Source organism: Pseudomonas sp. S31 (assembly GCF_016648105.1).
GTDB lineage: Bacteria > Pseudomonadota > Gammaproteobacteria > Pseudomonadales > Pseudomonadaceae > Aquipseudomonas.
The window spans coordinates 1-47,942 of the sequence record NZ_JACVVE010000043.1 but is presented as its reverse complement, the minus strand read 5'-3'; the positions used below and the strand labels follow the sequence as shown (position 1 = coordinate 47,942).

The 47,942-nt window shown below is 62.6% G+C and carries 40 protein-coding genes, 2 tRNA genes and 1 other RNA gene; 27 read left to right on the top strand and 16 right to left on the bottom strand.

The window, feature by feature from the left end:
• Positions 1-134: 134 nt before the first annotated feature.
• From IAE37_RS24095 to IAE37_RS24055, 9 genes are all read right to left on the bottom strand, one after another.
• A complete protein-coding gene (locus IAE37_RS24095) occupies positions 135-1,391 on the bottom strand; it encodes an integrase domain-containing protein (protein ID WP_201177656.1) in 1,257 nt (418 codons plus the stop codon).
• A 186-nt stretch (positions 1,392-1,577) separates the two neighbouring features.
• Positions 1,578-1,969, bottom strand: a transfer-messenger RNA (tmRNA) gene (ssrA, locus tag IAE37_RS24090).
• Between the two features lie 103 nt (positions 1,970-2,072).
• The gene (locus IAE37_RS24085) at positions 2,073-2,366 is read right to left on the bottom strand and encodes a hypothetical protein (RefSeq protein ID WP_201177654.1); all 294 of its coding nucleotides are present in this window, start codon (positions 2,364-2,366) and stop codon (positions 2,073-2,075) included.
• A 93-nt stretch (positions 2,367-2,459) separates the two neighbouring features.
• The gene (locus IAE37_RS24080; protein WP_201177652.1) at positions 2,460-2,729 is read right to left on the bottom strand and encodes a DUF3077 domain-containing protein; all 270 of its coding nucleotides are present in this window, start codon (positions 2,727-2,729) and stop codon (positions 2,460-2,462) included.
• Positions 2,719-2,997, bottom strand: coding sequence for a hypothetical protein (locus IAE37_RS24075; RefSeq protein WP_201177650.1), 279 nt, complete (start codon positions 2,995-2,997; stop codon positions 2,719-2,721). Before IAE37_RS24075 ends, IAE37_RS24080 begins: the two co-directional genes overlap by 11 nt.
• 144 nt (positions 2,998-3,141) lie before the next feature.
• Entirely contained in the window at positions 3,142-3,423 is a 282-nt protein-coding gene (locus tag IAE37_RS24070) for a hypothetical protein (protein ID WP_201177648.1), read from the bottom strand.
• Between the two features lie 317 nt (positions 3,424-3,740).
• Complete coding sequence (locus tag IAE37_RS24065) at positions 3,741-6,551, bottom strand: FAD-binding and (Fe-S)-binding domain-containing protein (protein WP_201177646.1); 2,811 nt, start codon at positions 6,549-6,551, stop codon at positions 3,741-3,743.
• 78 nt (positions 6,552-6,629) lie between these two features.
• On the bottom strand, positions 6,630-7,775 hold the full coding sequence (gene lldD / locus IAE37_RS24060; protein WP_201177644.1) for an FMN-dependent L-lactate dehydrogenase LldD: 1,146 nt from the start codon (positions 7,773-7,775) through the stop codon (positions 6,630-6,632).
• Positions 7,776-7,836: 61 nt separating this feature from the next.
• Positions 7,837-9,507, bottom strand: a complete 1,671-nt coding sequence (locus IAE37_RS24055; protein ID WP_201177636.1) for a lactate permease LctP family transporter — start codon at positions 9,505-9,507, stop codon at positions 7,837-7,839.
• A gap of 256 nt (positions 9,508-9,763) precedes the next feature.
• On the opposite strand from IAE37_RS24055, the gene IAE37_RS24050 reads away from it, so the two are divergent.
• The gene (locus IAE37_RS24050) at positions 9,764-10,531 is read left to right on the top strand and encodes an FCD domain-containing protein (protein WP_201177633.1); all 768 of its coding nucleotides are present in this window, start codon (positions 9,764-9,766) and stop codon (positions 10,529-10,531) included.
• A 123-nt stretch (positions 10,532-10,654) separates the two neighbouring features.
• Here IAE37_RS24050 and smpB read toward each other — a convergent pair whose 3' ends face one another.
• Positions 10,655-11,137, bottom strand: a complete 483-nt coding sequence (gene smpB / locus IAE37_RS24045; RefSeq protein ID WP_201177630.1) for an SsrA-binding protein SmpB — start codon at positions 11,135-11,137, stop codon at positions 10,655-10,657.
• Positions 11,138-11,299: 162 nt separating this feature from the next.
• Here smpB and IAE37_RS24040 point away from each other — a divergent pair, with 162 nt between their 5' ends.
• A complete protein-coding gene (locus tag IAE37_RS24040; RefSeq protein WP_201177619.1) occupies positions 11,300-11,734 on the top strand; it encodes a type II toxin-antitoxin system RatA family toxin in 435 nt (144 codons plus the stop codon).
• A gap of 78 nt (positions 11,735-11,812) precedes the next feature.
• Here IAE37_RS24040 and IAE37_RS24035 read toward each other — a convergent pair whose 3' ends face one another.
• Positions 11,813-12,352 (bottom strand): outer membrane protein assembly factor BamE, encoded by a 540-nt coding sequence (locus IAE37_RS24035; RefSeq protein WP_201177615.1) that lies wholly within the window; start codon positions 12,350-12,352, stop codon positions 11,813-11,815.
• A gap of 97 nt (positions 12,353-12,449) precedes the next feature.
• On the opposite strand from IAE37_RS24035, the gene fur reads away from it, so the two are divergent.
• Complete coding sequence (fur, locus tag IAE37_RS24030; protein WP_201177613.1) at positions 12,450-12,866, top strand: ferric iron uptake transcriptional regulator; 417 nt, start codon at positions 12,450-12,452, stop codon at positions 12,864-12,866.
• Between the two features lie 79 nt (positions 12,867-12,945).
• On the opposite strand, the gene recN is transcribed toward fur, so the two are convergent.
• The gene (gene recN, locus IAE37_RS24025) at positions 12,946-14,619 is read right to left on the bottom strand and encodes a DNA repair protein RecN (RefSeq protein WP_201177611.1); all 1,674 of its coding nucleotides are present in this window, start codon (positions 14,617-14,619) and stop codon (positions 12,946-12,948) included.
• A 190-nt stretch (positions 14,620-14,809) separates the two neighbouring features.
• On the opposite strand from recN, the gene grpE reads away from it, so the two are divergent.
• The 8 genes from grpE (at position 14,810) to IAE37_RS23985 (ending at position 25,215) form a co-directional block, all read left to right on the top strand.
• Positions 14,810-15,364 (top strand): nucleotide exchange factor GrpE, encoded by a 555-nt coding sequence (gene grpE, locus IAE37_RS24020; protein ID WP_201177609.1) that lies wholly within the window; start codon positions 14,810-14,812, stop codon positions 15,362-15,364.
• Positions 15,365-15,465: 101 nt separating this feature from the next.
• Positions 15,466-17,394, top strand: coding sequence for a molecular chaperone DnaK (dnaK, locus tag IAE37_RS24015; protein WP_201177607.1), 1,929 nt, complete (start codon positions 15,466-15,468; stop codon positions 17,392-17,394).
• Positions 17,395-17,598: 204 nt separating this feature from the next.
• Positions 17,599-18,723 carry a molecular chaperone DnaJ gene (gene dnaJ / locus IAE37_RS24010; RefSeq protein ID WP_201177600.1) on the top strand — a complete coding sequence of 375 codons (1,125 nt, stop codon included), beginning with the start codon at positions 17,599-17,601 and terminating at the stop codon, positions 18,721-18,723.
• A 13-nt stretch (positions 18,724-18,736) separates the two neighbouring features.
• Positions 18,737-19,543, top strand: a complete 807-nt coding sequence (gene dapB, locus IAE37_RS24005) for a 4-hydroxy-tetrahydrodipicolinate reductase (RefSeq protein ID WP_201177598.1) — start codon at positions 18,737-18,739, stop codon at positions 19,541-19,543.
• A gap of 310 nt (positions 19,544-19,853) precedes the next feature.
• Positions 19,854-20,990 (top strand): glutamine-hydrolyzing carbamoyl-phosphate synthase small subunit, encoded by a 1,137-nt coding sequence (carA, locus tag IAE37_RS24000; protein WP_201177596.1) that lies wholly within the window; start codon positions 19,854-19,856, stop codon positions 20,988-20,990.
• 106 nt (positions 20,991-21,096) lie between these two features.
• Entirely contained in the window at positions 21,097-24,318 is a 3,222-nt protein-coding gene (carB, locus tag IAE37_RS23995; RefSeq protein WP_201177588.1) for a carbamoyl-phosphate synthase large subunit, read from the top strand.
• Positions 24,315-24,797 carry a transcription elongation factor GreA gene (gene greA, locus IAE37_RS23990; RefSeq protein WP_081255197.1) on the top strand — a complete coding sequence of 161 codons (483 nt, stop codon included), beginning with the start codon at positions 24,315-24,317 and terminating at the stop codon, positions 24,795-24,797. Before carB ends, greA begins: the two co-directional genes overlap by 4 nt.
• Entirely contained in the window at positions 24,775-25,215 is a 441-nt protein-coding gene (locus IAE37_RS23985) for an MFS transporter (protein WP_081784256.1), read from the top strand. The genes greA and IAE37_RS23985 overlap by 23 nt, the downstream gene beginning before the upstream one ends.
• Positions 25,216-25,359: 144 nt before the next feature.
• On the opposite strand, the gene IAE37_RS23980 is transcribed toward IAE37_RS23985, so the two are convergent.
• Positions 25,360-25,668, bottom strand: coding sequence for a YhbY family RNA-binding protein (locus tag IAE37_RS23980; protein ID WP_201177580.1), 309 nt, complete (start codon positions 25,666-25,668; stop codon positions 25,360-25,362).
• A 102-nt stretch (positions 25,669-25,770) separates the two neighbouring features.
• Between IAE37_RS23980 and rlmE the strand changes: the two genes are divergently transcribed.
• The 16 genes from rlmE (at position 25,771) to IAE37_RS23900 (ending at position 41,771) form a co-directional block, all read left to right on the top strand.
• Complete coding sequence (gene rlmE / locus IAE37_RS23975) at positions 25,771-26,397, top strand: 23S rRNA (uridine(2552)-2'-O)-methyltransferase RlmE (RefSeq protein ID WP_201177578.1); 627 nt, start codon at positions 25,771-25,773, stop codon at positions 26,395-26,397.
• Between the two features lie 201 nt (positions 26,398-26,598).
• Positions 26,599-28,503 carry an ATP-dependent zinc metalloprotease FtsH gene (gene ftsH, locus IAE37_RS23970; RefSeq protein WP_201177576.1) on the top strand — a complete coding sequence of 635 codons (1,905 nt, stop codon included), beginning with the start codon at positions 26,599-26,601 and terminating at the stop codon, positions 28,501-28,503.
• An 8-nt stretch (positions 28,504-28,511) separates the two neighbouring features.
• The gene (gene folP / locus IAE37_RS23965; protein WP_201177574.1) at positions 28,512-29,363 is read left to right on the top strand and encodes a dihydropteroate synthase; all 852 of its coding nucleotides are present in this window, start codon (positions 28,512-28,514) and stop codon (positions 29,361-29,363) included.
• A 16-nt stretch (positions 29,364-29,379) separates the two neighbouring features.
• Positions 29,380-30,720: a phosphoglucosamine mutase gene (glmM, locus tag IAE37_RS23960; protein WP_201177572.1), complete on the top strand. Its 1,341-nt coding sequence runs from the start codon at positions 29,380-29,382 to the stop codon at positions 30,718-30,720.
• A 66-nt stretch (positions 30,721-30,786) separates the two neighbouring features.
• Positions 30,787-31,542: a triose-phosphate isomerase gene (tpiA, locus tag IAE37_RS23955; protein ID WP_201177570.1), complete on the top strand. Its 756-nt coding sequence runs from the start codon at positions 30,787-30,789 to the stop codon at positions 31,540-31,542.
• A gap of 4 nt (positions 31,543-31,546) precedes the next feature.
• Entirely contained in the window at positions 31,547-31,939 is a 393-nt protein-coding gene (secG, locus tag IAE37_RS23950) for a preprotein translocase subunit SecG (RefSeq protein WP_136912878.1), read from the top strand.
• 21 nt (positions 31,940-31,960) lie between these two features.
• Positions 31,961-32,046: transfer RNA gene (locus IAE37_RS23945), tRNA-Leu, on the top strand.
• Positions 32,047-32,146: 100 nt separating this feature from the next.
• Positions 32,147-32,223, top strand: a tRNA-Met gene (locus IAE37_RS23940).
• A gap of 130 nt (positions 32,224-32,353) precedes the next feature.
• Positions 32,354-32,812: a ribosome maturation factor RimP gene (gene rimP / locus IAE37_RS23935; RefSeq protein WP_165976091.1), complete on the top strand. Its 459-nt coding sequence runs from the start codon at positions 32,354-32,356 to the stop codon at positions 32,810-32,812.
• Between the two features lie 59 nt (positions 32,813-32,871).
• Positions 32,872-34,353 (top strand): transcription termination factor NusA, encoded by a 1,482-nt coding sequence (nusA, locus tag IAE37_RS23930; RefSeq protein ID WP_201177569.1) that lies wholly within the window; start codon positions 32,872-32,874, stop codon positions 34,351-34,353.
• A gap of 27 nt (positions 34,354-34,380) precedes the next feature.
• On the top strand, positions 34,381-36,918 hold the full coding sequence (gene infB, locus IAE37_RS23925) for a translation initiation factor IF-2 (RefSeq protein ID WP_201177567.1): 2,538 nt from the start codon (positions 34,381-34,383) through the stop codon (positions 36,916-36,918).
• A gap of 118 nt (positions 36,919-37,036) precedes the next feature.
• A complete protein-coding gene (rbfA, locus tag IAE37_RS23920; RefSeq protein ID WP_201177565.1) occupies positions 37,037-37,435 on the top strand; it encodes a 30S ribosome-binding factor RbfA in 399 nt (132 codons plus the stop codon).
• 3 nt (positions 37,436-37,438) lie between these two features.
• Positions 37,439-38,356, top strand: a complete 918-nt coding sequence (gene truB, locus IAE37_RS23915) for a tRNA pseudouridine(55) synthase TruB (protein ID WP_201177563.1) — start codon at positions 37,439-37,441, stop codon at positions 38,354-38,356.
• Positions 38,357-38,502: 146 nt separating this feature from the next.
• The gene (rpsO, locus tag IAE37_RS23910) at positions 38,503-38,772 is read left to right on the top strand and encodes a 30S ribosomal protein S15 (protein WP_012274241.1); all 270 of its coding nucleotides are present in this window, start codon (positions 38,503-38,505) and stop codon (positions 38,770-38,772) included.
• A 246-nt stretch (positions 38,773-39,018) separates the two neighbouring features.
• Positions 39,019-41,124, top strand: coding sequence for a polyribonucleotide nucleotidyltransferase (pnp, locus tag IAE37_RS23905; protein ID WP_201177561.1), 2,106 nt, complete (start codon positions 39,019-39,021; stop codon positions 41,122-41,124).
• 293 nt (positions 41,125-41,417) lie between these two features.
• A complete protein-coding gene (locus IAE37_RS23900) occupies positions 41,418-41,771 on the top strand; it encodes a BON domain-containing protein (protein WP_201177559.1) in 354 nt (117 codons plus the stop codon).
• Between the two features lie 179 nt (positions 41,772-41,950).
• Here the strand turns inward: IAE37_RS23900 and IAE37_RS23895 are convergent, their stop codons facing one another.
• From IAE37_RS23895 to acs, 3 genes are all read right to left on the bottom strand, one after another.
• Positions 41,951-44,887 (bottom strand): DUF748 domain-containing protein, encoded by a 2,937-nt coding sequence (locus IAE37_RS23895; RefSeq protein WP_201177558.1) that lies wholly within the window; start codon positions 44,885-44,887, stop codon positions 41,951-41,953.
• Between the two features lie 78 nt (positions 44,888-44,965).
• Complete coding sequence (locus IAE37_RS23890) at positions 44,966-45,835, bottom strand: oxygenase MpaB family protein (protein WP_201177557.1); 870 nt, start codon at positions 45,833-45,835, stop codon at positions 44,966-44,968.
• A 39-nt stretch (positions 45,836-45,874) separates the two neighbouring features.
• Entirely contained in the window at positions 45,875-47,809 is a 1,935-nt protein-coding gene (gene acs / locus IAE37_RS23885) for an acetate--CoA ligase (RefSeq protein WP_201177556.1), read from the bottom strand.
• Positions 47,810-47,942: the final 133 nt, after the last annotated feature.

Sequence of the window (47,942 nt, the reverse complement as noted above, 5' to 3'; positions counted from 1 at the left end):
GAGGTCCATCCAAACAGGGCGGCTTTGCAGCCCTGTTTGGATGGACCCGCGCTGACAAGCAGATAAACGAGGCTGCTTTCCCTGAATCTTGAACGCTCAATTGTTGTTGCTGCCGTTGATGCGCCTGCAAAGCGCTAGCGTATCGGCACCACGTTCTTGTCTCTGACTTGGCCGTACGCTGAGGCGAGCAGGCTGCCGGTGGCGGCCTTCTGGATGTACTCACTCCACCAGGCCATCATCGGTCGTCGGCGTTCGATGTAGTCGGCTCGGTTGTAGGCGCTGCGCACCTCATCCTTGTCGACATGCGCCAGTGCGACCTCAATGAGTTCCGGGTCCCACCCATGCTCATTCAAGATGGTGCTGGCCATCGAGCGCATGCCGTGACTGACCAACCGATCCTGGAACCCCATGCGTTTCAACGCCATGTTGGCGGTCTGGCTATTGGCGTGGGTGCGTGGATTTCTGTCTGACGGGAAGACGTATTCGCGATGGCCGCTATGGGTCTTCAGTGACTCCAATAGTGCGATAGCGTGATCACTCAGCGGAATGCTGTGTGGGCGGCGCTTCTTCATCCGCTCCGCAGGGATAGTCCAGACACGCCTTTCAAAATCGATGTCTGTCCAGCGAGTAGTCGCCGCCTCGGCGGGGCGAGTCATCGTGTGCAACTGCCATTCGATCAGGCAGCGGGTGGTGCGTTTGATGCTGGCGTTCGCGATCTCCAACATGAGCTCGGGGAGTTCTTCGGGCGGAAGCGCAGCCATGTTCTCTTTCTTGGGCTTCTTGAATACTGCCCTGATGCCGGTGAGCGGGTTGGCGAAGATCAGGCCGGAGTTTACGCCGTAGGTCATGATCTCGTTTAGCCGCTGGCTGAGACGCTTGACCGTCTCTAGGCTGCCTTTGGCTTCGATTGGGCGAAGCAATGCGATCACCATTGGCGCGGTGATCTTCGCAAGTGGTGTCGTCTTCAAATCTGGGAATACGTGCAATGTGAGCGACCGCCAAATGTCCTCGGCATAGGCTGGGGTGACCGAGTCTTTCTTGAGCTCGAACCAGGCGGTGGCCACGTTCTCGAAGGTGTGTTCGGTTTCCGCGCGTTTGGCTTCATTCAGCGTATTGCGCTGCACCTTCGGATCGATGCCTTGAGCGAGCAGCTCGCGGGCTTCGACTGCCTTCTTTCGTGCGTTCGCCAGTGACAGTTCGGGGTAGGTCCCGAAGCCAATGTTGATGCGCTTCTTGGTCACCGGTTCGCGGTAGTTGAAATTCCACAGCAACGAGCCGTTGCTGCGTACGCGGAGCTGTAAACCATCACCGTCCGTGAGGACGTAATCCTTGGACGCGGGTTTGACTCCCTTGAGCTGTCGATCGGAGAGGCGGAGGTTTTGAGCAGGCATGAGATTGTCCTCAAGCACTGATTCGGTATTCCACAGATTAGTACCGGGTGAGCTGGAATACCGCCTGGAATACCCGAATGGCTGGAACTCAAAAACTCTTGAAAGACCGCAAAAGCGCTGGAGGCCGCGTATTTGTGGGTTGCAGGCACAAAAAAAGACGTCCGTGGACGTCTTTGATTGATCATTTGGTGGAGCCGGGGGGATTTGAACCCCCGTCCGCCAGTACTCCGCTGTCGGTACTACATGCTTAGCCGTGTCTACTGAGTTAATCCGCAGCCGCCCGACGGGCAGGGTGCTTTGGACGAGTTGGGTAAGTTTTAGTCGCTTTGCCCCCAACGTGCTACACGACGATCCTGTTCTGTATGACAATCATTTCGGGTTTACAGGCATCCCCTGATGATTGCTGGAGCCGAAGCTACCAGGAGAGCGGGCTCAGCTGCTTACGCAGCGAGAGCGTAACCCTCGTAGTTTTCGTCATTGGCAACTATAGAAAGTTGCAACAGTGGATTTACGAGTTCTGTTACCAACTCGGCATGCACCTAGAGTTTCGCTACCGGCGTCGAATCCTGATCGGCCCCACGCTACAGCTCTAGCTGTACGTACCTTTCGGTACGTGCGGCCAGTATACGCCATTGCGCGGGCGACGTCGACAGCCGGTCGGGTCGCCCGCGCAGCGCGGGCTCAAGCGCCGCTGCCGCCGGCGGAACCGCTGCCTTTCTCGGTCTTCTCCAGGCGCTCCAGCACCTTGCTGGTGCGGGCGATGCATTCCTTGGTGTTGCCCGCTGCCTGGGCGGCCTTGGCCTTGTCGACTTCCTCGGTGACGGCCTTGTCCAGGCCTTCGGAGGTGGCGCCGGCAGTGGCCATGCTGTCGTCGATCTTCTGCAGGTTGATGGTGCACAGGTCGTCGGCGGCGAACACCGGCGAAGCCAGGAGGGTAGCGGCCGCGAACAGGGCCGAAAGCGCGGTACCTTTCATGGATGTCTCCTTGTATGGCCTCTGGAGAGTGGGCCTGTAAGGGTGGACTGTGGTGGATTTGCGACGGTTCAATCGGGATGTGTAGACGCGGTCCTACATGGGGATTGTCGATGTCTGAGGGGCTTTGTTCAGGCCTTTTTCCATGTCATCGATAAGCGCCTTGGCCAATTCGCTGAGGATGCGGGCGGCGCTGCCGGCCTGGCGGTCGTTCTCCATCTCGGCCTCGGTGGTCAGGTGGCGGATGCAGCCGAGCAAGACTGATAGCTGGCTGAAGGCGTGTTCGAAGGGGATGCCGGGTTGCAGGCGGAACAGGTCGAAGGTCGCAATGCCGGCGGTGGTGGCGGGGGTGAGGTTATCGGGCATCTTCGGGCTCTCCGCTGGCTGTAGGTAGATGCGCCAGTGCGTGCTGGATAAGGGCTAGCGAAGTGGTTGCGGCGTAGGCTGCGTTCTTGATGATGCGCGGGTTCCTTTCGGGAACTCCGGTGGCGTGGTGTTTATCGAGGAGTTCGCTGAGATCGCCGATGAGTGCACTGGCATAGGTCAAGGCGTCTTGGGGGGAGATGTTCTCGTACACCGAGAAGTACGGGGTGGCGATGAGGATGGAGCGGGGCATGCGGGGTTTGGAGGCCATGGTTTCGATTCCCTGAATACGATGGTGGATGGCACCGGCGTTGCCGGTGTTCGCGGGTGAACCCGCTCCTACAGAGGGACAACATTGGGCGCAGCTCAATCTGTAGGAGCGGGTTTACCCGCGAAGAGGCCGGGGCGGCCAAGCTCAATGCAGGTTGGGCTTGCGCTCGAGTGCCAGCGCCAGGGCATCGGCCTGGGCCCAGGCGATCTGCATGGCGCCCAGGCCATTGGCCAGCGATTCGCGCAGGGCTGGGTTTTCGATGGACTCGATGAAGTAGCGGCTGTGGTTGTAGGCGAGCAACAGGTAGTGGGTGATGCTCGACACCACTTCATCCACCGGCACGAACTGCTCGATGATGGCGTCGGAGAGGGTCGTGCCTTCGGGGATCTGGGAGAAGTGCGGAGGGTCGGGGACGATTTTTTTCATGTCGACTACTCGTATAGTTGAGTGAGTCTGCGACCTTTCCGATTCCACGCGGAAGGGTGGCAGCTGTACGCGGGGTGGAATCCAGGCTACGAGTAAACCCGGTAGGCTTTGTCAGCCTCCCGCGCACAGCTACCGTGACGGCAGCAACTCAGTATTTTGCCGGGATTCCACGCCCGATCGCTGAACATCAGCGACTCGGACAGCCTAGGGGGCCAGGTTTCCCGGGACAATCAGACGCGTGTCGACGCGAGTTGTAGGATATTTCTCCAACGCCCGAATCTCTAGTTCCGGGCTGTGGGAATTGTCTGAATCCTATGTCAGATGCTTCGCGCTCGCGTCACCCGATCCACCAGATACACCAACCCGTGGTAATCGATCCCGCTATGGCTGGACAAGCCAATCTCACAGGTCCGGCTGGTGGAAATCCCTTCGCTGCAATACTGCACCGCATCCTTCAGGCTACGCAGCGAATGAGCATTGAGCTCGGGCGTGGTGAAGCCCTTGTCCCCAGCAAACCCGCAGCAATGGATACCTTCCGGAATCACCACCTGCTTGCTGCAGCGCCGCGCCAGGTCGATCAGTGCCTGGCTCTCGCCCAGGTGCTGGGTGCTGCAGGTCACGTGCACCGCCACCGGCTCGTCCTGGGGGGTGAACTCCAGCTTGTCCAGCAGGTGGGTGCGGATGAAGCGGACCGGGTCGTACAGGTCCAGCCGGGTGTCGGCCAGGTCCTGCACCAGGCGCAGGGTGCACGGGCTGGTGTCGCAGTAGATCGGGTCGAGGCCGCCGCGGCTGGCGTGCAGCAGCGCGTTGATCAGTTCCTGGCGCTTGTGCTCGGCCTGCTCTGGATACCCCTTGGAGGCGAACGGCTGGCCGCAGCACAGGCTGTCGGCGTTGTCCGGGAACACCACCTGGTAACCGGCCTTTTCCAGCAGCGAGCGGGTCTTGTCGAGCAGCGTGGTCTGCTCGCGGTCGGCGTAGGCCGGGCCCATCGCCCGCGATACGCAGGCCGCCAGGTACACCACGCGTGGGCGGGCATCGTTGCTCGCCGGGCCGAAAGCCAAGCCGCGCACCGGTTGCGGCATGGCCGGGGTCCACTGCGGCAGGCGACCGTTGCTGGCCTTGCCCAGGGCCTTGCTCAGGCGCGCCAGGCGCGGGGCGCCGAGCAGCTTGCGGGCGGTGTTGGCGGCGGTCAGGGTCAGGCGTGCGCCACCCAGTGCGGTCTGGAAGTGCTCGGCCAGCCAGTCGGCGGCCTTGGCATGGTGGGCGGCCTGGCTGCGCAGCTTCTTCACCAGTTCGCCGGTGTTGATGCCCACCGGGCAGCGCTGGGCACACAGGCCGGTGGCAGCGCAGGTGTCGATGCCCTGGTACTGGTAGGTTTGCAGCAGTTCGCGGGTGTCCACGCCGGCACGCGTCTTCGCCTGGATATCGCGCCACATGACGATGCGCTGGCGCGGGCTGAGGGTCAGCCCCTTGGACGGGCAGACCGGTTCGCAGAAGCCGCACTCGATGCACTTGTCGACGATTTCGTCGGCGGCCGGCAAGGGCTTCAGATGCTTCAGGTGGATGTCCGGATCTTCGCTGAGCACCACGTCCGGGTTGAGGATGCCGTTGGGGTCGAGCAGGCGCTTGAGCGCCCACATCAGCTGGTAGGCATCCTGGCCCCACTCCAGGGCCACGAACGGTGCCATGTTGCGGCCGGTGCCGTGTTCGGCCTTGAGCGAGCCGCCGAACTCCACCGCCACCAGCTGCGCCACATCGTCCATGAAGGCCTGGTAGCGGGCGACTTCCTCGGGGCTGTTGAAGCCCTGGGTGAAGACGAAGTGCAGGTTGCCCTCAAGGGCATGGCCGAAAATGATCGCCTCGTCGTAGCGGTGCTTGTCGAACAGCTGGATCAGGCGGTTGACGCCTTCGGCCAGTTGTTCGACGGGGAAGGTCACGTCTTCGATGATGACCGTGGTGCCGGTCTCGCGCACGGCACCGACCGCCGGGAAGGTGTCCTTGCGGATTTTCCACAGCTGGTTGTAGACCACCGGGTCTTCGCTGAAGTCGACCTGCTGCTCCAGCGGAAATTCGGCGATCGACGCCATCACCTGGCCCAACTGCTCGTGCAGCAGGCTCTGGCTGGCGGCGCGTGACTCGATCAGCAGCGCGCAGGCGTTGGCCGAGAGGCCTTTCACCCACAGCGGCATGCCCGGCATGTCCTGCACCGAGCGCAGGCTGCGACGGTCGAGCAGCTCCACCGCCGACACCGGCTGGCGCTTGAGCACGGTCACCGCGCGGCAGCAGCTCTCGACGCTGGGGAACACCAGCAGCGCGCTGGCCTTGTGTGGGTGATCGGGCACGGTGTCGTAGGTCACGGCGCTGATGAAGCCCAGGGTGCCTTCGGAGCCGACCATCAGGTGCTGGAGGATATCCAGCGGCTGGTCGTAGTCCACCAGTGCATTGAGCGAAAGCCCGGTGGTGTTCTTCAGGCGGTATTTATGCCGAATGCGGTCGGCCAGTTCGGTGTTGGCGCGGGTTTCCCGGCCCAGGCGGGCGAGGGATTCGAGCAGGGTCGCGTGGGACGTTTCGAAAGCGGCGACGCTGGCCGGGTCTTCGCTGTCCAGGCGGGTACCGTCGGCCAGCACCAGGCGCATGCCGGCCAGGGTGTGGTAGGTGTTCTGCGCCGTGCCGCAGCACATGCCGCTGGCGTTGTTGGCGACGATGCCGCCAATCTTGCAGGCGTTGATCGAGGCCGGGTCGGGGCCGATCTTGCGCCCGAACGGGGCCAGCCAGGCGTTGGCCTGGGCACCGATCACCCCGGGCTGCAGGCGGATCTGTTCTCCGGCTCCGCGGATTTCGCGGCCATTCCAGTTGTCGCCGAGCACGATCAGCAGTGAATCGCTGATGGCCTGGCCAGATAAGCTGGTGCCGGCGGCGCGGAAGGTCACGGGTACGCGCTCGCGCTGGGCCAGGTGAATCAGCCCGACCACCTCGTCCTCGGACTCGACCCGCACCACCAGCTTGGGGATCAACCGGTAGAAGCTGGCATCGGTGCCGAAGGCCAGGGTCGAAGTGGGGTCGTCGAAGCGGCGTTCGGCGGGAATCAGGCGCTCGACATCACGCAGGAACGCGGCGGGCAGGCTCATGCAATCTCCTCGCGGGGCCCCGGCGTCTGGCGCGCCGGTGTGCCCCGGTCATTCAGGCGGTGTTTCGACAGGCAGGCGTCAGGCGCCCAGTTCGCGGACCAGCGATTCGCGGGTGATTTCGCTGATCGACTTGGCGCCGGTGAGCACCATGGCCACGCGCATTTCCTTCTCGAACAGTTCCAGCAGGTTTTTCACTCCGGCTTCGCCATGCACGGCCAGGGCCCAGAGGAAGGCGCGGCCGATCAGCACGCTGTCGGCACCCAGGGCGATCATGCGCACCACGTCGAGGCCGCTGCGAATGCCCGAGTCGGCGAGGATCTTCAGGTCACCCTTTACCGCGTCGGCGATGGCCGGCAGGGCGCGGGCGCTGGACAGCACGCCATCGAGCTGGCGGCCACCATGGTTGGACACGACGATGCCGTCGGCGCCGAACTTGACCGCGTCACGGGCATCGTCGGCATCGAGGATGCCCTTGATGATCATCGGGCCGTCCCAGAAGTCGCGAATCCACTCCAGGTCTTTCCAGGAAATCGACGGGTCGAAGTTGGCCCCCAGCCAGCCGATGTAGTCGGCCAGGCCCGTGGGGTTGCCACGGTAGGTGGAAATGTTGCCCAGGTCGTGCGGGCGCCCCATGACGCCGACGTCCCAGGCCCATTCTGGGTGGGTCATGGCCTGCAGCACGCGGCGCATCGGGCCGCTCTTGCCGCTCATGCCGGAGTGGGCGTCGCGATAGCGGGCGCCAGGCACCGGCATGTCGACGGTGAACACCAGGGTCTTGACCCCGGCGGCCTTGGCTCGCTCCAGCGCGTTGCGCATGAAGCCACGGTCTTTCAGGACGTACAGCTGGAACCACATCGGCCGATCGATGGCCGGGGCCACTTCCTCGATCGGGCACACCGACACGGTGGACATGGTGAACGGAATGCCATGGGCGGCAGCGGCGCGCGCCGCCTGCACTTCGCCACGGCGGGCGTACATGCCGGTGAGGCCGACCGGGGCCAGGGCCACGGGCATGTTCAGGGTCTCGCCGAACAGCTCGGTCTTGAGGCTCAGCTCGGACATGTTCTTCAGCACGCGCTGACGCAGGGCGATGCTGGCCAGGTCTTCGACGTTGTGGCGCAGGGTGTATTCGGCGTAGGCGCCGCCGTCGGCGTAGTGGAAGAGGAAGGGGGGCAGCTTGCGTTCGGCCGCGGCGCGATAGTCGGTGGAGGCGGAAATGATCATGGATTCTCGCAGCGTTGGTTGAAGGAGATGCCGGGCGCCTGGGCGCCCGGCCCCTTTCACTTTAGTGTTGAACCAGCATGCCGGTCAGCCAGTAGGCCTGGATCAGGGTGATCAGACCGACGATGGTGGCGAAGAACAGGCTGTGCTTGACGGTGAAGCGGAACAGGTCGGATTCCTTGCCGACCAGGCCGGTAGCGGCGCAGGCCACGGCGATCGACTGCGGCGAGATCATCTTGCCGGTCACGCCGCCGCTGGTGTTGGCAGCCACCAGCAGGGTGTCGTTGACCCCGATCTGGTGCGCGGTGGTGGCCTGCAGCGAGCTGAACAGGGCGTTGGACGAGGTGTCGGAACCGGTCAGGAACACGCCCAGCCAGCCGAGGAACGGCGAGAAGAACGGGAACGCGGCGCCGGTGCCGGCCAGGACCAGAGCCATGGTCGAGGACATGCCCGAGTAGTTGGTGACGAAGGCGAAGGCCAGCACCATGCCAATCGACAGGATCGGCCAGCGCAGTTCCCAGAGTGTTTCCTTGAAAGTGGTCAGACCAGTTTTGAAGCTGATCTTCAGCACCGCCATGGAGATCACTGCCGAGAGGAAGATCGCGGTGCCGGTGGCGGAGATCGGGTCGAGCTTGAAGATCGCCGGCATGGCGGTCGGGGCGGCGACGATCGGTGCGGTCTTGATCACCAGCTGGTCGAGGTGCGGGATGGCGAAGTTGAACACGAAGTCGTACATCGCGCCGCCCGGAGCGAAGGCTGCCTTGAACGGCTTCAGGGTCCAGATGGTCACCAGCACGGTGAGAATCAGGAAGGGCGACCAGGCCTTGAAGATTTCCCCGAAGCTGTACGGGGTCGGCTGGCTGCCGCTTGGCTGGACCACGGCGGCGCCGACGCTGCCCTTGGCCTCGGTGAACGAGCGCTTGGGCTGCCAGACCTTGAGGAACAGGGTCAGGCAGATCAGGCTGGCCAGGGCCGAGGTGATGTCCGGCAGTTCCGGGCCGATGAAGTTCGAGGTGAAGTACTGGGTCACGGCGAAGCTCAGGCCGGCGACCAGGGCGGCCGGCCAGGTTTCCTTGACGCCGCGCACGCCGTCCATCATGAACACCAGCCAGAACGGCACGAACAGCGACAGCAGTGGCAGCTGGCGACCGGTCATGGCGCCGATGTGGAAAGCGTCGATGCCGGTGACCTGGCCGGCCACGATGATCGGGATGCCCAGGGCGCCGAACGCCACCGGCGCGGTGTTGGCGATCAGGCACAGGCCCGCTGCATATAGCGGGTTGAAGCCCAGACCCACCAGCAGCGCGGCGGTGATGGCCACGGGGGCGCCGAAGCCGGCCGCGCCTTCGAGGAAGGCGCCGAAGCAGAAGCCGATCAGCAGCACCTGCAGGCGCTGGTCGTCGGTGATCGACAGCACCGAGCTGCGGATCACTTCGAACTGGCCGCTCTTGACCGTGAGTTTGTACAGGAACACCGCGGCAACGATGATCCAGGCAATCGGCCAGAGGCCATAGAGGAAGCCATAACCCGCGGCAGCAAGGGCCATGTCGACAGGCATCTGGAAGGCGAAGATCGCCACCAGGATCGACAGGGCCAGGGTGATGCTGCCGGCGACGTGGCCCTTGAGGCGGAACACGGCGAGGGCGAGGAAGAAGAACACGATCGGAATCACCGCTGCCAGCGCGGACAGGCCCAGACTACCGAGCGGTGTATAGAGTTGTTGCCAGGTTTGCATATGGGGTGGCCCCTAATTGTTGTTGGTCAGGCACTACTGGCATTGGATAATTGGTAAGACCAATTTACAATGGCTGGCCGCTAGGTTAAAAGCGCGCTCATGGCTGTGTCAATTTGTCCTTGGCGAAACTTTGGTCGAGTGACGATGAGCGGTGGCTGAACAGCTGCAAAAAACCTCAACTGATGGGTGCTGGCACGGCGCGTATCGGTGAGAATAGCCGCCCCCGAATTCAGCCGGGGTCTGTGGAGAGCATGTGATGGTTTTTGATCAGGTCCGCCAACGGCGCCTGTCCGACGATATCGTCGATCGGTTGGAAGGGATGATTCTGGAAGGCACGCTGACCTCAGGGCAGCGTCTGCCGGCCGAGCGCGCCCTTGCCGAGCAGTTCGGCGTGTCGCGCCCATCGCTGCGCGAGGCGATCCAGAAGCTGGTGGCGAAGGGGTTGCTGGTCAGCCGCCAGGGCGGCGGCAATTTCGTCGCCGAATCGCTGGGTGCGACGTTCAGCGACCCGCTGCTGCAACTGCTGGAGCATAGTGCGGATGCCCAGCGCGACCTGCTGGAGTTCCGTCATACGCTGGAGGCGTCCTGCGCGTATTATGCGGCCCAGCGTGCCACCGAGCCGGATCGGCTACGCCTGAAGGCGGCTTTCGATACCTTGCAGGACTGCTACGCCCGAGTCGACGAAGTCACCCGGGCAGAGGAGGGCGCGGCCGATGCGCGTTTTCACCTGGCGATTGCCGAAGCCAGCCACAACGCCGTATTGCTGCACACCATCCGCGGGCTGTTCGACCTGCTCAAGCGCAACGTGGTCACCAACATTGGCGGCATGTACAAGCAGCGGGCTGAAACCCGGGACATGTTGATCAGCCAGCACCGCGAGTTGTATCAGGCCATTGTCGAGGGCAGGGCGGACGAGGCGCGGGAGGTGTCGAGCCGGCACATTCTGTATGTGCAGGAAGTGCTGGAAGAAGCGCAGGACGAGGCGCAGCGGGTGGCGCGGGCAGAGCGGCGCAGCGGGCGCTGAGGTCTGCGTTGGCTTCTTCGCGGGTAAACCCGCTCCTACAGGATCTTCACCGAACTTGAAGGAGGTGAGATCTCTGTAGGAGCGGGTTTACCCGCGAAGAAGCCAACACGGATGAGGCAAGGCTCAGTCTTCCTTGCCCTTGTTCCGCACCGCACGCTGCAGCTCGCGGTTGGAGTCGCGTTCGCGCACCACATCGCGCTTGTCGAACTCCTTCTTGCCCTTGCCAAGCGCGATTTCGCACTTGATCAGGTGCTTGCTCCAGTACAGCCCCAGCGCTACGCAGGTGTAGCCCTTCTGCGCCACGGCTGCTTCCAGGCGCTCGAGCTCGCGCTTGTTCAGCAGCAGCTTGCGCGTGCGGATCGGGTCGGCGATCACGTGGGTGCTGGCGGTGGTCAGCGGGGTGATATGGCTGCCGAACAGCCAGGCTTCGCCATCCTTGAGCAGCACGTAGCTGTCGGTCAGGTGCGCCTTGCCGGCCCGCAGGCTTTTTACTTCCCAACCGGACAGGACCAGCCCGGCCTCGAACTTGTGTTCGATGAAGTAATCGTGTCGCGCTTTTTTGTTTTGCGCGATGGTCCCGGTCGGATGTTTCTTTTGCTTAGCCATAGGGGCCGCATTATAGGCAGTCGGCGCGTCGTCGGCTATGGGATTTCGGTGTGCTTGAGCCACTGCAATGAATACCGGACAATACAAAGCCTGTCACATGCACAGAACCTGTTTTCGGCACGCTGCGAAGCGCCGCCACCCAGCCTTGGAAGTGATGCCTGGATGACTACCCATATTCAACGCTCCGCCCTGCTGCCGTACCCCGCCCAGGCGCTTTACGATCTGGTCAACGATGTGGCCAGCTACCCGCAGTTTCTGCCCTGGTGCTCGGACTCGACGGTGATCGAGGCCAGCGACACGCACATGCGCGCCAGGCTCGAAGTGGCCAAGGGCGGCATGAGCCAGCAATTCGTCACGCGCAACGTGCTGGTGCCGGGGCAGTCGATCGTGATGGACCTTGAAGAAGGGCCGTTTACCCAGTTGCACGGGGTCTGGACGTTCAAGGCATTGGGCGAAAAGGCCTGCAAGATCAGCCTCGACCTGTCTTTCGATTATGCCGGTTCGCTGGTGCGCGCAACCCTTGGCCCATTGTTCAATCAGGCGGCCAACACCCTGGTGGATGCGTTCTGTCAGCGTGCCAAGCAGTTGCACGGCTGAGGCATCAGCGAGGCGCTAAATACGGGCGCCAATAAAAAGCCCGGACCATGGTCCGGGCTTTTTCGTCTGCGCCTGCAATTACTGCGGCGAGGTTTCCAGCGGCGCCGGAGTCGGTACCGGGGTAGTTTCGATGGTATCGATCTCGCGCTGGATCGACTCTTCGGTCGAGCCTGGCTTGGCGGGTTTTTCCTGCGGCTGTTCCGACTGGGCTGGCGCCTGGCCTTCGCTGGCCGGGTTGACGGTGGTATCGCCGCTGTTGCCGAGGATTTCCTGGTCGCGGCTCACGCCCGGCATGAAGTCGCCCGACAGACTGACCAACTGGTCGCTGTCGTTGAAGAACACGCTCATGCGCTCCTGCTGGCGTTTGCCGCCGCCTGGCTGCAGGCTGTACAGGTAGTCCCACCGATTGGTGTTGAAGGTGTCCTGCAGGAGGGGGTTGCCCATGATAAACCTTACTTGCCGTCGGGTCATTCCGGGGCGTAATTGGTCTATCATATCTTGCGTGACGACATTGCCCTGCTGGATGTCGATTTTGTAAACCCCGGGAAACGAGCAACCGGCGAGTGCGAGCAGTCCCACGAGGGTGAGGCTGGTTAGCAAGAGCTTGGTGTTTTGCATCGGTGGGCGACTTCCACTATCTTGGCTGGACAACGTAAACACCGATCATACCCGTATTAAGAGAAGCTGCGAAGCAGCATCGGCGAGAAAGCTGACCATGGTTGAAAATAGCGAATTGCGCAAAGCCGGTCTCAAGGTAACCCTGCCTCGAGTCAAGATCCTTCAGATGCTCGATTCTACCGAGCAACGTAACGCGCAACGTCACATGAGCGCGGAAGACGTCTACAAGGCGCTGATGGAGGCTGGCGAGGACGTCGGTCTGGCAACCGTCTATCGTGTACTGACCCAGTTCGAAGCAGCTGGCCTGGTGGTACGCCACAATTTCGACGGCGGTCATGCGGTGTTCGAGCTGGCTGATAACGGCCACCACGATCATATGGTCAATGTGGAGACCAGCGAAGTCATCGAGTTCACGGACGAAGCCATCGAGCGTCGCCAGAAAGAGATCGTGGCCGAGCATGGCTACGAGCTCGTGGACCATAACCTGGTTCTGTATGTGCGTAAGAAAAAGTAACGATTTAATTCGTTAGGAATGACAAAGGCGACCATTTGGTCGCCTTTGTACTTTCTGGGGGATGGTTTCAGGATGGCGCCTAAGCCTTGCCCGATACCACCATCTTGCGCGCATGGGCCAGGGATTCCTTGGTCAGGTCGATGCCACCCAGCATTCTCGCCACTTCCTCGACCCGCTCGCGTTTACCCAGGCTGGCCACGGCGGTGTGGGTGGTGTCGCTGTTGCGGACCTTGTGCACGAACAGGTGGTGATGCCCTTGCGCGGCCACCTGCGGCAAGTGGGTCACGGTCAGTACCTGGCCGCGTTCGCCCAGGCGGCGCAGCAGTTGGCCGACGATTTCTGCGGTCGGCCCACCGATTCCCACGTCTACCTCGTCGAATACCAGCGTCGGAATGCGCGAGGTCTGCGCGGTAATCACCTGGATCGCCAGGCTGATGCGCGAAAGCTCGCCGCCCGACGCGACTTTGGCCAGACCCTTGAGGGGTTGCCCGGGGTTGGCGCTGACCAACAGCTCGATCTGCTCCAGGCCATGGGGTGACAGCTCGTCACCCTGGTTGGGGGTGAGCTCGATGCAGAAGCGCCCGCCCGGCATGCCCAGGCGCTGGACTTCCTGCTCCACGGCGACGGCCAGCTGGCGAGCCGCCTGCTGGCGCAGGGCGCTCAGTTCGCTGGCCTTGGCCTGGTAGTGCTGGGCGAACGCGGCCTGTTCCTCGGCCAGCCGCTCCAGTGCCTCGTCACTGGCATTGAGGCCTTCGAGCTCATCCATCAGCTGCTGCTGCAGGTGCGGCAACTCGGTGGGGTGCACGCGATGTTTGCGCGCGAGGGTATAGATGGTGTCGAGGCGCTCTTCCAGGGCCTGCAGGCGCATGGGGTCGGCATCGAAGTTGTCGAGGAAACGGTTGAGCTCGCCCACCGCTTCCTCGACCTGGATCTGCGCGCTGGCAATCATGTTGGCTGCTTCGCCCAGCGCCTTGGGCGAGTTGGCGGCGGCGCCCAGGCGGTTGAGGCTGGAGGTGAGGGCGCTGAGCACGTTGCCCGAGTCGCTTTCGCTGCACTGGTCGATGACTTGGCGACAGATACCGAACAGCGCCTCGGCGTTGGTCAGGTTCTTGTGCTCCTGCTCCAGCTGCTCCAGCTCGTTTTCGCCAAGGCCCAGGTTGTCCAGTTCTTCGAGCTGATAGCTGAGCAGCTGATGGCGGGCGCGTTGCTCGTCGCCGGAGTTGGTCAGCCGCTCGAGCTCCAGGCGTGTCTGGTTCCAGCGCTTGGCGGCCAGTTGCACCTGCCGCGCCAGGTCGATGGCGCCGGCGTACTCGTCCACCAGGCGGCGATGGGTGTCGGTCTTGAGCAGCGACTGATGTTCGTGCTGGCTGTGGATGTCGATCAGCAGCTCTCCCAGCGCCTTGAGGTCGCCCAGCGGGCAGGGGGTGCCATTGATATAGCCGCGGCTGCGGCCTTCTGCGGTGATCACCCGGCGCAGGATGCACAAGCCGTCGTTGGCCAGGTCGCGTTCGGCCAGCCAGGTGCCTGCCTCGGGGATGTCGACCAGGTCGAAGGTGGCGAGGATGTCCGCCTTGTCCGCGCCGGGGCGCACCACGCCACTGTCGGCGCGGTCGCCAAGGGCAAGGCCGAGGGCGTCGAGCATGATCGACTTGCCCGCGCCGGTCTCGCCGGTGATGACGGACATGCCGCGGGCGAGCTCGAGGTCGAGGTGTTCGACGATGGCGTAGTTGTGGATGGACAGGTGCACCAGCATGAGGGCGACTCCCGAAGGTCATGTCTGGTTATTTATACAGTAGTTTTTTCGGCTCTGCCAAGACCCGTTCGGAGATTCCCGGGGGTGTTCGACGGACAGTCAGCCCTTGAACCTGGTTTTTCCGACCCCATATAGCCGGCAGACACGACGAGCTTGGCTCGCACTACAGAAATCGCGAAGGAGAAACCCAATGGCTGACGAACAGCTGGATGAGAAGAACCTTAACGCCGAAGAAGCTGGCGCAGACACCCGTGATGCCCGCATTCAGGAGCTCGAGGAGCAGCTGGCCGCGGCCAAGGACCAGTCCCTGCGTGCGGTTGCCGACATGCAGAACATCCGCCGCCGCGCCGAGCAGGATGTCGAGAAAGCCCACAAGTTCGCCCTCGAGAAATTCGCTGGCGACCTGCTGCCGGTGATCGACAGTCTGGAACTGGCCCTGGCGCATTCCAATACCGAGGACGAACAGGTCAAGAAGATCCGCGAAGGCGTCGAGCTGACCCTGAAGATGTTCCAGGACACCCTCAAGCGCTACAACCTCGAGGCCATCGACCCGCACGGCCAACCGTTCAACGCCGAGCACCACCAGGCGATGGCCATGCAGGAAAGCGCCGAGGCCGAGCCCAACAGCGTGCTCAACGTGTTCCAGAAGGGCTACCTGCTCAACGGCCGCCTGCTGCGCCCTGCCATGGTGGTGGTCAGCAAGGCGCCAAGCGCCGCGCAACCTTCGATCGACGAGAAGGCTTGAAATCCACCGGGGCATCCCCATCTAGGTGTCAAGCGCTCAAGTATTACCGCAGTTGCCCAAACTAGCAGCTGCCGCCAAATTCAAGTTTCGGGAGATTCAACATGGGTAAAATCATCGGTATCGACCTGGGGACCACCAACTCGTGCGTCTCCATCCTGGAAAACGGTAACGTCAAGGTCATCGAGAACGCCGAAGGCGCACGTACCACGCCTTCGATCGTGGCCTACGCCAACGACGGCGAAATCCTGGTTGGCCAGTCGGCCAAGCGCCAGGCCGTCACCAACCCGCACAACACCCTGTTCGCGGTGAAGCGCCTGATCGGCCGCCGCTTCGAAGAGCAGGTCGTGCAGAAAGACATCCAACTGGTTCCGTACAAGATCTCCAAGGCCGACAACGGTGACGCCTGGGTCGAAGTCAACGGCCAGAAAATGGCTCCGCCGCAAATCAGCGCCGAAGTCCTGAAAAAAATGAAGAAAACCGCCGAAGACTACCTCGGCGAACCTGTCACTGAAGCGGTCATCACCGTTCCGGCCTACTTCAACGACAGCCAGCGCCAGGCCACCAAGGATGCCGGTCGCATCGCCGGCCTGGACGTCAAGCGCATCATCAACGAACCGACCGCCGCTGCGCTGGCCTACGGCATGGACAAGGCCAAGGGCGACCACACCGTGATCGTCTATGACCTCGGTGGTGGTACCTTCGACGTTTCGGTCATCGAAATCGCCGAAGTCGATGGCGAGCACCAGTTCGAAGTACTGGCCACCAACGGTGACACCTTCCTGGGTGGCGAAGACTTCGACATGCTGCTGATCGACTACCTGGTCGAGGAATTCAAGAAAGAATCCGGCATGAACCTGAAGGGCGACCCTCTGGCCATGCAGCGTCTGAAAGAAGCCGCTGAAAAAGCCAAGATCGAGCTGTCCTCCGCTCAGTCGACCGACGTCAACCTGCCGTACATCACTGCAGATGCGACCGGTCCGAAGCACCTGAACGTGAAGATCTCCCGCGCCAAGCTGGAGTCGCTGGTCGAAGGCCTGGTGCAGCGCACCATCGAGCCTTGCCGTATCGCTCTGAAAGACGCCGGCATCGACGCCAGCAAGATCGACGACGTGATCCTGGTCGGCGGCCAGACCCGCATGCCGCTGGTGCAGAAAACCGTTGCCGACTTCTTCGGCAAGGAAGCGCGCAAGGACGTCAACCCGGACGAAGCCGTTGCCATGGGTGCTGCCATCCAGGGCGCCGTACTGGCTGGTGACGTGAAGGACGTGCTGCTGCTGGACGTCAGCCCGCTGACCCTGGGTATCGAAACCATGGGCGGCGTGATGACCCCGCTGATCGAGAAGAACACCACCATCCCGACCAAGAAGTCGCAGGTGTTCTCGACCGCCGACGACAACCAGGGCGCTGTGACCATTCACGTGCTGCAGGGCGAGCGCAAGCAGGCTGCGCAGAACAAGTCGCTGGGCAAGTTCGACCTGGCCGACATCCCGCCAGCGCCACGCGGCGTACCGCAGATCGAAGTGACCTTCGACATCGACGCCAACGGCATCCTGCACGTCAGCGCCAAAGACAAGGCCACCGGCAAGTCGCAGTCGATCGTGATCAAGGCCAACTCCGGCCTGTCGGACGAAGAAATCGAGCGCATGGTGCGTGACGCCGAGGCCAACGCCGAGGAAGACCGCAAGTTCGAAGAGCTGGCCGCTGCCCGTAACCAGGGTGACGCGCTGGTGCACTCGACCCGCAAGATGGTCGCTGACGCGGGTGACAAGGTCAGCGCTGAAGAGAAAACCGCCATCGAGGCTGCCGTGGTTGCCCTGGAAGCCGCTGTCAAAGGCGACGACAAGGCGGCCATCGACGCCAAGGTCGAGGAGCTGTCCAAGGTCTCCGCGCCGGTTGCTCAGAAGATGTACGCCGAGCAGCAGGGTGAGCAGCCTCAGGGCGGCGCCCAGCAGCAGGCCGAGCCGGAAGCCAAGCACGACGACGTGGTTGACGCCGAGTTCGAGGAAGTGAAGGACAACAACAAGCAGTAATGCCTGCATGTTGTCGGCCAGCCCACCGTCGTTTGGCGGTGAGCTGGTAGGATGTCGCCGCGCGGGGGCTTGCTCCCGCGTTGGTGTGTCTGGAATACGAGAATTTTTACAGCATCTGTCAAAGCCTCTCGGAGGTTGGCAGGTGTTGCGGCACAGCGCATAGCGCAGAGGTATGCCGAACGCCCCCAAGAGTGCAAATGACCTATGGCAAAGCGTGATTATTATGAGGTGCTGGGTGTCGAGCGTGGCGCCAGTGAAGGTGACCTCAAAAAGGCCTATCGCCGCCTGGCGATGAAGTACCACCCTGACCGCAATCCCGGCGACAAAGCATCGGAGGAGCATTTCAAGGAGGCCAACGAGGCCTATGAAGTGCTATCCGATGCCAGCAAGCGTGCGGCGTACGACCAGTACGGCCATGCCGGCGTCGACCCGAGCATGGGTGGCGGGGGTGCCGGTTTCGGCGGCGCCAACTTCTCCGATATCTTTGGTGATGTGTTCAGCGATTTCTTCGGTGGTGGCCGGGGCGGTTCGCGTGGCGGCGCCCAGCGCGGCAGCGACCTGCGCTACACCCTGGAGCTGAACCTGGAAGAAGCGGTGCGTGGCACCACGGTCAACATCCGCGTTCCCACGCTGGTCGAATGCAAGCCGTGCGATGGCTCTGGCGCCAAGAAAGGCTCGTCCCCGGCGGCGTGCCCGACCTGCGGCGGCATTGGCCAGGTGCGCATGCAGCAGGGCTTCTTCTCGGTGCAGCAGACCTGCCCGCGTTGCCATGGCCAGGGCAAGATCATCACCGACCCGTGCACCTCGTGCCATGGCGAAGGGCGTGTCGAGGAATACAAGACCCTTTCGGTCAAGGTGCCGGCGGGTGTCGATACCGGCGACCGCATCCGTCTGTCCGGCGAGGGCGAGGCGGGTACCCATGGCGGCCCGACCGGCGACCTGTACGTGGTCATCAATGTGCGTGAGCACGGGATCTTCCAACGTGACGGCAAGCACCTGTACTGCGAGGTTCCGATCAGCTACACCGACGCCGCCCTGGGTGGCGAGCTGGAGGTGCCGACCCTCGATGGTCGCGTGAAGCTGAAGATCCCCGAGGGCACCCAGACCGGCAAGCAGTTCCGCTTGCGTGGCAAGGGCGTCGCGCCAGTGCGCGGTGGCGCCGCGGGCGACCTGCTGTGCCGCGTGGCGGTGGAAACGCCGGTCAACCTCAGTCGTCGCCAGCGTGAATTGCTGGAAGAGCTGCGCGACTCGCTCGACAACGACAGCAGCCATTCGCCGAAGGCGAGTGGGTGGTTCGAAGGCGTGAAGCGCTTCTTCGGCGATCTCTGACAAGGAACAGGTTATGCGACGTATTGCAGTGATGGGCGCGGCCGGGCGGATGGGCAAGACCCTCGTCGAGGCCGTGCAGCAACAAGCGCCCCAGGCTGGCCTGACGGCGGCCATCGATCGCCCGGACAGCACCCTGGTCGGTGCCGATGCCGGTGAGCTGGCGGCCCTGGGCCGCATCGGCGTGCCGATCTCCGATGACCTGGTCAAGGTCGCTGACGAGTTCGACGTGCTGATCGACTTCACCCACCCGTCGGTCACCCTGAAGAACCTGGCGTTCTGTCGCAAGGCGGGCAAGGCCATGGTCATCGGCACCACTGGCTTCACCCCGGAAGAGAAACAGCAACTGGTCGAAGCCGGCAAGGAAATCCCGATCGTTTTCGCTGCCAACTTCAGCGTCGGCGTCAACCTGTGCCTGAAGCTGCTGGATACTGCGGCGCGGGTGCTGGGTGACGATGTGGATATCGAGATCCTTGAGGCGCACCACCGGCATAAGGTCGATGCGCCATCGGGCACTGCGCTGCGCATGGGCGAAGTGGTTGCCCAGGCGCTGGGCCGTGATCTGCAGGAAGTGGCCGTGTATGGCCGCGAAGGGCAGACCGGTGCGCGTGAACGCCAGACCATCGGTTTCGCCACAGTGCGTGCCGGCGATGTGGTCGGCGACCATACCGTGCTGTTCGCTGCCGAAGGCGAGCGTGTCGAGATCACCCACAAGGCCTCGAGCCGCATGACCTTCGCCAAGGGTGCGGTGCGTGCGGCGCTGTGGCTGGATGGCCGTGAGCCTGGCCTGTATGACATGCAGGATGTGCTCGAACTGCGTTAAGCCGAAACAGCGGTGTTGGTTTCTTCGCGGGTGAACCCGCTCCTACAGGATTCTGTATGGTCCCTGTAGGAGCGGGTTCACCCGCGAAGAGGCCACAACTGATCTCAGCCTGTCGCATCGATGTGTTCAAGAGGCACATATCCGGTAGACCGGAAACGCTCTTTTCTGTAAGCTACAGCTTTAGTGTGTCCACTAAAAGCGCGCAGCGAATTGAATTCAGCACATGAAAGCGGGGTGACGTGTCCATACGTCACTCCGCTTTTTTGCAACCTGCGATCGCCCTTTCATGCTTGATTTACGGGAGGTCTTCTTGACAAAGCCAGCCATACTCGCCCTTGCCGATGGCAGTATTTTTCGCGGTGAAGCCATCGGTGCCGACGGTCAGACCGTTGGTGAGGTGGTGTTCAACACTGCTATGACCGGCTACCAGGAAATCCTTACAGACCCTTCCTACGCCCAGCAAATCGTTACTCTGACCTATCCGCACATCGGCAACACCGGCACCACCCCGGAAGACGCAGAGTCGAACCGTGTCTGGTCCGCTGGCCTGGTCATCCGCGACCTGCCGCTGCTGGCCAGCAACTGGCGTAACACCCAGTCGCTGCCCGAATACCTGAAGGCCAACAACGTCGTCGCCATCGCTGGCATCGATACCCGTCGCCTGACCCGTATCCTGCGTGAAAAGGGCGCCCAGAACGGCTGCATCCTGGCCGGTGACAACATCACCGAGGAGCAGGCCATCGCTGCCGCCCGTGCCTTCCCGGGCCTCAAGGGCATGGACCTGGCCAAGGTCGTTTCCACCACCGAACGCTACGAGTGGCGCTCCAGCGTGTGGGAACTGAAGACCGACAGCCACCCGACCATCGACGCGGCCGACCTGCCGTACCACGTGGTCGCCTTCGACTACGGCGTCAAGCTGAATATCCTGCGCATGCTGGTCGCCCGCGGTTGCCGCGTGACCGTGGTGCCCGCCCAGACCCCGGCCAGCGAAGTGCTGGCGCTGAATCCGGACGGCGTGTTCCTGTCCAACGGCCCAGGTGACCCCGAGCCGTGCGACTACGCTATCCAGGCGATCAAGGAAATCCTCGAGACCGAGATTCCAGTATTCGGCATCTGCCTCGGCCACCAGCTGCTGGCCCTGGCCTCCGGCGCCAAGACCGTGAAGATGGGCCACGGCCACCACGGTGCCAACCACCCGGTCCAGGACCTGGACACCGGCGTGGTCATGATCACCAGCCAGAACCACGGTTTCGCCGTCGACGAAACCACCCTGCCGGGCAACGTCCGCGCCATCCACAAGTCGCTGTTCGACGGTACCCTGCAGGGCATCGAGCGCACCGACAAGAGCGCGTTCAGCTTCCAGGGTCACCCTGAAGCGAGCCCAGGCCCGACCGACGTCGCGCCACTGTTCGATCGTTTCACCGATGCCATGGCCAAGCGCCGCTGAGCATCCTGCATCAAGGCCCCGGGGCGGCACGCGCCGCGCCCGGAAGCGCCTGACCCAGATTGTTCAAGACGGCTTGCCGACTGACCCGCGGATTTGAGTGACAACCATGCCAAAACGTACAGACATCAAAAGCATCCTGATTCTCGGCGCTGGCCCGATCGTGATCGGCCAGGCCTGCGAATTCGACTACTCCGGCGCCCAGGCCTGCAAGGCCCTGCGCGAGGAAGGTTTCCGCGTCATCCTGGTGAACTCCAACCCGGCCACCATCATGACCGACCCGGCCATGGCCGACGCCACCTACATCGAGCCGATCAAGTGGCAGTCGGTGGCCAAGATCATCGAAAAAGAACGCCCTGACGCCGTCCTGCCGACCATGGGTGGCCAGACCGCGCTGAACTGCGCCCTGGACCTGGAGCGCCACGGCGTTCTGGAGAAGTTCGGCGTGGAAATGATCGGTGCCAACGCCGACACCATCGACAAGGCCGAAGACCGTTCGCGCTTCGACAAGGCCATGAAGGACATCGGCCTGGAATGCCCGCGCTCGGGCATCGCCCACAGCATGGAAGAGGCCAATGCGGTCCTCGAGAAGCTCGGCTTCCCCTGCATCATCCGTCCGTCGTTCACCATGGGCGGCACCGGTGGTGGCATCGCCTACAACCGTGAAGAGTTCGAAGAAATCTGCACCCGTGGCCTGGACCTGTCGCCGACCAAGGAACTGCTGATCGACGAATCGCTGATCGGCTGGAAGGAATACGAGATGGAGGTGGTCCGCGACAAGAAGGACAACTGCATCATCGTCTGCTCCATCGAGAACTTCGACCCGATGGGCGTGCACACCGGCGACTCGATCACCGTCGCCCCGGCGCAGACCCTGACCGACAAGGAATACCAGATCATGCGCAACGCCTCGCTGGCGGTGCTGCGTGAAATCGGTGTCGAAACCGGCGGTTCCAACGTGCAGTTCGGTATCTGCCCGAATACTGGCCGCATGGTCGTGATCGAGATGAACCCGCGCGTTTCGCGTTCGTCCGCCCTGGCTTCCAAGGCCACCGGCTTCCCGATCGCCAAGATCGCCGCCAAGCTGGCCATCGGCTACACCCTCGACGAGCTGCAGAACGACATTACCGGCGGTCGTACCCCGGCTTCGTTCGAGCCGTCGATCGACTACGTCGTCACCAAACTGCCACGTTTCGCCTTCGAGAAGTTCCCGAAAGCCGACGCTCGCCTGACCACCCAGATGAAATCCGTGGGTGAAGTCATGGCCATCGGCCGTACCTTCCAGGAGTCCCTGCAGAAAGCCCTGCGCGGCCTGGAAGTCGGCGCCTGCGGCCTCGACCCGAAAGTCGATCTGGCCAGCGCCGAAGCCAGCAGCATCCTCAAGCGCGAACTGACCGTCCCGGGCGCCGAGCGTATCTGGTACGTGGCCGACGCCATGCGCTCGGGCATGAGCTGCGAAGAAATCTTCGATCTGACCGGCATCGACATGTGGTTCCTGGTGCAGATGGAAGATCTGATCAAGGAAGAAGAGAAGGTCAAGACCCTGGCCCTGTCGTCGATCGACAAGGACTACATGCTGCGCCTCAAGCGCAAGGGCTTCTCGGACCAGCGCCTGGCCAAGCTGCTCGGCATCACCGACAAGAACCTGCGTCGTCACCGCCACAAGCTGGAAGTGTTCCCGGTCTACAAACGTGTCGACACCTGCGCCGCCGAGTTCGCCACCGACACCGCCTACCTGTACTCGACCTACGAGGAAGAGTGCGAGGCCAACCCGTCGACCCGCGACAAGATCATGATCCTCGGCGGTGGCCCGAACCGCATCGGCCAAGGCATCGAGTTCGACTACTGCTGCGTGCACGCCGCCCTGGCGCTGCGTGAAGACGGTTACGAGACCATCATGGTCAACTGCAACCCGGAAACCGTCTCCACCGACTATGACACCTCCGATCGCCTGTACTTCGAGCCGCTGACCCTGGAAGACGTGCTGGAAGTCTGCCGCGTCGAGAAGCCCAAGGGCGTGATCGTCCACTACGGCGGCCAGACCCCGCTGAAACTGGCCCGTGCCCTGGAAGAAGCCGGCGTACCGATCATCGGTACCAGCCCGGACGCCATCGACCGCGCCGAAGACCGTGAGCGCTTCCAGCAGATGGTCCAGCGCCTGAGCCTGCTGCAGCCGCCAAACGCCACCGTGCGCAGCGAAGACGAAGCCATCCGCGCAGCGGGCAGCATCGGCTACCCGCTGGTGGTGCGCCCGTCCTACGTACTGGGCGGCCGTGCGATGGAAATCGTCTACGAACTGGACGAGCTCAAGCGCTACCTGCGTGAAGCCGTGCAGGTTTCCAACGACAGCCCGGTGCTGCTCGACCACTTCCTCAACTGCGCCATCGAGATGGACGTGGATGCGGTTTGCGACGGTACCGACGTGGTGATCGGCGCGATCATGCAGCACATCGAGCAGGCCGGCGTTCACTCCGGTGACTCGGCGTGCTCGCTGCCACCTTACTCGCTGAGCAAGGAAGTGCAGGACGAAGTCCGCGTACAGGTCAAGAAAATGGCCCTTGAGCTGGGTGTCGTCGGCCTGATGAACGTGCAGTTGGCCCTGCAGGGCGACAAGATCTACGTGATCGAAGTCAACCCGCGTGCTTCGCGTACCGTGCCATTCGTCTCCAAGTGCATCGGCACCTCTCTGGCAATGATCGCGGCCCGTGTCATGGCTGGTAAAACCCTGAAAGAGCTGGGCTTCACCGAAGAAATCATCCCGAACTTCTACAGCGTCAAGGAAGCCGTCTTCCCGTTCGCCAAGTTCCCAGGGGTTGACCCGATCCTCGGCCCTGAGATGAAATCGACCGGTGAAGTCATGGGTGTGGGCGACAGCTTCGGTGAAGCGTTCGCCAAGGCCCAGATGGGTGCCAGCGAAGTGCTGCCGACCGGCGGTACTGCGTTCATCAGCGTGCGCGACGATGACAAGCCACAAGTGGCTGGCGTTGCCCGCGACCTGATTGCCCTGGGCTTCGAAGTGGTCGCCACCGCCGGTACCGCCAAGGTCATCGAAGCGGCCGGCCTGAAAGTGCGCCGTGTGAACAAAGTGACCGAAGGTCGCCCGCACGTGGTCGACATGATCAAGAACGACGAAGTGTCGCTGATCATCAACACCACCGAAGGTCGTCAGTCGATCGCCGATTCGTACTCGATTCGTCGCAATGCGTTGCAGCACAAGATCTACTGCACCACTACCATTGCGGCCGGTGAAGCCATCTGCGAAGCGCTGAAATTCGGCCCTGAGAAGACCGTTCGTCGCTTGCAGGATCTGCATGCAGGACTCAAAGCATGAGCATTACCAAGTACCCGATGACCGTCCAGGGCGCGCGCGCCCTGGAAGAGGAGCACCTGTTCCTGAGCAAGACCGAGCGCCCGCGCCTGAGCCAGGCGATCGGTGAAGCGCGTGAACTGGGTGACCTCAAGGAAAACGCCGAATACCATGCCGCACGTGAAGAGCAGGGCATGGTCGAGGCGCGTATCCGCGATATCGAAGGCCGTCTGCAGAACTCGGTGGTGATCGACGTGACCACCATTGCCCACACCGGCAAGGTCATCTTCGGCACCACCGTGGACCTGGAGAACACCGAGACCGGTGACCAGGTGACCTACCAGATCGTTGGCGAGGACGAAGCCGACATCAAGAAGGGCAAGCTCTCGGCCAGCGCCCCGATCGCTCGCGCCATCATCGGCAAGGAAGAAGGTGATACCGTTGTCGTCAAGACGCCAAGCGGCACGGTCGAGTACGAGATTGTCGAAGTCAAACACATCTGATCGGCGCCTGCGGGCGCCATCCCTCGAGGGCATCCTTTGGCAACTGGCCCAGGTTTTCTGGGTCGGTGGCCTGTGGGTATTCCATGTGGGGCTGGTGCCGGCGCTCAAGGTCAGTGGCCTGGCGCCCTTGCTGGTGCAGGATGTCGCCGGGCAGATCGACCGCTGGTTGATCGGCGTGGCTTTGCTCGGGCTGTTGACCCAGCTGGCGGTGCTGGCGAGGGTGGACGGCCTGGCTGCCTGGTGGCGGCAGTTCCGTGGCCAGATGCTGTTGCTCGGCTTCGCTGCCTGCGTGGGGTACTACACCTTGCGCTACGGTATCTCGGTCGGTGAGCGCTGGCAGATGTTCTGCTTCCTGGTGCTGGGCTTCTCCGGCATCGTGCTGGTGGCCCAGCCAGTCCCGGTCAGGGCGCGCCGTTAGCTCAGTGTTGCCGCGAACTTATGTGGGAGCGGCCTTGCGCCGCGAAAGGGCCGCAAAGCGGCCCCGGATATCAGCTTCGCTGCAGGTATTGCTGGGGCCGCTTTGCGGCCCTTTCGCGGCGCGAGGCCGCTCCTGCACGGGCCGTTACTTGTAACGGTGAACGTTGGACAGCTGCTTGTTCGGCTGTGGGTTCTTGCGATAGATCAGTGCCTTCTTGCCGATGGTCTGCACCAGCTCGGCACGGCCGACCTTGCACAGCTCAGCAATGGCGGCGGCGCGTTCTTCGCGATCTTCCGAGCGAATCTCGACCTTGATCAGTTCGTGATCGGCCAGCGCACGGTCCAGTTCGGCGACCACGCCTTCGGTCAAACCGTTGCCCGCAACGATCAGGACCGGCTTCAGGTCGTGACCAATGGACTTGAATTGTTTCTTCTGCTCGTTATTGAGCGGCATAATCTGACCCTTTTCGTCTGATTCTGTAAAATTGACGGGCATTTTACCCGAGGGCCTGTGGCTCCGCCCAGTCAAACACGACGCATATCATCGAGGTGCCCCGTGGTACAACGTTCCAAAAGCAGCGCCAACTGGCTGCGAGAGCATTTCAACGACCCTTTTGTGAAGCAGGCGCAGAAGGACGGCTATCGCTCGCGCGCGAGCTACAAACTGCTGGAGATCCAGGAAAAGGACCGGCTGATCCGTCCTGGCATGAGCGTGATCGACCTTGGCGCGGCGCCGGGTGGTTGGTCGCAGGTGACCAGTCGTCTGATTGGTGGGCAGGGGCGTCTGATCGCCTCTGACATCCTGGAAATGGATACGATTCCGGACGTTACCTTCATCCAGGGTGACTTCACCCAGGACGAAGTGCTGGCCAATATCCTGCAGGCGGTCGGTGATTCGCACGTAGACCTTGTGATTTCCGACATGGCCCCCAATATGAGTGGTACGCCCGCGGTGGACATGCCGCGCGCCATGTTCCTCTGCGAGCTGGCCCTCGATCTGGCGACCCGCGTGCTCAAGCCCGGCGGCGACTTCCTGATCAAGATTTTCCAGGGCGAAGGTTTCGATGTGTACCTCAAGGACGTGCGTAGCAAGTTCGACAAGGTGCAGATGCGCAAGCCGTCGTCGTCGCGGGATCGGTCCCGTGAACAGTATCTGCTGGCCCGGGGATACAAGGGAGCATGAGGCGTGTAGCGGGGTAGCCGATAGTTATTTCCAATCGGCCATCCCGTAAGGATCGTCCGAACTTCGTGTAGTCTAGGTTTCACAAAGGGTTACAGACGGTGCCTGCGGATGCGTGGGTAATGTAGTAAGTTAGGGCGATGAATATCATGCGAGGCACGGCTGCGTCGTGCGCCGGCCTCAGAGGGTAGCGAATTGAACGACATGGCAAAGAATCTGATCCTGTGGTTGATCATCGCAGCTGTCCTGGTGACGGTGATGAACAACTTCTCCAGCCCTAACGAGCCGCAGACCCTCAACTACTCCGACTTCATCCAGCAGGTCAAAGACGGGAAAGTCGAGCGTGTGACCGTCGACGGCTACATCATTACCGGCAAGCGCACCGACGGCGACAACTTCAAGACCGTTCGCCCGGCCATTACCGACAATGGCCTGATCGGCGACCTGGTCGACAACCACGTCACCGTCGAAGGCAAGCAGCCCGAGCAACAGAGCATCTGGACCCAGCTGTTGGTCGCCAGCTTCCCGATCCTGGTGATCATCGCCGTGTTCATGTTCTTCATGCGCCAGATGCAAGGCGGCGCAGGCGGCAAGGGCGGGCCGATGAGCTTCGGCAAGAGCAAGGCGCGCCTGCTGTCCGAAGACCAGGTCAAGACCACCCTGGCCGACGTCGCCGGGTGCGACGAAGCCAAGGAAGAAGTCGGCGAACTGGTCGAGTTCCTCCGCGATCCGGGCAAGTTCCAGCGCCTGGGCGGTCGTATCCCTCGTGGCGTGCTGATGGTCGGCCCGCCTGGTACCGGTAAGACCCTGCTGGCCAAGGCCATTGCGGGCGAGGCCAAGGTGCCGTTCTTCACCATTTCCGGTTCCGACTTCGTCGAGATGTTCGTCGGCGTGGGTGCCAGCCGTGTCCGTGACATGTTCGAGCAGGCCAAGAAGCACGCGCCTTGCATCATCTTCATCGACGAAATCGACGCCGTCGGTCGCCACCGTGGCGCCGGCATGGGCGGTGGTCACGACGAACGCGAGCAGACCCTCAACCAATTGCTGGTCGAGATGGACGGCTTCGAGATGAACGATGGCATCATCGTCATCGCCGCCACCAACCGTCCGGACGTGCTCGACCCGGCGCTGCTGCGTCCCGGCCGCTTCGACCGCCAGGTGGTGGTCGGCTTGCCGGACATCCGTGGTCGTGAGCAGATCCTCAAGGTGCACATGCGCAAGGTGCCGGTGGGCGACAACGTCAACGCCGCCGTCATTGCCCGTGGTACCCCAGGCTTCTCCGGTGCCGACCTGGCCAACCTGGTCAACGAGGCTTCGCTGTTCGCCGCACGCTCCAACAAGCGCCTGGTCGAGATGAAAGAGTTCGAGCTGGCCAAGGACAAGATCATGATGGGCGCCGAGCGCAAGACCATGGTCATGTCCGAGAAAGAGAAACAGAACACCGCCTACCACGAGGCCGGGCACGCCATCGTCGGTCGCCTGGTGCCTGAGCACGATCCGGTCTACAAGGTTTCGATCATTCCCCGTGGTCGTGCCCTGGGCGTGACCATGTTCCTGCCCGAGGAAGACCGCTACAGCCTGTCCAAGCGCGCGCTGATCAGCCAGATCTGCTCGCTGTACGGCGGCCGTATCGCCGAGGAAATGACCCTGGGCTTCGATGGCGTCACCACCGGTGCCTCCAACGACATCATGCGTGCCAGCCAGATTGCCCGGAACATGGTCACCAAGTGGGGCCTGTCCGAGAAACTCGGCCCGCTGATGTACGCCGAGGAGGAGGGCGAGGTGTTCCTCGGCCGTAGCGCCGGCAGTCAGCACGCCAGCGTTTCCGGCGAAACCGCGAAGATGATCGACGTCGAGGTGCGCAGCATCATCGACCAGTGCTACGCCACGGCCAAGCAGCTGCTCACCGACAACCGCGACAAGCTCGATGCGATGGCCGAAGCGCTGATGAAGTACGAAACCATCGACGCCGAGCAGATCGACGATATCATGGCCGGCCGGACCCCACGCGAACCCCGCGACTGGGACGACGACTCGGCATCGGGCTCTTCCGCACCCCAGGGTGACCGCCCGGAATCGCCGATCGGCGGCCCTGCGGCTCAACACTAAGGGCAGCTATGAGTTCCAAGCAGTACCCGACCCGGTTGCCTTGCGGCAACCGGGTTCTTGACCTTTCCCGTACCCACGTCATGGGTATCCTCAACATCACCCCTGATTCCTTCTCCGACGGTGGGCGCTTCAGCCAGCGCGACGAGGCTCTGCGCCATGCCGAGGCGATGGTTGCCGCGGGCGCGACGCTGATCGACATCGGCGGCGAATCGACGCGCCCCGGCGCGCGCGCGGTATCGGTGACCGAAGAGCTGGAGCGCGTTGCGCCGATGGTCGAGGCTATCAACAGCCGCCTCGACGTGGTCATTTCCGTCGACACGTCCACACCTGCCGTCATTCGTGAGTCGGCCCGCCTGGGCGCTGGCCTGATCAACGATGTGCGCGCGCTGGAGCGAGACGGGGCGCTGGATGCCGCTGCTGACAGCGGCCTGCCGGTGTGTCTCATGCACATGCGTGGCGAACCGGGCAACATGCAGGATTCCCCGCACTATGACGATGTGACGGCCGACGTTACGCGCTATCTTGAACAGCGGATGGCTGCGTGCGCTGCCGCTGGTATCGGCGCCGAGCGCATCGTCCTCGACCCGGGCTTCGGTTTTGCCAAGACCCTCGCGCACAACCTGAGCCTGTTCAAACACATGGAAGCGCTCTATCGCCTGGGGCGCCCGCTGCTGGTGGGTGTCTCGCGCAAGAGCATGATCGGCCTTACCCTGGACCGCCCGGTGGGCGAGCGCCTGTACGGCAGCCTGGCCCTGGCCGCCCTGGCAATGACCAAAGGGGCGAGCATCCTGCGGGTTCACGACGTGGCCGAGACGGTCGACGTGGTGCGCATGATCGCCGCGGTACAGAACGCCGAATAAGCACATTGGAGTCGCTATGAGCAGAAAATACTTTGGTACCGACGGCATCCGTGGCCGCGTCGGCGAATACCCGATCACACCGGATTTCATGCTCAAGCTCGGCTGGGCGGCGGGCATGGCCTTCCGCAAGCAGGGCAAGTGCCAGGTGCTGGTCGGCAAGGACACGCGGATTTCCGGCTACATGTTCGAGTCGGCCCTCGAAGCCGGTCTGTCGGCCGCAGGCGCCGACGTGCTGCTGCTCGGGCCGATGCCAACCCCGGCCATCGCCTACCTGACTCGTACTTTCCACGCCGAGGCCGGTATCGTCATCAGTGCCTCGCACAACCCGCACGATGACAACGGCATCAAGTTCTTCTCCGGCCAGGGCACCAAGCTGCCTGACGAGGTCGAGTTGATGATCGAGGAGCTGCTCGACCAGCCGATGAGCGTGGTCGAGTCGAGCAAGCTCGGCAAGGTTTCGCGGATCAACGACGCCGCCGGACGCTACATCGAGTTCTGCAAGAGCAGTGTGCCCAGCAGCACCAGCTTCGAAGGCCTCAAGCTGGTGGTCGACTGCGCCCATGGCGCCACCTACAAGGTCGCGCCGAGCGTATTCCGCGAGCTGGGTGCCGAGGTGACCGTGCTGCACGCCCAGCCTGATGGGCTGAACATCAACGAAAGCTGCGGCTCGACCCATATCGAGTCGCTGCAGGCGGCGGTGCTGGTCGGGCATGCCGACCTGGGCATCGCCTTCGACGGTGACGGGGACCGGGTGCTGATGGTCGATCACACCGGCACCATCGTCGATGGCGACGAACTGCTGTACATCATCACCCGTGACCTGCGCGAGCGCGGCAAGCTCGAAGGCGGGGCGGTCGGGACCCTGATGAGTAACCTGGGCCTGGAGTTGGCGCTCAAGGACCTGGACATCCCGTTCGTGCGGGCCAAGGTCGGTGACCGCTATGTGATGGCCGAGCTGCTCGAACGCGGCTGGCAGATCGGTGGTGAAAACTCGGGGCACATCGTCTGCTGCAACCACACCACCACCGGTGATGCGATCATCGCCGCGCTGCAGGTGCTGATGGCCCTCAAGCGCCGTGGCGAAACCCTCGCCCAGGCCCGCCAGGCCGTGCGCAAATGCCCGCAGGTGCTGATCAACGTGCGCTTCGGCGCGAGCACCGTCGACCCGCTCGCACACCCGGCGGTGAAGGAAGCCAGTGCCAAGGCCACCGAGGACATGGCGGGCCGCGGCCGGGTACTGCTGCGCAAGTCGGGCACCGAGCCACTGGTGCGGGTCATGGTCGAAGGCGACGACGAAAGCCAGGTGCGGCGCCATGCCGAGGCCTTGGCCAAGCTGGTCGCAGAAGTTTGTGCCTGAAAGGGCCTTGCCAGCGCAGATAGGGTTGGGTACTATCTGCGCCCACTTTGACCGACGAGGTAAAGCATGCGTCGCCCCATGGTAGCTGGTAACTGGAAGATGCACGGTACCCGCGCCAGCGTCGCTGAGCTTACCCAAGGCTTGAGCAATCTGGCCTTGCCGAGCGGAGTGGAAGTCGCGGTGTTTCCCCCGACCTTGTTCATCAACCAGGTTGTTGATGGGCTGGAAGGCAAGGGAATCATTGTCGGAGCACAGAATTCTGCGGTAAAGCCCGAACAGGGCGCGCTGACCGGTGAAGTTGCACCGAGTCAGTTGGTTGAAGCAGGTTGCAAGTTGGTACTGATCGGCCACTCCGAGCGCCGCCAGATCATTGGCGAAAGTGAAGAAGTGCTGAAAGACAAGTTTGCAGCCGCTCAACTTAGTGGTTTAATGCCGGTGCTCTGCGTAGGGGAAACTCTCGAAGAGCGCGAGGCGGGCAAAACGCTCGAAGTTGTAGGGCGTCAACTAAGCAGTATCATCGACGCGTTCGGTGTTAAGGCTTTTGCCAGTGCTGTAATTGCCTATGAGCCGGTTTGGGCCATTGGTACAGGTTTGACGGCTTCGCCTCAACAGGCTCAGGATGTGCATGCAGCCATCCGTGCGCAGTTGGCGGCCGAAGACGCCGAAGTTGCCGCGAACGTGCAGCTTCTCTACGGCGGCAGCGTGAAGGCGGCCAATGCGGCCGAACTGTTCGGCATGCCGGATATCGATGGGGGGCTCATTGGTGGAGCGTCCCTGAACGCAGACGAATTCGGTGCAATTTGTCGCGCCGCAGGAAACTGAACAAATGCTGGAAACAGTTATCGTTGTTTTTCATCTGTTGGCAGCGCTGTCGCTTGTAGTGCTGGTGCTGTTGCAACAGGGTAAAGGTGCGGAAGCAGGTGCATCTTTCGGCGCAGGTGCCTCTAACACTGTGTTCGGAAGCCAAGGTTCTGCTACCTTCCTGAGTAAGTTTACTGCTATACTCGCTGCCACTTTCTTTTTGACAGCACTTGGGTTAGGATACTTCGCAAAGGAGAAAGCTCACGAGCTGACTTCAGCAGGTCTGCCAGATCCAGCAGTGTTGGAAGTGAAAGAGCAGAAGCCGGCAGTAAATGATGATGTACCGGTGCTCCAGCAGCAGAAGAGCGAAACCACCCCTCAAGGTGACGTACCTCCTCCAGCCGAAGAGCAGAAGTAACGGGTTTCAAGTAGTAGTATTGCCGAGGTGGTGGAATTGGTAGACACGCAACCTTGAGGTGGTTGTGCCCATAGGGTGTAGGGGTTCGAGTCCCCTTCTCGGTACCAATTGAAGCTTGAGAGCCCGCTTTAGCGGGCTTTCTTGCAGGTGGAGGTCTTGGATTGACCCTGCCTAGGGTTAAGTCTTATACTTTCGCCCCAGCTTTGTCGCGGGGTGGAGCAGCTTGGTAGCTCGTCGGGCTCATAACCCGAAGGTCGTTGGTTCAAATCCAGCCCCCGCAACCAGCTTCAGCGGAGCCCCTTTTCAGGGGCTTTTTGCTAGCCGAACAGTTTTCGGCGCCGTTGTCCTACGGCGCTTTCAGGGATGGGCGCTTCGCCCATTTTTTATTTGCACAGCATGCACGAGGGGGTTCAGGTGTCGAGCAAGCTAGAACAGTTGCAGGCCTTGTTGGCCCCGGTGGTCGAGGGTCTGGGCTACGAATGCTGGGGAGTCGAGTTCATCTCCCAGGGTAAGCATTCGGTACTGCGTATCTATATCGACAAGGAAGGCGGGATCCTGGTGGACGACTGCGAAGCGGTCAGCCGTCAGGCCAGTGCGATCCTCGATGTGGAAGATCCGATCAGCTCTGAATATACCCTCGAGGTGTCCTCTCCTGGCATGGATCGCCCGCTGTTCACGCTAGAACAGTTTGCTTCGCATGCCGGCGAGCAAGTGAAGATCAAGCTGCGTACGCCCTTCGAAGGTCGTCGTAACTTCCAGGGCCTTCTCCGCGGTGTGGAGGAGCAGGATGTGGTGGTCCAGGTGGACAATCACGAGTTCCTGTTGCCGATCGACTCGATCGACAAGGCCAATATTATTCCCAGTTTTGACTGAGACGTGCCGGGCCCGGCGGACTATCCGGGCCCAATGGCTTGCGCAAGGCGAGGCGTACGATGAGCAAAGAAGTACTGCTGGTTGTTGAATCGGTATCCAACGAAAAGGGTGTACCGCCCGGCGTCATTTTCGAAGCGCTGGAAGTGGCCCTGGCTACTGCAACCAAAAAACGTTTTGAAGACGAAGTCGACCTGCGTGTGGAAATCAACCGCCACACCGGTAGCTACGAGACTTTCCGTCGCTGGACCGTCGTCGACGAGGCCGATCTTGACGATCCGGCCATCGAGACCTGGCTGGCCAAGATCCACGAGACCCACCCTGAAGCCAAGGTCGGTGACGTGATCGAGGAGAAGATCGAGTCCATCGAATTCGGTCGTATCGCCGCCCAGACCGCCAAGCAGGTCATCGTGCAGAAGGTCCGCGAGGCCGAGCGCGCCCAGGTGGTCGACGCCTACCGCGAACGCGTTGGCGAGATCATCTCCGGCACCGTCAAGAAGGTCACCCGCGACAACGTCATCGTCGACCTGGGCAACAACGCCGAAGCGTTGCTGGCCCGCGAAGACATCATTCCACGTGAGACCTTCCGAGTCGGCGTGCGCCTGCGTGCGCTGCTCAAGGAGATCCGCACCGAGAACCGCGGTCCTCAGCTGATCCTGTCGCGCACCGCGCCGCAGATGCTGATCGAACTGTTCCGCATCGAAGTGCCGGAAATCGCCGAAGGCCTCATCGAAGTCATGGCCGCTTCCCGTGACCCGGGTTCGCGCGCCAAGATCGCCGTCCGCTCCAAGGACAAGCGCATCGACCCGCAAGGTGCCTGCATCGGCATGCGTGGGTCGCGCGTCCAGGCCGTATCCGGCGAGCTGGGCGGCGAGCGCGTGGATATCGTCCTGTGGGACGAGAACCCGGCGCAGTTCGTCATCAACGCCATGTCGCCGGCTGAAGTCGCGGCGATCATCGTTGATGAAGATGCCCATGCCATGGACATCGCCGTCGCCGAGGACAACCTGGCCCAAGCCATTGGCCGTGGTGGTCAGAACGTTCGACTGGCCAGCCAGCTCACCGGCTGGACCCTGAACGTGATGACCGAGAAGGATATCCAGGCCAAGCAACAGGCTGAAACCGGCGACATCCTGCGCAACTTCATCGAGGAACTGGAAGTCGACGAGGAGCTGGCCCAAGTGCTGGTCGACGAAGGCTTCACCAGCCTCGAAGAAATTGCCTACGTACCGTTGGAAGAAATGCTCAACATCGATGGCTTTGACGAAGAAATCGTCGACGAGCTCCGCGCTCGTGCCAAGGACCGTTTGTTGACCAAGGCCATCGCTACCGAAGAAAAACTGGCAGACGCCCACCCGGCCGACGACCTGCTCTCCCTCGAGGGCATGGACAAGGACCTGGCGGCTGAACTGGCGGTGCGCGGCGTGGTTAACCGCGAAGACCTGGCCGAGCAGTCGATTGACGACCTGCTCGACATCGACGGCATCGACGAAGAGCGTGCCGGCAAGTTGATCATGGCCGCCCGAGCCCACTGGTTCGAGTAATTAGGCGCGGCCTGAGGAGAGAAGTGCATGACGCAAGTCACGGTGAAAGAACTGGCCCAAGAGGTCGAGGCACCGGTAGAGCGCCTGCTGCAGCAGATGCGTGAGGCAGGTCTGCCGCACACCGACGCCGGTCAGGTAGTGACCGACAATGAGAAGCAGACTCTGCTGACCCATTTGAAGAGCAGCCACAAGAGCAAGGCGGAAGAGCCGCGCAAGATTACCTTGCAGCGCAAGACCACCAGCACCCTGCGTGTCGCCGGTAGCAAGAGCATCAGCGTAGAAGTACGCAAGAAGAAAGTATTCGTTCAGCGCAGCCCGGAAGAAATCCAGGCTGAGCAGAAGCGTGAGCTGGAAGAGCGCCGCGCGGCCGAAAACGCCGCTCGCGAGAAGGTCGAGGCCGAGGTTCGCCAGCGCAACGAGGAACAGGCTCGCCGTCAGGCTGCCGAGGCCCCGGCCGCCGCACCTGCTGCCAAACCGGCAGCGGTCGAGGCTGCACCGGCTGCAGCTGCCGCCCCGGTAGTCGCCGAGGCCCCGGCTTCGGAAGACGCCGCCGCCCGTGCCGCCGAGCGCAAGAAAGACGAGACCCGTCGCAACGAAAGCCGTGCCCGTGACGAAGACCGTCGCGGCGGCCGTGGCGAGGCACCGCGTGTGTCGATCAAGGTCAAGGTCAAGGAGAAGGAAAAAGCGCCGACTCCACGTGCCGCTCCACGTACCACCGACGAAGAAAGCGATGGCAACCGTCGCGGTCGCGGTGGCAAGAGCAAGCTGAAGAAGCGTAACCAGCATGGCTTCCAGAACCCGACCGGTCCTGTCATTCGTGACGTGACCATCGGCGAGACCATCACCGTCTCCGAGCTGGCCAACCAGATGTCCGTCAAGGGCGCCGAAGTGGTCAAGTTCATGTTCAAGCTGGGTACCCCGGTCACCATCAACCAGGTGCTCGACCAGGAAACCGCACAGCTGATCGCCGAAGAGCTGGGCCACAAGGTCACCTTGATCAGCGACACCGCCCTGGAAGACTCCCTGGCCGAATCGCTGAAGTTCGAAGGTCAGACCGAGTCGCGTGCGCCGGTCGTCACCGTAATGGGTCACGTCGACCACGGTAAGACCTCGCTGCTCGACTACATCCGTCGTGCCAAGGTTGCCGCTGGCGAAGCCGGTGGTATCACCCAGCACATCGGTGCCTACCACGTGGAAACCGACCGCGGCATGGTCACCTTCCTCGATACCCCGGGCCACGCAGCGTTCACCCAGATGCGTGCTCGTGGTGCCAAGGCCACCGACATCGTCATCCTCGTGGTGGCGGCGGACGACGGCGTGATGCCGCAGACCCGCGAAGCCGTTCAGCATGCCAAGGCAGCTGGCGTACCGCTGGTAGTCGCGGTGAACAAGATCGACAAGCCGGGTGCCGACCTCGATCGCATCCGCAACGAACTGGCCGTCGAAGGCGTGACCTCCGAGGACTGGGGTGGTGACACTCCATTCGTCAAGGTTTCGGCGAAGATGGGTACCGGTGTCGACGAGCTGCTCGAAGCCGTCCTGCTGCAGGCCGAGATCCTCGAGCTGACCGCGACCCCGACCGCTCCAGGTCGTGGCGTGGTGGTCGAATCGCGCCTGGACAAGGGCCGCGGCCCAGTGGCGACCATCCTGGTTCAGGACGGTACCCTGCGTCAGGGCGACATGGTCCTGTGCGGTTCCAACTATGGCCGCGTGCGTGCCATGCTCGACGAGAACGGCAAGCCTGTGAAGGAAGCCGGCCCGTCGATCCCGGTCGAGATCCTTGGCCTGGATGGCACTCCGGAAGCCGGTGACGAGCTGTCCGTGGTCGCCGACGAGAAGAAGGCGCGTGAAGTTGCCCTGTTCCGTCAAGGCAAGTACCGCGAGGTCAAGCTGGCCCGTGCTCACGCCGGCAAGCTGGAAAACATCTTCGAGACCATGGGTCAGGAAGAGAAGAAGACCCTCAACATCGTCCTCAAGACCGACGTGCGCGGTTCCCTGGAAGCACTGCAGGGTTCGCTGTCGGGCCTGGGCAACGACGAGGTTCAGGTTCGCGTGATCGGTGGCGGCGTCGGTGGTATCACCGAGAGCGACGCCAACCTGGCGCTGGCGTCCAACGCGGTGCTGTTCGGCTTCAACGTGCGTGCCGATGCCGGCGCGCGCAAGATCGTCGAGCAGGAAGGTCTGGATATGCGTTACTACAACGTGATCTACGACATCATCGAAGACGTCAAGAAAGCCCTGACCGGCATGCTCGGCAGCGATGTTCGCGAGAACATCCTGGGTGTCGCCGAAGTGCGTGATGTGTTCCGTTCGCCGAAGTTCGGCGCCATCGCTGGCTGTATGGTCATCGAGGGTACCGTGTACCGCAACCGTCCGATCCGCGTACTGCGCGATGACGTGGTGATCTTCGAAGGCGAGCTGGAATCGCTGCGTCGCTTCAAGGACGATGCCTCCGAAGTCCGTTCGGGCATGGAGTGCGGTATTGGCGTCAAGAGCTACAACGACGTCAAGGTCGGCGACAAGATCGAAGTCTTCGAGAAAGTCCAGGTGGCTCGTACCCTGTAAGGGCCCGAGCCGTGGTGCAGGCCCCGCCTCAGGGCGGCTGGCAGCGCCTCTGAAGGTAGCGCCCGGTCAGGCTTCAGCCTGACCGGGCGTTTGCCGCTTTAAGTTACAGGTAGCAAGAATGGCAAAAGAATACAGCCGTACCCAACGCATCGGCGATCAGATGCAGCGCGAGCTTTCCGAGCTGATCCGCCGTGAAGTCAAAGACCCACGCGTCGGCCTGGTGACCATCACCGCCGTCGACGTCAGCCGCGATCTCGGCCATGCCAAGGTGTTCATCACCGTCATGGGCCAGGACGACGCAGACGCCGTGCCACAGACGCTCAAGGCCCTGAACAGCGCCGCGAGCTTCCTGCGCCTGCACCTGGGCCGTGCCATGCAACTGCGCAGCGTGCCGCAACTGCATTTCCACTTCGATGAAAGCGTCAGCCGCGGTGCCCACCTGTCGGCGCTGATCGAGCGTGCGGTGGCCGAAGACCGCCTGCACCAGGATGCCGACGAGCCGGACACCAAGGAGTAAGCGGTGGCCCAGGTCAAACGTATCCGCCGCAACGTCAGCGGCATCATCCTGCTCGACAAGCCCCTGGGGTTCACCTCCAACGCTGCCTTGCAGAAGGTCCGTTGGCTGCTCAACGCCGAGAAGGCCGGCCACACCGGCAGCCTCGACCCCCTGGCCTCCGGCGTTCTGCCGCTGTGCTTCGGTGAGGCGACCAAGTTTTCGCAGTACCTGCTCGATTCCGACAAGGGCTACGAAACGGTCATGCAGCTGGGGCAGACTACCACCACCGCAGACGCCGAAGGCGAGGTGTTGCAGACCCGCGAGGTGACCGTTGGTCGCGCCGATATCGAGGCTGTGCTGCCGCGTTTTCGTGGCCCGATCAGCCAGGTGCCGCCGATGTACTCGGCTCTCAAGCGTGATGGCCAGCCGCTGTATAAACTGGCACGTGCAGGAGAGGTAGTGGAGCGCGAGGCGCGTTCTGTTACTATTGGCCGCTTGGAGTTGCTCGAGTGCGAAGGTACCCGTGCGCGGTTGTCGGTCGGTTGCAGCAAAGGCACCTATATCCGCACCCTGGTGGAGGATATCGGTGAGGTTCTGGGCTGTGGTGCGTACGTCGCCGAGCTGCGCAGAACCCAGGCTGGGCCGTTCGAGCTGGCCCAGACGGTCACCCTCGAGGAACTCGAGCAGGCCCACGCCGAAGGCGGCAACGAAGCACTCGACCGCTTCCTGATGCCCGCCGACAGCGGCCTGCAAGACTGGCCCCTGGTGTGCCTGTCGGAACACAGTGCCTTCTACTGGCTGCATGGGCAGGCAGTACGGGCTCCGGACGCGCCGCAGTTCGGCATGGTCCGGGTACAGGATCACAACGGTCGCTTCATCGGTATCGGTGAAGTGAGCGAAGACGGGCGCATTGCGCCGCGTCGACTGATTCGGTCGGAATGATCGAAACCACGGGCCGAGGCTAATACCGGAGCCCGCGGAACCAAGGGTGGCTGTCAGTAGGCACGGTCACACCTTTTCTATTAATACAGGGATTTGTCCCTGGCCTATTGGACCCGTTCGCGGGTTCCGTTATCAGGAGAAGCCAAATGGCCCTCAGCGTTGAAGAAAAAGCTCAAATCGTTACCGACTTCCAGCAAGCTGCTGGCGACACCGGTAGCCCGGAAGTTCAGGTCGCTCTGCTGACCGCGAACATCAACAAGCTGCAAGGCCACTTCAAGGCCAACGGCAAAGACCACCACTCGCGTCGTGGCCTGATCCGTATGGTCAACCAGCGTCGTAAGCTGCTGGACTACCTGAAGGGCAAAGACACCACTCGTTACAGCGCCCTGATCGGTCGCCTGGGCCTGCGTCGCTAATAGCGGCCTGGTCAGTGGTGTGCATGGCGTGTCGCAGGCTTCGCAAGTGCTTTTCTGTGCTTGCGTCGGACACGCCACGCGTATCTCCGAGGTTGGCAGCCTGGCAGTGCTGAACGGTTTTTCCGTTTGGCGCCAGGCTCCCAGCCTCGTGTTGTATCTGGACGGTCAATGGGGCCGATTCCCCGTTCTGCCCAAGAATTCGCAAGAAACCAGTTCCCCCAAGAGCCACTGAAAAGGTAGGAAACCGTGAACCCGGTAATCAAGAAATTCCAGTTCGGTCAATCGACCGTTACTCTCGAAACGGGCCGTATCGCCCGTCAGGCGACCGGCGCCGTGCTGGTCACCGTCGACAACGACGTCACCGTGCTGGTGACCGTGGTAGGTGCCAAGCAGGCCGATCCAGGCAAGGGTTTCTTCCCGCTGTCGGTCCACTACCAGGAAAAGACCTACGCCGCCGGCAAGATCCCGGGTGGCTTCTTCAAGCGTGAAGGCCGTCCTTCGGAGAAAGAGACGCTGACCTCGCGCCTGATCGACCGTCCGATCCGCCCGCTGTTCCCAGAAGGCTTCATGAACGAAGTGCAGGTCGTCTGCACCGTCGTCTCCACCAGCAAGAAGACCGATCCGGACATCGCTGCGATGATCGGTACCTCGGCTGCCCTGGCCATCTCCGGCATCCCGTTCGAAGGCCCGATCGGCGCCGCTCGCGTAGCCTTCCACGAAAGCACTGGCTACCTGCTGAACCCAACCTACGAGCAGCTGCAGGCTTCGAGCCTGGACATGGTCGTTGCCGGTACTTCCGATGCCGTGCTGATGGTTGAATCGGAAGCCCAGGAGCTGACCGAAGACCAGATGCTGGGTGCCGTGCTGTTCGCCCACGACGAATTCCAGGCTGTCATCCAGGCTGTCAAAGAGCTGGCCGCCGAAGCGGGCAAGCCGACCTGGGACTGGAAACCGGCCGTTGCCAACACCGAGCTGTTCAACGCCATCCGCGCCGAGTTCGGCGAGGCTGTTTCGCAGGGCTACACCATCACCGTCAAGGCTGACCGCTATGCGCGCCTGGGCGAGCTGCGCGACCAGGCGGTTGCCAAGTTCTCGGGTGAGGAAGGCCAACCTTCGGCTGGTGAAGTCAAAGACATCTTCGGCGAAATCGAATACCGCACCGTTCGCGAAAACATCGTCAACGGCAAGCCACGTATCGACGGCCGCGACACCAAGACCGTACGCCCGCTGAACATCGAAGTCGGCGTACTGCCGAAGACCCACGGTTCGGCGCTGTTCACCCGTGGCGAAACCCAGGCCCTGGTCGTCGCGACCCTGGGTACCGCGCGGGACGCACAGCTGCTGGATACCCTCGAAGGCGAGAAGAAAGACCCGTTCATGCTGCACTACAACTTCCCACCGTTCTCGGTAGGTGAGTGTGGTCGCATGGGTGGCGCTGGCCGCCGCGAAATCGGCCACGGCCGTCTGGCCCGTCGTTCGGTTCAAGCCATGCTGCCAGCCGCCGACGTGTTCCCGTACACCATCCGTGTGGTTTCGGAAATCACCGAATCCAACGGTTCCAGCTCCATGGCTTCGGTCTGCGGTGCTTCCCTGGCCCTGATGGACGCTGGTGTGCCGATGAAGGCTCCGGTTGCCGGTATCGCCATGGGCCTGGTCAAGGAAGGCGAGAAGTTCGCCGTCCTCACCGACATCCTCGGTGACGAAGACCACCTGGGCGACATGGACTTCAAGGTTGCCGGTACCGCCAAGGGTGTTACCGCGCTGCAGATGGACATCAAGATCAACGGCATCACCGAAGAGATCATGGAGATCGCCCTGGGCCAGGCCCTGGAAGCGCGCCTGAACATCCTCGGCCAGATGAACCAGATCATCGGCCAGTCGCGTACCGAACTGTCGGCCAACGCCCCGACCATGATCGCGATGAAGATCGACACCGACAAGATCCGTGACGTCATCGGCAAGGGCGGCGCCACCATCCGCGCCATCTGCGAAGAAACCAAGGCTTCGATCGACATCGAAGACGACGGCTCGATCAAGATCTTCGGCGAAACCAAGGAAGCGGCAGACGCAGCCAAGCAGCGCATCCTGGGCATCACCGCAGAGGCCGAGATCGGCAAGATCTACGTCGGCAAGGTCGAACGCATCGTCGACTTCGGCGCCTTCGTCAACATCCTGCCTGGCAAGGACGGCCTGGTGCACATCTCGATGCTGAGCGACGCTCGTGTCGAGAAAGTGACCGATATCCTGAAAGAAGGCCAGGAAGTCGAAGTGCTGGTACTGGACGTGGACAACCGCGGCCGTATCAAGCTGTCGATCAAGGACGTTGCCGCGGCCAAGGCTTCCGGCGTCTAATCGACCGCAGCGATGATCAAGGGCCCTTCGGGGCCCTTTTTCTTATCTGCTGAAATGTCGCTATGCCATGCGCTGAAACCGGTCCTGAAACCGTTTTGCGAACATGCATCTTGCACAGCTTTTTTTGCCCGGCATTGCAGATTGCACGACACCTGGCATTGTCATATCTACCTAAGTCATTGATTTAAAAGGCTTCAAGCGAAACGCAAAAGCTGGCACAGCACCTGCAACTACCTTCATACCTGACGCCAGGAACTACGGCGCAGACCTTCCGAAAAACAGGAGTGACCCAAATGAAGAAGTTTGCCATTGCTGCCGCTACTGCTACCGCCCTGACTCTGACCCTGGCCAACGGCGCCTTCGCCGCCCAAGCCTCGACCCAGGCACCTGTCATGCTGGCTGCCAACACAGTGGACAATGTTAAACAAGAAGGCTCCGATAGTTGGATCACCACCAAGGTCAAGGCCGACCTGCTGACCGAAAAAGGCATTCCGGGCAGCGACATCAAAGTTGAAACCAGCCAAGGTGTCGTTTCGCTGTCCTCGGACGTGAAGGTCACTGCATCGCAGAAAGAAGAAGCTGTTCGCATCACCAACAACATCAAGGGCGTCAAGAGCGTCATGTCTGACGGCCTGAAAGCCGAATAAGGACCATCCTGTCGGCCAGAAGGATTTGGCCACCGATGTAAAAAAGCCCCGGCATCTGCCGGGGCTTTTCATTGAGTCCTGCCTGGCCTCTTCGCGGCTAAAGCCGCTCCTACAGAAATTACCGCTCCCCGTGTAGGAGCGGCTTTAGCCGCGAAGAGGCCAGACCTGTCATGCCAGGATCACTCGGCATCCAGATGCATCGGCGTAATCACCCGCCCATCCTTCTCAGCCTCGCCCAACGTGGTATCGATGAAGTACACCCGGTCGTCCTCCAGCTTCCCTTTATCGACCAGGTAGTCCTTGATGCTACCGGCCCGTGCCTGGCCCAGGGTGCGCAGCAGCGACGCGCTTTCCGCCCACGATTTGATCACCGCTTCGCGCAGCTTGGCGGTACGCTCGTCGCGGCTCAACTGCTCCCATTCGGCCGGCGGCTGCTGTTTCAGGCGGGTACGGTAGATACCTTCGAGCATCGCTGGCTTGTCGCTGTCGTCGACCTTCAGCATCGAGGCATTGGCCGGTACCTTATCGCCGCGACGTTGCAGGATCTTGTACCAGGTAGCCTGGTATTCCCGCTCCAGGCGCTGTTCGGCGATCAGCGGGCCGTCGCTGCTCTGGGCGGCGGTGCCTTCGATTTCCAGGCGCAGTTCCGGGCGTTTCTGCAAGGCTGCCGCCAGTTTCTCCAGCGCGCCCTGGGCATCCCCGCTGAGTTCGCTGGAACCTGGCGCAAAGGCGACATTGCCAAGGTCTTCGGCGCCGCCCCCGGAAATCAGGCCACCGATGAACTTGAACGGTGCCTGGGCCGCACGCAGCACCAGGTTGCGCAGGGTCTGCCAGACGATCGGCATCACGCTGAACTGCGGGTTGTTGAGGTCGCCCGTGACCGGCAGCTCGATCGAGATCTTGCCCTCGGTGTCCTTGAGCAGGGCCACCGCCAGGCGGATCGGCAGGTCCACCGCGTCGGGGCTGTCGACCTTCTCACCCAGTTGCAGCTGTTCCACCACCACCTTGTTCTCGGCCTTGAGCTGGCCATTGGTGATCAGGTAGTGCAGGTCGAGGTTCAGCCGGCCCTTGCGGATGCGGAAACCTGCGAACTTGCCGGAGTAGGGGGTCAGCGTGGTCAGCTCGACGCGCTTGAAACTGGTGGCGATGTCCAGGCTGGCCAGCGGGTTGAACGGGTTCAGTGCGCCCTTGATGGTCACCGGCGCATAGCGGTCGACCTTGCCCTTGACGTCGACCTTGGCCGGGGTCGGCTTGCGGTTGTCGATGGTGCCGATCTGGCCGTTGAGCTGCTGCACGGCCGTGGCGAAGTTCGGTGTCAGGGTCAGGTCGGCGAAGTTGGCCGAGCCGTCGTTGATGGCGATCTGGCCGATGTGGATACCCAGGGGCTTGCTGGCCGAGGCACTGGCCGGCTTTGCCTGCGCGCTGCTGGCCGGGGTGGCCGGTTGCGGGATCAGCAGGTCATCGACGTTGGTAGTGCGGTCTTCGTTGATGATGAAGCGCGCATAGGGCTGCAACAGCGTCACCTTGTCGATCGACAAGGCATCGCCATGCACGTATGACAGGCCATCGACGTTGACCTGCTGCCATTTGACGAAGTCGCGGTCCTTGATGGTGTCTAGCGTGTGCAGCTGGTTGACCTGGGCCTTGCCGGTCACGCTGAAGGCCAGCGGGTCGGTGTTCTTCAGGTCGACCTTGAGGTCGCTGGCGAGCATGCCGCTGCGCAGTTCCAGGCGGATGAACGGGCTGATGTAGGCCTGGGCCACGCGCAGGTCGATGTCGCGGGTGCTGACGTCGAGTTTGGCGGTGACCGGCGCCAGGTTGACCTGGCCAGCAGCCTGCAGCTTGCCCTGCTTGCCGACGCCGGTGTCGAGCTTGAGGGTGAAGGGCGACTGGTTGAGGCTGTCGAAGCCTTGCATGTCCAGGTTGAGTGGGCCGACGTCGAGGGCCACTGGCTCCTTCTGGCTACGGTCGGCCAGGTGTACCTGGTAGTCGCGCAGTTGTACGTCCTTGAGCAGTACCTGCCAAGGCTTGCTGGGAGCCTGGGCGGCTTTCTGCTCAGGCGTGGGCTCGGCCGCGGCGGGTTCGGCTTTCTCCTTGGGGGTCGGTTTGGCCGGTTGGCTGGCGAACAGCTTCTGCCAGTCCAGTTGCCCGTCTTTCTCCAGGGCGGCCCAGGTTTCGAGTTTTTCACTCCGCACCTTGCCGACGGTGACCAGCTGCTTGGCCAGGTCGATGGAGGTTTCGCTCACCTCGAGGTTGGCCAGGCGCGCCAGCTGGCGGCCGTCCGGGGCCTTGATGGCGAAGGGGGCGACGCGCAGCGAGACGTTGTCCAGCAGCAGCTCGGTTTCCTTGGCGAGGTTGAGCTTGTAGTGGGTATCCAGGTTCAGCACACCGTCTTCGAGCACCAGCGGCACGGCATCGCGGACATACGGCCAGAACAGTTTCATCTTGCCATCAGTGACCTTGAGCGTGCCTTGCGAAGCGATCGGCGACAGGCTCAGCGTGCCTGCCCAGTCGATGCGGCCACCGTTGGGGCCATTGGCCACCAGGGTCATGTCGGCATTGTCGTCGGGCAGGGTGCTGAGGTTCTTCAGCTCAAGGTTCATATCGTCGTAGATGAATTCGATCGGCTCGCTGGGGCGGGCGTCCTCAAAGTGCAGGTAGCCGCCGCTCAGCTTGATCGAGCCGATCCGCAGCGGGAAGGGGTCGCTGGGTGGCTCGTCGGCCTTGGGCTCGCTGGGCGGCAGCTTGAACAGTTGGGTCAGGTTGAGCGTGCCGTCCTTGGCGAACAGCACCTCGTTGCGGGGCTTGTCGAGTTCCACGGCATCCAGGTGCAGAGCGCCGCTCCACAGGCTGTCGAGCGCCAGGTTGGCGTACAAGCGCTCGAAGCCGACCTGTTCCTTGCCGGGTTCGCCGACCTGCAGGCCCCACAAGGTCAGTTCGAGGCTGAACGGGTTGAGTTCGATGCGCTGCAGGTGCGCGGGCACCGTGGCGTACTGGGCCAGTTGCTGGTTGGCCACGCGCAGCGCAATGCCGGGGAGAATAAGGAAGCCAAGCAGGCTATACAGGGCTACGAGAGCAAGCAGGGCGCCTAGGGCGCGGATCAGTCCTTTGTACATGTGTCGCTTCGTCTGGCTTAGCAGGAGTGGTTGGAGTATGGCACGTTAAATCGGTTCCGCTGGGCCGACCAATTTCCCTCACGCGATACCCATGCGCCTTTTGGCCCGCTGCGCAGAGCCATCGCGCATGGCCCAGCGCAACACCGGTGCGGTGCGCAAAAGCCCCAGCCGCACTAGCTGACGGCGCATCGGGCCCTGGTGCAAACCTAGCATGTCGCTGGCCCATTCAGGCAGCAGATCGATGCCTGCCTGCAGCATCAATTTACCGACCGGCTGCGCCAGGCGGCTGGGCGCGGGGGCGGCGAGCAGGATACCGACCACTTCCAGGCTGCGAGCGTCGCAGTGCAGTTGCGGGCGCATGGCCAGCAGGTAGTCTTCTACCTGCTGGCAGGAGCGTGGCACGTCGCGGGCACCCAGGCGTTCGGCGATCAGCGCGATCTCGTCGTAGTAGCGGTCCTGCTGCGCACGTGGCAGGTGCGGGTCGCGGTAACGCAGGTGGGCGGCGAGGAAGCTGCTGACCTCGGCCACGTGCACCCAGGTCAGCAGGTCCGGGTCACTCGCGGCGTAGGGCCGGCCATCGGGCGTGCTGCCGGTGACCTTGAGATGGATGTCGCGAACCTTGGCGATCAGCCATTCGGCATCGCGGGTGGAGCCGAAGGTGGTGCCGGAGATGAACTGGCTGGTGCGGCGCAGGCGGCCGAGCAGGTCGCCACGGAAGTTGGAGTGATCCCATACCCCGGCCAGGGCGGCGGGATGCAGCAGTTGCAGGAGCAAGGCGCCGATGCCGCCCACCAGCATGCTGGGGAAGTCGCCATGCACGCGCCAGCTGATGCTGTGCGGCCCGAACAACCCGGGGTCGCCCTTGGGCGACTCCAGGTCGAGCTGGCCGAGGGCCAGCCCGGTGAGGCTCATGACCTGGGTTTCGATACGGCGGCGTAGGGCTTCCATGGCGACCTGTGGCTCAGGGCGGCCATGGCAGGCCGCCGGTTAGCGGTTGAGGCGGTTGTCGATCAGCCCCTGGACCACGCTCGGGTCGGCCAGGGTCGAAGTGTCGCCCAGGTTGTCGAGTTCGTTGCAGGCGATCTTGCGTAGTATACGCCGCATGATCTTGCCTGAGCGGGTCTTGGGCAGACCTGGGGCCCACTGGATCAGCTCGGGCTTGGCGAAGCTGCCGATTTCCTTGCTGACCAGCGCCAGCAGCTCGGCCTTGAGCGCGTCGTTGGCATTCACCCCATTCATCGGCGTGACGAAGGCGTATACCCCCTGGCCCTTGAGGTCGTGGGGGTAGCCGACCACGGCCGCCTCCGCCACGCTGTCGTGCAGCACCAGGGCGCTCTCCACTTCGGCGGTGCCGATGCGGTGGCCGGACACGTTGATCACATCGTCGACGCGCCCGGTGATCCAGTAGTGGCCGTCGGCGTCGCGGCGAGCACCGTCACCGGTGAAGTAATAGCCAGGCATGGGCTTGAAGTAGGTATCGACCATGCGCTGGTGGTCGCCATAGACGCTACGGATCTGCCCCGGCCAGCTGGCCTTGAGCGCCAGCATCCCGGCCCCGGGCCCTTCGATCGGTTGGCCCTTCTCGTCCAGCAGTACCGGCTCCACACCGAACATCGGCTGGGTGGCGCAGCCTGGCTTGAGCACCGGTGTGCCGGGCAGGGGCGTCAACATGATGCCGCCGGTCTCGGTCTGCCACCAGGTATCGACGATCGGGCAGCGCTGTTGCCCAACCTCCTCGAAGTACCACTCCCAGGCTTCCGGGTTGATCGGCTCGCCGACGCTGCCGAGCAGACGCAGGCTCTTGCGCGAGGTGCTGCGCAGCGGCCATGGGCCTTCACGCATCAGCGCGCGCAGGGCGGTGGGCGCGGTATAGAAGATATTGACCTTGTGCTTGTCGACCACCTGCCAGAAGCGTGAGGTGTCGGGGTAGTTGGGTACGCCTTCGAACATCAGGCTGATCGCGCCGTTGGCCAGCGGGCCATAGACGATGTAACTGTGCCCGGTCACCCAGCCGACGTCGGCGGTGCACCAGAACACCTCGCCGTCGCGGTAGTCGAACACCACCTTGAAGGTCAGCGTGGCCTGGAGCAGGTAGCCGGCGGTGGTGTGCATCACGCCTTTGGGCTTGCCGGTGCTGCCGGAGGTGTAGAGGATGAACAGCGGATCCTCGGCGGCCATCGGTTCCGGCACGCAGGTGTCGCCGGCATTTTCGGTCGCGTCGTGGTACCACAGGTCGCGATCGTCGTTCCAGGCTACCTGGCCGCCGGTGCGGCGCACCACGAACACGCTGCTGACGCCTGGGCAACTGGCCAGGGCCTGGTCGACATTCTGCTTGAGCGGGACGCGCTTGCCACCGCGCACGCCTTCGTCGGCGGTGATCACGGTGCGGCAGTCGGCATCGAGGATGCGATCGCGCAGGGCATCGGGGGAGAAGCCGCCGAACACCACCGAATGGATCGCGCCGATGCGCGTGCAGGCGAGCATGGCATAGGCGGCCTCGGGCACCATCGGCATGTAGATGCACACCCGGTCACCCTTGCCTACGCCGCGAGCTTTCAGGGCATTGGCCAGGCGGCAGACCTGGCGGTGCAACTCGCGGTAGCTGATGGCCTTGGAATCCTTGGGGTCGTCACCTTCCCAGAGCAGGGCGGTCTGCTCGCCGCGCTGGGCCAGGTGGCGGTCGATGCAGTTGTAGCTGACGTTCAACTCGGCACCGTCGAACCAGCGTGCGGTACCGGTGTTCAGGTCGCATTGCTGCACGCTCGACCAGGGCTTGATCCAGTCCAGGCGTTTGGCCTGTTCTGCCCAGAAGGTATCTGGATCTTCCACCGACTGGCGGTACAGGCGCTGGTAGTCGTCGTGGCTGAGGGCGGCCGACTGGCTGACGGCCAGGGCCTGGGGGTAGTTGCGGATATCGAACATGGCGGGTGGTCCTGCTCTTGTAAGGGGCGATGGACTACAACGGTTATTCGATAAGACAGTGTAGCTGGAGGAGGTGTTCCGCCTGTACCGGCCCCGTGGGGGGGGGGGCCCGCCGGGGGGGCGGGGGGAGGGT

Coding starts and splice junctions, on each gene's coding strand:
- IAE37_RS24095 (WP_201177656.1), bottom strand. CDS start 1,391: ATGCCTGCTCAAAACCTCCGCCTCTCCGATCGACAGCTCAAGGGAGTC.
- IAE37_RS24085 (WP_201177654.1), bottom strand. CDS start 2,366: ATGAAAGGTACCGCGCTTTCGGCCCTGTTCGCGGCCGCTACCCTCCTG.
- IAE37_RS24080 (WP_201177652.1), bottom strand. CDS start 2,729: ATGCCCGATAACCTCACCCCCGCCACCACCGCCGGCATTGCGACCTTC.
- IAE37_RS24075 (WP_201177650.1), bottom strand. CDS start 2,997: ATGGCCTCCAAACCCCGCATGCCCCGCTCCATCCTCATCGCCACCCCG.
- IAE37_RS24070 (WP_201177648.1), bottom strand. CDS start 3,423: ATGAAAAAAATCGTCCCCGACCCTCCGCACTTCTCCCAGATCCCCGAA.
- IAE37_RS24065 (WP_201177646.1), bottom strand. CDS start 6,551: ATGAGCCTGCCCGCCGCGTTCCTGCGTGATGTCGAGCGCCTGATTCCC.
- lldD (WP_201177644.1), bottom strand. CDS start 7,775: ATGATCATTTCCGCCTCCACCGACTATCGCGCCGCGGCCGAACGCAAG.
- IAE37_RS24055 (WP_201177636.1), bottom strand. CDS start 9,507: ATGCAAACCTGGCAACAACTCTATACACCGCTCGGTAGTCTGGGCCTG.
- IAE37_RS24050 (WP_201177633.1), top strand. CDS start 9,764: ATGGTTTTTGATCAGGTCCGCCAACGGCGCCTGTCCGACGATATCGTC.
- smpB (WP_201177630.1), bottom strand. CDS start 11,137: ATGGCTAAGCAAAAGAAACATCCGACCGGGACCATCGCGCAAAACAAA.
- IAE37_RS24040 (WP_201177619.1), top strand. CDS start 11,300: ATGACTACCCATATTCAACGCTCCGCCCTGCTGCCGTACCCCGCCCAG.
- IAE37_RS24035 (WP_201177615.1), bottom strand. CDS start 12,352: ATGCAAAACACCAAGCTCTTGCTAACCAGCCTCACCCTCGTGGGACTG.
- fur (WP_201177613.1), top strand. CDS start 12,450: ATGGTTGAAAATAGCGAATTGCGCAAAGCCGGTCTCAAGGTAACCCTG.
- recN (WP_201177611.1), bottom strand. CDS start 14,619: ATGCTGGTGCACCTGTCCATCCACAACTACGCCATCGTCGAACACCTC.
- grpE (WP_201177609.1), top strand. CDS start 14,810: ATGGCTGACGAACAGCTGGATGAGAAGAACCTTAACGCCGAAGAAGCT.
- dnaK (WP_201177607.1), top strand. CDS start 15,466: ATGGGTAAAATCATCGGTATCGACCTGGGGACCACCAACTCGTGCGTC.
- dnaJ (WP_201177600.1), top strand. CDS start 17,599: ATGGCAAAGCGTGATTATTATGAGGTGCTGGGTGTCGAGCGTGGCGCC.
- dapB (WP_201177598.1), top strand. CDS start 18,737: ATGCGACGTATTGCAGTGATGGGCGCGGCCGGGCGGATGGGCAAGACC.
- carB (WP_201177588.1), top strand. CDS start 21,097: ATGCCAAAACGTACAGACATCAAAAGCATCCTGATTCTCGGCGCTGGC.
- greA (WP_081255197.1), top strand. CDS start 24,315: ATGAGCATTACCAAGTACCCGATGACCGTCCAGGGCGCGCGCGCCCTG.
- IAE37_RS23980 (WP_201177580.1), bottom strand. CDS start 25,668: ATGCCGCTCAATAACGAGCAGAAGAAACAATTCAAGTCCATTGGTCAC.
- ftsH (WP_201177576.1), top strand. CDS start 26,599: ATGGCAAAGAATCTGATCCTGTGGTTGATCATCGCAGCTGTCCTGGTG.
- folP (WP_201177574.1), top strand. CDS start 28,512: ATGAGTTCCAAGCAGTACCCGACCCGGTTGCCTTGCGGCAACCGGGTT.
- glmM (WP_201177572.1), top strand. CDS start 29,380: ATGAGCAGAAAATACTTTGGTACCGACGGCATCCGTGGCCGCGTCGGC.
- tpiA (WP_201177570.1), top strand. CDS start 30,787: ATGCGTCGCCCCATGGTAGCTGGTAACTGGAAGATGCACGGTACCCGC.
- secG (WP_136912878.1), top strand. CDS start 31,547: ATGCTGGAAACAGTTATCGTTGTTTTTCATCTGTTGGCAGCGCTGTCG.
- nusA (WP_201177569.1), top strand. CDS start 32,872: ATGAGCAAAGAAGTACTGCTGGTTGTTGAATCGGTATCCAACGAAAAG.
- infB (WP_201177567.1), top strand. CDS start 34,381: ATGACGCAAGTCACGGTGAAAGAACTGGCCCAAGAGGTCGAGGCACCG.
- rbfA (WP_201177565.1), top strand. CDS start 37,037: ATGGCAAAAGAATACAGCCGTACCCAACGCATCGGCGATCAGATGCAG.
- rpsO (WP_012274241.1), top strand. CDS start 38,503: ATGGCCCTCAGCGTTGAAGAAAAAGCTCAAATCGTTACCGACTTCCAG.
- IAE37_RS23900 (WP_201177559.1), top strand. CDS start 41,418: ATGAAGAAGTTTGCCATTGCTGCCGCTACTGCTACCGCCCTGACTCTG.
- IAE37_RS23895 (WP_201177558.1), bottom strand. CDS start 44,887: ATGTACAAAGGACTGATCCGCGCCCTAGGCGCCCTGCTTGCTCTCGTA.
- IAE37_RS23890 (WP_201177557.1), bottom strand. CDS start 45,835: ATGGAAGCCCTACGCCGCCGTATCGAAACCCAGGTCATGAGCCTCACC.
- acs (WP_201177556.1), bottom strand. CDS start 47,809: ATGTTCGATATCCGCAACTACCCCCAGGCCCTGGCCGTCAGCCAGTCG.